The sequence below is a fragment of the Achromobacter sp. RW408 genome, from assembly GCF_003184165.1.
Lineage (GTDB): Bacteria > Pseudomonadota > Gammaproteobacteria > Burkholderiales > Burkholderiaceae_B > Achromobacter > Achromobacter xylosoxidans.
Map to the genome: position 1 here is coordinate 1,375,630 of NZ_QHHO01000049.1, position 55,538 is coordinate 1,431,167.

General features: G+C 66.8%; 50 protein-coding genes and 1 pseudogene (1 of these 51 running past the window's edge). 14 read left to right on the forward strand and 37 right to left on the reverse strand.

Features of this window, described 5'->3' with window-relative positions:
• Window positions 1-133: 133 nt before the first annotated feature.
• Complete coding sequence (locus DK459_RS25810; RefSeq protein ID WP_110135145.1) at window positions 134-661, reverse strand: SET domain-containing protein; 528 nt, start codon at window positions 659-661, stop codon at window positions 134-136.
• A 108-nt stretch (window positions 662-769) separates the two neighbouring features.
• Between DK459_RS25810 and DK459_RS25815 the strand changes: the two genes are divergently transcribed.
• Complete coding sequence (locus tag DK459_RS25815; RefSeq protein ID WP_006389475.1) at window positions 770-1,690, forward strand: bestrophin family protein; 921 nt, start codon at window positions 770-772, stop codon at window positions 1,688-1,690.
• A gap of 31 nt (window positions 1,691-1,721) precedes the next feature.
• Here DK459_RS25815 and DK459_RS25820 read toward each other — a convergent pair whose 3' ends face one another.
• Window positions 1,722-2,192 (reverse strand): Lrp/AsnC family transcriptional regulator, encoded by a 471-nt coding sequence (locus DK459_RS25820; protein WP_006389474.1) that lies wholly within the window; start codon window positions 2,190-2,192, stop codon window positions 1,722-1,724.
• Window positions 2,193-2,285: 93 nt separating this feature from the next.
• On the opposite strand from DK459_RS25820, the gene ilvB reads away from it, so the two are divergent.
• The gene (ilvB, locus tag DK459_RS25825) at window positions 2,286-4,106 is read left to right on the forward strand and encodes a biosynthetic-type acetolactate synthase large subunit (RefSeq protein ID WP_102949835.1); all 1,821 of its coding nucleotides are present in this window, start codon (window positions 2,286-2,288) and stop codon (window positions 4,104-4,106) included.
• 105 nt (window positions 4,107-4,211) lie between these two features.
• Here the strand turns inward: ilvB and DK459_RS25830 are convergent, their stop codons facing one another.
• The 5 genes from DK459_RS25830 to DK459_RS25850 form a co-directional block, all read right to left on the reverse strand.
• A complete protein-coding gene (locus DK459_RS25830; protein ID WP_082455302.1) occupies window positions 4,212-4,994 on the reverse strand; it encodes an SDR family oxidoreductase in 783 nt (260 codons plus the stop codon).
• 14 nt (window positions 4,995-5,008) lie between these two features.
• Window positions 5,009-5,863: an ABC transporter permease gene (locus DK459_RS25835; RefSeq protein ID WP_024067343.1), complete on the reverse strand. Its 855-nt coding sequence runs from the start codon at window positions 5,861-5,863 to the stop codon at window positions 5,009-5,011.
• A 7-nt stretch (window positions 5,864-5,870) separates the two neighbouring features.
• A complete protein-coding gene (locus DK459_RS25840; RefSeq protein WP_006389470.1) occupies window positions 5,871-6,641 on the reverse strand; it encodes an ABC transporter ATP-binding protein in 771 nt (256 codons plus the stop codon).
• Window positions 6,641-7,699 carry an ABC transporter substrate-binding protein gene (locus DK459_RS25845; RefSeq protein WP_076408173.1) on the reverse strand — a complete coding sequence of 353 codons (1,059 nt, stop codon included), beginning with the start codon at window positions 7,697-7,699 and terminating at the stop codon, window positions 6,641-6,643. The genes DK459_RS25840 and DK459_RS25845 overlap by 1 nt, the downstream gene beginning before the upstream one ends.
• 133 nt (window positions 7,700-7,832) lie before the next feature.
• Window positions 7,833-10,460, reverse strand: coding sequence for a DNA topoisomerase III (locus tag DK459_RS25850; protein WP_110135146.1), 2,628 nt, complete (start codon window positions 10,458-10,460; stop codon window positions 7,833-7,835).
• Window positions 10,461-10,522: 62 nt separating this feature from the next.
• Between DK459_RS25850 and DK459_RS25855 the strand changes: the two genes are divergently transcribed.
• The gene (locus DK459_RS25855) at window positions 10,523-13,180 is read left to right on the forward strand and encodes a GDYXXLXY domain-containing protein (RefSeq protein ID WP_110135147.1); all 2,658 of its coding nucleotides are present in this window, start codon (window positions 10,523-10,525) and stop codon (window positions 13,178-13,180) included.
• A gap of 21 nt (window positions 13,181-13,201) precedes the next feature.
• Here DK459_RS25855 and gluQRS read toward each other — a convergent pair whose 3' ends face one another.
• The 4 genes from gluQRS to DK459_RS25875 all read right to left on the reverse strand — a co-directional run bounded on the left by gluQRS (window position 13,202) and on the right by DK459_RS25875 (window position 17,964).
• Window positions 13,202-14,083 (reverse strand): tRNA glutamyl-Q(34) synthetase GluQRS, encoded by an 882-nt coding sequence (gluQRS, locus tag DK459_RS25860; RefSeq protein WP_110135275.1) that lies wholly within the window; start codon window positions 14,081-14,083, stop codon window positions 13,202-13,204.
• A gap of 99 nt (window positions 14,084-14,182) precedes the next feature.
• Entirely contained in the window at window positions 14,183-14,641 is a 459-nt protein-coding gene (locus DK459_RS25865) for a DUF494 family protein (RefSeq protein WP_006389464.1), read from the reverse strand.
• Between the two features lie 235 nt (window positions 14,642-14,876).
• Window positions 14,877-16,901: a TRAP transporter permease gene (locus tag DK459_RS25870; RefSeq protein WP_024067350.1), complete on the reverse strand. Its 2,025-nt coding sequence runs from the start codon at window positions 16,899-16,901 to the stop codon at window positions 14,877-14,879.
• A gap of 103 nt (window positions 16,902-17,004) precedes the next feature.
• The gene (locus tag DK459_RS25875; RefSeq protein ID WP_006389462.1) at window positions 17,005-17,964 is read right to left on the reverse strand and encodes a TAXI family TRAP transporter solute-binding subunit; all 960 of its coding nucleotides are present in this window, start codon (window positions 17,962-17,964) and stop codon (window positions 17,005-17,007) included.
• Window positions 17,965-18,162: 198 nt separating this feature from the next.
• On the opposite strand from DK459_RS25875, the gene DK459_RS25880 reads away from it, so the two are divergent.
• Both DK459_RS25880 and DK459_RS25885 read left to right on the forward strand, forming a co-directional pair.
• Entirely contained in the window at window positions 18,163-19,302 is a 1,140-nt protein-coding gene (locus DK459_RS25880) for a DSD1 family PLP-dependent enzyme (RefSeq protein WP_110135148.1), read from the forward strand.
• Window positions 19,303-19,322: 20 nt separating this feature from the next.
• Window positions 19,323-20,693: a hypothetical protein gene (locus DK459_RS25885; RefSeq protein ID WP_233256882.1), complete on the forward strand. Its 1,371-nt coding sequence runs from the start codon at window positions 19,323-19,325 to the stop codon at window positions 20,691-20,693.
• A 41-nt stretch (window positions 20,694-20,734) separates the two neighbouring features.
• Here DK459_RS25885 and DK459_RS25890 read toward each other — a convergent pair whose 3' ends face one another.
• Genes DK459_RS25890 through DK459_RS25905 form a run of 4 tightly spaced genes read right to left on the reverse strand, consistent with a single transcriptional unit; the run spans window position 20,735 to window position 23,585 of the window.
• Complete coding sequence (locus tag DK459_RS25890; protein WP_006389458.1) at window positions 20,735-21,472, reverse strand: amino acid ABC transporter ATP-binding protein; 738 nt, start codon at window positions 21,470-21,472, stop codon at window positions 20,735-20,737.
• Window positions 21,453-22,109, reverse strand: a complete 657-nt coding sequence (locus tag DK459_RS25895; protein WP_024067353.1) for an amino acid ABC transporter permease — start codon at window positions 22,107-22,109, stop codon at window positions 21,453-21,455. Before DK459_RS25895 ends, DK459_RS25890 begins: the two co-directional genes overlap by 20 nt.
• On the reverse strand, window positions 22,106-22,774 hold the full coding sequence (locus DK459_RS25900) for an amino acid ABC transporter permease (RefSeq protein WP_006389456.1): 669 nt from the start codon (window positions 22,772-22,774) through the stop codon (window positions 22,106-22,108). The genes DK459_RS25895 and DK459_RS25900 overlap by 4 nt, the downstream gene beginning before the upstream one ends.
• Before the next feature lie 28 nt (window positions 22,775-22,802).
• Window positions 22,803-23,585 carry a transporter substrate-binding domain-containing protein gene (locus tag DK459_RS25905; protein WP_054418795.1) on the reverse strand — a complete coding sequence of 261 codons (783 nt, stop codon included), beginning with the start codon at window positions 23,583-23,585 and terminating at the stop codon, window positions 22,803-22,805.
• 386 nt (window positions 23,586-23,971) lie between these two features.
• Here DK459_RS25905 and DK459_RS25910 point away from each other — a divergent pair, with 386 nt between their 5' ends.
• Window positions 23,972-24,301: a YegP family protein gene (locus DK459_RS25910; RefSeq protein ID WP_024067356.1), complete on the forward strand. Its 330-nt coding sequence runs from the start codon at window positions 23,972-23,974 to the stop codon at window positions 24,299-24,301.
• 164 nt (window positions 24,302-24,465) lie between these two features.
• Here DK459_RS25910 and DK459_RS25915 read toward each other — a convergent pair whose 3' ends face one another.
• On the reverse strand, window positions 24,466-25,431 hold the full coding sequence (locus tag DK459_RS25915; protein ID WP_110135150.1) for a tripartite tricarboxylate transporter substrate binding protein: 966 nt from the start codon (window positions 25,429-25,431) through the stop codon (window positions 24,466-24,468).
• Window positions 25,432-25,644: 213 nt separating this feature from the next.
• On the opposite strand from DK459_RS25915, the gene DK459_RS25920 reads away from it, so the two are divergent.
• Entirely contained in the window at window positions 25,645-26,838 is a 1,194-nt protein-coding gene (locus DK459_RS25920; RefSeq protein ID WP_110135151.1) for an acetylornithine transaminase, read from the forward strand.
• 488 nt (window positions 26,839-27,326) lie between these two features.
• Window positions 27,327-28,514 carry a phospholipase D-like domain-containing protein gene (locus DK459_RS25925; protein ID WP_110135152.1) on the forward strand — a complete coding sequence of 396 codons (1,188 nt, stop codon included), beginning with the start codon at window positions 27,327-27,329 and terminating at the stop codon, window positions 28,512-28,514.
• Window positions 28,515-28,698: 184 nt separating this feature from the next.
• Here the strand turns inward: DK459_RS25925 and DK459_RS25930 are convergent.
• A pseudogene (locus tag DK459_RS25930) lies at window positions 28,699-29,574 on the reverse strand (integrase core domain-containing protein).
• Between the two features lie 121 nt (window positions 29,575-29,695).
• The gene (locus tag DK459_RS25935) at window positions 29,696-31,330 is read right to left on the reverse strand and encodes a class I SAM-dependent methyltransferase (RefSeq protein ID WP_110135153.1); all 1,635 of its coding nucleotides are present in this window, start codon (window positions 31,328-31,330) and stop codon (window positions 29,696-29,698) included.
• A gap of 863 nt (window positions 31,331-32,193) precedes the next feature.
• Here DK459_RS25935 and DK459_RS25945 point away from each other — a divergent pair.
• On the forward strand, window positions 32,194-32,526 hold the full coding sequence (locus tag DK459_RS25945) for a hypothetical protein (RefSeq protein ID WP_054499271.1): 333 nt from the start codon (window positions 32,194-32,196) through the stop codon (window positions 32,524-32,526).
• Window positions 32,527-32,620: 94 nt separating this feature from the next.
• On the opposite strand, the gene DK459_RS25950 is transcribed toward DK459_RS25945, so the two are convergent.
• Window positions 32,621-33,577, reverse strand: a complete 957-nt coding sequence (locus tag DK459_RS25950) for a GlxA family transcriptional regulator (protein ID WP_110135154.1) — start codon at window positions 33,575-33,577, stop codon at window positions 32,621-32,623.
• 138 nt (window positions 33,578-33,715) lie between these two features.
• On the opposite strand from DK459_RS25950, the gene DK459_RS25955 reads away from it, so the two are divergent.
• The 3 genes from DK459_RS25955 to DK459_RS25965 all read left to right on the forward strand — a co-directional run bounded on the left by DK459_RS25955 (window position 33,716) and on the right by DK459_RS25965 (window position 35,036).
• Entirely contained in the window at window positions 33,716-34,027 is a 312-nt protein-coding gene (locus DK459_RS25955) for a DUF3817 domain-containing protein (protein WP_158288284.1), read from the forward strand.
• A gap of 3 nt (window positions 34,028-34,030) precedes the next feature.
• On the forward strand, window positions 34,031-34,459 hold the full coding sequence (locus DK459_RS25960) for a CopD family protein (RefSeq protein ID WP_047992401.1): 429 nt from the start codon (window positions 34,031-34,033) through the stop codon (window positions 34,457-34,459).
• 151 nt (window positions 34,460-34,610) lie between these two features.
• Entirely contained in the window at window positions 34,611-35,036 is a 426-nt protein-coding gene (locus tag DK459_RS25965) for a hypothetical protein (RefSeq protein WP_006389447.1), read from the forward strand.
• Between the two features lie 30 nt (window positions 35,037-35,066).
• Here DK459_RS25965 and DK459_RS25970 read toward each other — a convergent pair whose 3' ends face one another.
• The gene (locus DK459_RS25970; protein ID WP_233256864.1) at window positions 35,067-35,432 is read right to left on the reverse strand and encodes a VOC family protein; all 366 of its coding nucleotides are present in this window, start codon (window positions 35,430-35,432) and stop codon (window positions 35,067-35,069) included.
• 92 nt (window positions 35,433-35,524) lie between these two features.
• On the opposite strand from DK459_RS25970, the gene DK459_RS25975 reads away from it, so the two are divergent.
• Complete coding sequence (locus DK459_RS25975; protein WP_110135156.1) at window positions 35,525-35,911, forward strand: YkvA family protein; 387 nt, start codon at window positions 35,525-35,527, stop codon at window positions 35,909-35,911.
• A 13-nt stretch (window positions 35,912-35,924) separates the two neighbouring features.
• Here the strand turns inward: DK459_RS25975 and DK459_RS25980 are convergent, their stop codons facing one another.
• From DK459_RS25980 to DK459_RS26005, 6 genes are all read right to left on the reverse strand, one after another.
• Window positions 35,925-36,626, reverse strand: coding sequence for a hypothetical protein (locus tag DK459_RS25980; RefSeq protein ID WP_110135157.1), 702 nt, complete (start codon window positions 36,624-36,626; stop codon window positions 35,925-35,927).
• A gap of 9 nt (window positions 36,627-36,635) precedes the next feature.
• A complete protein-coding gene (locus DK459_RS25985; protein ID WP_054446080.1) occupies window positions 36,636-37,268 on the reverse strand; it encodes a LysE family translocator in 633 nt (210 codons plus the stop codon).
• A gap of 32 nt (window positions 37,269-37,300) precedes the next feature.
• Window positions 37,301-37,825, reverse strand: coding sequence for a DUF4189 domain-containing protein (locus tag DK459_RS25990; protein WP_006389442.1), 525 nt, complete (start codon window positions 37,823-37,825; stop codon window positions 37,301-37,303).
• 8 nt (window positions 37,826-37,833) lie between these two features.
• Window positions 37,834-38,424: an isochorismatase family cysteine hydrolase gene (locus DK459_RS25995; protein WP_110135158.1), complete on the reverse strand. Its 591-nt coding sequence runs from the start codon at window positions 38,422-38,424 to the stop codon at window positions 37,834-37,836.
• 118 nt (window positions 38,425-38,542) lie between these two features.
• A complete protein-coding gene (locus DK459_RS26000) occupies window positions 38,543-39,457 on the reverse strand; it encodes a hypothetical protein (protein WP_054449113.1) in 915 nt (304 codons plus the stop codon).
• A gap of 130 nt (window positions 39,458-39,587) precedes the next feature.
• On the reverse strand, window positions 39,588-40,319 hold the full coding sequence (locus DK459_RS26005; protein WP_110135159.1) for a FadR/GntR family transcriptional regulator: 732 nt from the start codon (window positions 40,317-40,319) through the stop codon (window positions 39,588-39,590).
• A 222-nt stretch (window positions 40,320-40,541) separates the two neighbouring features.
• Here DK459_RS26005 and DK459_RS26010 point away from each other — a divergent pair, with 222 nt between their 5' ends.
• Window positions 40,542-41,933: an MFS transporter gene (locus tag DK459_RS26010; protein WP_024067371.1), complete on the forward strand. Its 1,392-nt coding sequence runs from the start codon at window positions 40,542-40,544 to the stop codon at window positions 41,931-41,933.
• Between the two features lie 190 nt (window positions 41,934-42,123).
• On the opposite strand, the gene DK459_RS26015 is transcribed toward DK459_RS26010, so the two are convergent.
• The 11 genes from DK459_RS26015 to DK459_RS26065 form a co-directional block, all read right to left on the reverse strand.
• The gene (locus DK459_RS26015) at window positions 42,124-44,553 is read right to left on the reverse strand and encodes a TonB-dependent siderophore receptor (protein WP_233256865.1); all 2,430 of its coding nucleotides are present in this window, start codon (window positions 44,551-44,553) and stop codon (window positions 42,124-42,126) included.
• A gap of 97 nt (window positions 44,554-44,650) precedes the next feature.
• Window positions 44,651-45,676 carry a FecR domain-containing protein gene (locus DK459_RS26020; RefSeq protein WP_110135160.1) on the reverse strand — a complete coding sequence of 342 codons (1,026 nt, stop codon included), beginning with the start codon at window positions 45,674-45,676 and terminating at the stop codon, window positions 44,651-44,653.
• Window positions 45,673-46,218, reverse strand: coding sequence for an RNA polymerase sigma factor (locus DK459_RS26025; RefSeq protein ID WP_024067374.1), 546 nt, complete (start codon window positions 46,216-46,218; stop codon window positions 45,673-45,675). The genes DK459_RS26020 and DK459_RS26025 overlap by 4 nt, the downstream gene beginning before the upstream one ends.
• Before the next feature lie 171 nt (window positions 46,219-46,389).
• Entirely contained in the window at window positions 46,390-48,042 is a 1,653-nt protein-coding gene (locus DK459_RS26030) for an acyl-CoA synthetase (protein WP_110135161.1), read from the reverse strand.
• A gap of 9 nt (window positions 48,043-48,051) precedes the next feature.
• Window positions 48,052-49,116, reverse strand: coding sequence for a phosphotransferase family protein (locus DK459_RS26035; RefSeq protein WP_110135162.1), 1,065 nt, complete (start codon window positions 49,114-49,116; stop codon window positions 48,052-48,054).
• Window positions 49,113-50,339 carry an acyl-CoA dehydrogenase family protein gene (locus tag DK459_RS26040; RefSeq protein WP_006389424.1) on the reverse strand — a complete coding sequence of 409 codons (1,227 nt, stop codon included), beginning with the start codon at window positions 50,337-50,339 and terminating at the stop codon, window positions 49,113-49,115. The genes DK459_RS26035 and DK459_RS26040 overlap by 4 nt, the downstream gene beginning before the upstream one ends.
• A 28-nt stretch (window positions 50,340-50,367) precedes the next feature.
• Window positions 50,368-51,129 carry an SDR family NAD(P)-dependent oxidoreductase gene (locus DK459_RS26045; RefSeq protein WP_110135163.1) on the reverse strand — a complete coding sequence of 254 codons (762 nt, stop codon included), beginning with the start codon at window positions 51,127-51,129 and terminating at the stop codon, window positions 50,368-50,370.
• Between the two features lie 33 nt (window positions 51,130-51,162).
• Window positions 51,163-53,310, reverse strand: coding sequence for an acetate--CoA ligase family protein (locus DK459_RS26050; RefSeq protein ID WP_110135164.1), 2,148 nt, complete (start codon window positions 53,308-53,310; stop codon window positions 51,163-51,165).
• 36 nt (window positions 53,311-53,346) lie between these two features.
• The gene (locus tag DK459_RS26055; protein WP_006386949.1) at window positions 53,347-54,318 is read right to left on the reverse strand and encodes a tripartite tricarboxylate transporter substrate binding protein; all 972 of its coding nucleotides are present in this window, start codon (window positions 54,316-54,318) and stop codon (window positions 53,347-53,349) included.
• A gap of 61 nt (window positions 54,319-54,379) precedes the next feature.
• Window positions 54,380-54,721 (reverse strand): Zn-ribbon domain-containing OB-fold protein, encoded by a 342-nt coding sequence (locus tag DK459_RS26060; protein WP_054498202.1) that lies wholly within the window; start codon window positions 54,719-54,721, stop codon window positions 54,380-54,382.
• A protein-coding gene (locus tag DK459_RS26065) for a thiolase family protein (protein ID WP_110135165.1) crosses the window boundary here: on the reverse strand, window positions 54,718-55,538 show its 3' portion. It continues 328 nt past the right edge of the window; 821 of the gene's 1,149 nt are visible here — the last part of the coding sequence; its start codon lies beyond the right edge, outside the window; it ends in the stop codon at window positions 54,718-54,720. Before DK459_RS26065 ends, DK459_RS26060 begins: the two co-directional genes overlap by 4 nt.

Below are 55,538 nucleotides of genomic sequence, written 5' to 3' on the forward strand. Positions count from 1 at the left end.
GCGGCCGCGCGGGCGGCCTTCTTTGGCGTTTGGGTGTCTTGCGGCGGGGCGGTGCCGGGCTGGCGTGGCTGGCGGCCGGGTGTTGGGCGAGCGCGGCCGTTGTGGCTGCGCTGTTGGCGCCCTTGCCGCTTGCTTACTTTGTGGTTTCCGTTTGCGCGGGCGCTTCGGCCTTTTTCTTTTTCTTCTTCTTTTCGGGCAGCGCCAGCATGGTGCCACGGCACGGCGGGGTGCCGCAGAGGCACTTGTAGCCTTCCTTCAGGGCCTTGGTGATGCGGCCGTCCAGGACCAGGCCGTAGTCGTAGGAGAGTTCCGTGCCGCGCGGGATGTCTCGCAGCGCGACGATGTAGACGCGCTTGCCGTGCTTGCCTTCCTGGGCCTCGCAGTTGGGCTCACAGGAGTGGTTGATCCAGCGGGCGTCGTTGCCCTGGTCGCCGCCGTCGATGACGCGGCCGGAGCTGAGGGCGAAGAAGAAGGTGTGGAAGGGATCGTCGGGGTTGGTGGGGTGGCGACGGTCGGCTTCCTTGGCGCTGATGCGGGCGCCGCCGTACTCGATGATGCGGGTGCCCGCGGGGATCTTGCGGGCGGCGAAGACGCCGTTGCCGTGCAGCTTGGAGCGGCGCACGACGTACCAGGGCTTGATGGGGGTGTCTTCGGAGGTCATTGAGTGGCGGCAGTGTGGCGGTGAGACGAAACAGAATTATATCGGCGCGCTTGTGACACGATGACAGGCGTATAGTGGGCGCCGCCTCGTTTCTTGCGTACCTGCACCATGATTGTCCGTCCGCGTCCTTCCGCGCTGGGTTTGTTCTTTGTTTTGCGCGGTTCGATCATTCCCCGCATCTTCAGCCGCATCCTGGTCATTACGCTGCTGTCGTGCGTGGTGGTGTGGATGTACCACCGCCAATGGTTCTCGCCCACGCACCTGTCGGCGGTGCCGTTCTCGCTGTTCGGGCTGGCGCTGTCGGTGTTCATGGGGTTTCGCAACAACGTCTGCTACGACCGCTGGTGGGAAGCGCGCAAGCAATGGGGCGACCTGATCGTGCAGGCCCGCAGCCTGGCGCGCGAGAGCGCGGTGCTGCTGGCGGCCAGTACCGCCAATCCGGTGCAGGAAAGGCTGGTGCGGCGTTGCATCGGCTTCGGTTACGCGCTGGCGGCGCGGCTGCGCGACCAGGATGTGCTGGCGGCCGTGCGGCCCTGGGTGCAGCCGGAGGAACTGGATACGCTGGCGGGCAATCGCAACGTGCCGGATGCGCTGCTGCTGGCGGTCAACCGCGACCTGGCGGCCTGCCTGCGGCGCGGGGAGCTGACCGATATTCTCTATCAGGCGCTGACCCAGCGCGTCGCGCAGTGCGCGGCGATCCAGGCGGCCTGTGAGCGCATCAAGTACACGCCGACGCCGTTTGCCTATTCGCTGCTGCTGCATCGCACGGCCTGGCTGTTCTGCCTGCTGCTGCCGTTCGGGCTGGTGGGCACGCTGGAATACCTGATGCCGGTGGCGGTCACCATCATCGCCTATACCTTCTTCGGGCTGGACGCGCTGGGCGACGAGCTGGAAGACCCGTTCGGCCTGGAGGAAAACGACCTGCCGCTGTCGGCGCTGGCGCGGGTAATCGAAATCGACCTGCTCGACGGGCTGGGCGTGCGGCCGTTGCCCGAGGCGCCGCAGCCGGTGGACTTCGTGCTGCGCTGACATCGCCACGGCGCCGCCCGGCCGCGCCCGTTCAGGTCGTCGGCCCGTTCAGCGGCAGCATGGTCTCCTTCAGGCGGCGCAGGACGAAGCAGGATTTGCTGTGGCGGATGCCGGGGATGCGGTACAGCTGCTCGCGCAGCAGCCGCTCGTAGTCGCGGGTGTCGCGCACGGCGATGCGGATGTAGTAGTCGTAGTCGCCCGACACCAGGAAGGCTTCCAGTACTTCCGGGATCTGCGCCAGCGCCCGCCCGAATTCATACAGCGTTTCTTCGCTGTGGCTCTCCAGCGTGACGTGGACGATGACCGTGTCCATGAAGCCCAGGCTGGCCGGGTCGATGTCGACCGTGTAGCCACGGATCACGCCGGCCGCCTCCATGCGCTTGATCCGGTTCCAGCAGGGCGTGGACGACAGGCCGACCGCCGCGCCGATGTCGTTGAGGCTGGCGCGGGCGTTCTCTTGCAGCACGCGCAAAATCGCCAAGTCAAACTTGTCCAGGTTCATTTTCTTTGATTCCTCCGATCCAAAGATAAATTTACTGCGTTTGCCGGCAATGCGTGGAAAAGAAGATAAATATTCTCCCGGATTCCCAATAAGATGGATAGCATGAACGATCGCCTGCACCCCTCCGTCGCCGCCGCGCTTGCCGCCCCTGAAACTCCCCCCGCCAATGGGGCCAGGATTCTGCTGGAAACGCTGATTGCGCACGGCGTGGACACCGTGTTCGGCTATCCCGGCGGCGCCGTGCTGCCGCTGTACGACGCGCTCTATGCCGAGCCGCGCCTGCGCCACGTGCTGGTGCGCCACGAGCAGGCCGCGGTGCATGCCGCCGAGGGCTACGCCCGCACCACCGGCCGCACCGGCGTGGTGTTCGTGACCTCCGGCCCGGGCATGGCCAACACCACCTCGGGCCTGCTGGACGCCATGTGCGACTCGATCCCGGTGCTGTGCATCAGCGGCCAGGTCGCCACCAGCGCCATCGGCACCGACGCCTTCCAGGAATGCGACGCTATCGGCATTTCGCGCTCCGTGACCAAGTGGAACACCCAGGTGCGCTCGGTGGACGACGTCGCCGCCGTCACCGCCCGCGCCTTCGAACTGACGCGCCAGGGCCGGCCCGGCCCGGTGCTGCTGGACTTCCCCAAGGACGTGCAGCTGGCCGTGCCGCGCGACGCGGACGGCGACGACTACACCCCGTCGCAGCAGAAGCTGGCGGCGCTGCGCGCGCGGCGCCAGTCGGGCAAGCTGGCGCCCAAGCTGCCGCAATCGGCGGTGCGCCGCGCCGCCGCGCTGATCGCCCAGGCCAAGCGCCCCATCTTCTACGGCGGCGGCGGGCTGGTGAACGCCGGCCCCGAGGCCTGCGCCGCCTTCACCGAGCTGGTGCGCGCCAGCGGCGCGCCCTGCACCCTGACGCTGATGGGCCTGGGGGCGTTCCCCGCCTCCGACCCGCAATTCGTCGGCATGCTGGGCATGCACGGCACCGTCGAGGCCAACCTGGCCATGCACAACGCCGACCTGGTGGTCTGCATCGGCGCCCGCTTCGACGACCGCATCACCGGCAAGCTGTCCGAGTTCTGCCCGCATGCGCGCAAGATCCACATCGACATCGACCCCGCTTCCATCAACAAGGTGGTGCGGGTGGACGTGGCCCTGGTGGGCGACTGCCTGCCGCTGGTGCGCGCCCTGCAGGCCGAGCTGACCGAGCCGCTGGACCCGGCGCGGCTGGCGCCGTGGTGGGCGCGGGTGCAGGCCTGGCGCGCGCAGGACTGCCTGGGCTACACCCCGGCGGCCGACGCCATCCTGCCGCAGCACCTGATGTCGCGCCTGAACGCGGCGCTGGCCGGGCGCGACGCCATCGTCTCGACCGACGTGGGCCAGCACCAGATGTGGGCCGCGCAGTACCTGCGCTTCGACCAGCCGTACCGCTGGCTGACGTCCGGCGGCGCCGGCACCATGGGCTACGGCGTGCCGGCCGCCATCGGCGCGCAGGTCGCGCATCCGGACAAGACCGTGGTGTGCGTCAGCGGCGACGCCTCGGTGCTGATGAACATCCAGGAACTGTCCACCGCCATGCAGCACCAGGCGCCGGTCAAGGTCGTGCTGTGCAACAACGGCTACATGGGCATGGTGCGCCAGTGGCAGGAACTGATCCACGGCGGCCGCTACAGCCACAGCTACAACGCCTCGCTGCCCGATTTCGTGGCGCTGGCGCGGGCCTTTGGCTGGGGCGCGGCGCGGGTCGAGGACCCGGCGCAACTGGACGCGGCGCTGGCCGAATGCCTGGCGCACGACGGCCCCTACTTCCTCGACGTGGCGGTGACGGCGCAGGAGAACTGCTTTCCCATGATGCCGGCCGGCCATGGCCACCACAAGATGATGCTGGCCGAAGGCGTCTGGTACCAGGACGAGACGACCTGAGCCGGCGGCGATTGCCGGGCAGGCGCACATCCCTTCCGGGACCGCCGGAATGATGCAGGGGCCCTTTGCGGGCCCCTTCGTTTTTGCCGCACGGCCAGCGCGCCGTCAGAACTGGATCGACAGGCCGCCGTCCACCACCAGCACGTGTCCGTTCACGTACGACGCCGCCTTCGACGCCAGGAACACCGCCGCGCCGGCGATCTCCTCCGGTTCGCCCCAGCGCCCGGTCGGGTTGCGCGCCGCGATGCGCGGGCCGACGGCGGGGTCGGCCACCATCTGCGCATTGGTCTCGGTGGCAAAGGTGCCCGGCGCGATGGCGTTGCTGGTGATGCCGCGCCCGCCGAACTCCGCCGCCAGCGCCCGCACCATGCCGGTCAAGCCCTGCTTGGCGGCCGGATAGATGGCGTCGCCGGCGCGCGCCAGCTCGCCCACCACGGAGGTGATGGCGATCAGGCGGCCGCCGCCCTGGCGCGCCATGCGTTCGGCGGCATGCTTGGCCAGCAGGATGCCTGCCACCAGGTCGGTGTCGATCAGCTCGCGGATCTCGGCGGCGCTGGTGTCGGCCAGCGTCTTGCGGTTGCGCGCGCCGACGTTGTTCACCAGGATGTCCAGGCGGCCATGTTCGGTGTCGATGCGCGCGAACGCCCGCGACATGGCGGCATCGTCGCTGACGTCGAAGGCCAGCGCGTGCGCGTCCAGGCCGTCGCCGCGCAACGCGGCGGCGGTGCTTTCCGCGGCCTGCTCGTTGCGGCCGTTGATCAGCACGCGCGCGCCGCTGCCGGCCAGCGCGCGGGCGATACAGAAGCCCAGCCCGCGGGCCGAGCCGGTCACCAGCGCGACCTGGCCGCTCAGGTCGAAGTTGCGCAGATAGGGCAAGGAAGTCGTCATGGTTGCGGCTCGGTTCATTCGCGGAATTCGGGCGCCCAGTGCAGCAGCCGCCGTTCCAGCCAGGTCACGCAGTACACCAGCGCGATGCCGACGATGGACAGCAGCGTGACCGCCGCGAACATGTCGGTGGCGTTCAGTGTAGCCAGCGCGGTGATCATCAGGTAGCCCATGCCGGTGGTGGAGCCGACGAACTCGGCCAGCACCACGCCGATCAGCGCGAAGCTGATGGCGTTGGGCAGCGCGGCGAAGGTCCAGGCGGCGGCGGTCGGGATGCGCACGCGCCACAGGATCTGGCGCGGCGATCCGCCCAGCGTGCGGCAGAAGTCCACCAGTTCGCGCTCGACGCTGCGCCCGCCCTTGTAGGTGTTGAAGAACACCAGGAAGAACACCACGAACCATGACGTCACCACCTTGGACGCCAGCCCCAGCCCGAAGAACATGGTGATGAGCGGCACGAAGGCGATGCGCGGCATCGAGTTGAAGGCCACGATGAACGGGTTGAACACGTCCGCCAGGAAGCGGCTGCGGCTGAGCGTCATGCCCACCAGGAAGCCGCTGCCCACGCCTACCACCAGCCCGACCAACGTGGCCTGCAGCGTCAGCCACAGGTGCGGCCAGACCGAGCGCGGCCCGGGCTGCAGCCATTCCCACAGCCGCACCGCCACGCGCGACGGCTGGCTGATGAAGAACGGATCGAACAGCGTGTTCTGGGTGAACCACGGGATGCGCGTCAGCGTTTCCCAGGAGCCGAGGATGAGGGCCAGGATCAGTACCTGCCACAAGGTGATGCGCACGCGCCGCAAGGTGCTGGCGCGGCGGTCCAGCCGCAGCTGGTCCTGCAGGGTATCGGTCAATTCGGGAGCGGTCATGATGGCATCAGGCGGCGGCGCGGAACTGCTGGCCCAGCACGCTCCAGAGGCTTTGCACGTGGGTGACGAACTGCGGCGTCTCGCGCAGGGTGAAGACGTCGCGCGGATGCGGGATGGCGATGCGCTCGTCCAGCAGCACGCGGCTGGGCGGCCCGGACAGCACCACCACCCGGTCCGACAGCAGGATGGCCTCGTCCAGGTCGTGCGTGACCAGCACCACGGTCTGGCCCAGCTTGCGCCAGATCTCCATCAGCTCGCGGTGCAGGTGGGTCTTGGTGTGCGTGTCCAGCGCACCGAACGGCTCGTCCAGCAACAGGATGCGCGGCTCCACCGCCAGGCTCATCAGCAGCGCCACGCGCCGCCGCATGCCGCCCGAGAGCTGGTGCGGAAAGGCGTCGGCAAAGGCCGTCAGGTGGCCCAGCTCCAGCAGCTCGGCCACCCGGCTGGCGATGCGCGCGGCCGGCACGCCCTGGAACTTCAGGCCCAGCGCCACGTTCTTCCTGACGCTGAACCAGGGCAGCAGCGTGTCCTTCTGGAAGATGTAGCCCAGCGCCGGCGGCACCTGGCCGTCGACCCCCCGTCCGTCCACCACGATGCGGCCGGTGGTGGGCGGCAGGAAGCCGGCGATCATGTTCAGCAGCGTGCTCTTGCCGCAGCCCGAGGGGCCGACGATCGACACGAACTCGCCCGCCGCGATCTCCAGGCTGACCTCGCCCACCGCGTGGGTGGTGCCCTGGCGCGTCTGGTAGGCCTTGCCCACCCGGTCCAGCGTGATCATCACAGGCCTCGCGCTTTGCGCACGAAGCTCATGTCGACGCACTTGGCGTAGGGCACCGTCTTGATCTCGTCGTTCGAGAACTGGCGGCCGTCGCCCATGATGGCGGTCATGCGATCGTAGGCGTCCTGGGTGATGAGGTTGTCCTTCAGGAACACGGTTTCCTTGTACACGCCCAGCGTCTTCTCGATGGCGGCGCGCGGGAAGGCGTTCAGGTAATCGTCGTAGATCACGTCGGCGATCTCGGCGGCGCTGTGGGCGGTGATGAAGTCCTGTGCCTTCACCAGGCCGGTGACGAAGGCCTGCACGGTCTCCGGCCGCTTCTGGATGGTGTCCTGCAGCGTCAACGCGGCGATGCCCGGCACGTCGCCGCCCATGAATTCGTTCCACGAGGCCTCGGTGGTGGCGTCGAAGATCGGTACGCCCCAGCCTTCCTGCCGGGCCTGCTCCATCATCGACATGGTGGCCATGCTGGCGGCCACCGAGCCGGTCTTGAGCGCGCCCAGCATGGTGGCCAGGTCGCCCAGGGGGCGGATGTCGACCTTGTCGGCCACGCCGGCCTTCTGCATCAGGTACAGCGCCATCAGCCAGGTGCTGGACTGCGGCTGGGTCGCGCCCACGCGCTTACCGGCCAGGTCCTTGAGCGACTTGATCTTGCCGCTGTCGAAATCCTCGCGCCGCACGATGACGTTGGCGTAGGTCAGCTTGCGGTCGAAGCCGAACACCAGCGTGGCCGGCTTGCCGGCCAGCGTCAGGGCCGGCGCGGCGGTGGCCGCGGTGGCGCCGAAGGCGATCTGGCCGGCCGCCAGCAACTGGTTGGTGCGCGGGCCGCTCTGCGAATTCAGGTACTCGACCTCCAGCCCCGCTTCGCCGAAATAGCCCTTCTTGAGCGCCACGTAGCCGGCCGCGAAGAACGGGTCGATGCTGCCCTGCCCGTAGACCACGCGGCCCAGCTTGGGCTGCGCGAAGGCGACACGGCCGCCGATCAGGGTGACGCCGGCCAGCGCCCCGGTAGCGGCCAGCACGCGGCGGCGGGTGGTGAAGTGGGGGCTCGTGCTCATGTCTTCCTCGGTCTCGATCGGGTGTGGTTGTTTGGCGTCAACAATACCGCAGCGGCGCCTGCCGTCCAACAATGGAAAACGCCCGGTTGCCCGGGCGTTCTCGTCGTGCCACGCAAGTGTAGACCGTGGCGGCTTATGCCGCGGTCTTCTTGGGCGCGGCCTTCTTCACGGCTTTCTTGGCGGCGGTCTTGGTCGCCGTCTTGGTGGCGGTCTTCTTCACCGCGGCCTTCTTGGCCGGCGCCTTCTTCGCCGCCGTCTTGGTGGCGGCGCCGGCGCTCTTGGCCGGGGCGCGGCCGCGGCCGGGTTTCTCCGGACGCGGTTCGAACTCGAAGCCGATCTTGCCGTCGGGCTGGCGCACCAGGAAAGCCTTGAACTTGCGGTTGGTGCGGCTGGACACGAAGCCGTCGAGCAGGTCGGTGCGGCCGTCGGTCAGCAGCTTTTCCATCTGCTCGCGCGAGATTTCCTGCTGCAGGATGACCTTGCCCGAGCGGAAGTCGCAGCTCTTTTCAGGGCCCACCGACTTTTCGCAGACGTAGCTCATGCCGTGCTCGAACACGCGCGACTGGCACTTGGGGCAGGTCCCCACCGGCGTGTGGCCGGAGAAGTCCACCGCCTCGTTGTCGTCCTCGTCGTTCTGGCCGAAGTCGAATTCCAGCTTGTACTCGTCGCTGATGCGCAGGATGGCGGCGAACGGCCGGCCCATCTTGCTGATGAAGCCCTGCAGCGGACCGATCTCGCGCTTGGCCAGCAGTTCCTCGACTTCCGGCAGCTCGAAGGTGCGGCCGCCCGGATGCTTGCCGATCGAGAAGTCGCAGTTGGTGCAGGCGTAGCGGCGGTAGTTTTCCTTGACCACCCCGCCGCACTTGGGGCACGGCGTCTGCAGCGTGGCGTAGTCGCCGGGCACCGTGTCGCGCTCGTATTCCTTGGCGCGCTTGACGATCACCTGCGTCATCTGGGCGATCTCGCGCATGAAGGCCTGGCGGTCCAGCGCGCCCTGCTCGATCTGCTTGAGCTTGTGTTCCCATTCGCCGGTCAGCTCGGGCGAGGTCAGTTCCGACACGTCCAGGCCCGACAGCAGCGTCATCAGCTGGCGCGCCTTGGCGGTCGGCACCAGGTCGCGGCCCTCGCGGCGCAGGTAGACCTCGTTGAGCAGGCCTTCGATGATGGCCGCGCGCGTGGCCGGCGTGCCCAGGCCACGCTCGGACATGGCCTCGCGCAGTTCCTCGTCGTCCACCAGCTTGCCGGCGCCTTCCATGGCCGACAGCAGCGTGCCTTCGTTAAAGCGCGCCGGCGGCTTGGTGGTCAGGCCCACGGCTTCGACGTCCTCGGTGCGGACGGTCTCGCCGTCGCCCACCGGCACCAGGTTGGCGTCCTCGCCCTGGGCCTCCTTGCCGTACACGGCCAGCCAGCCCGGATTGACCAGCACCTTGCCGTCGGTGCGGAAGCGATGCCCCTGCACCTCGGTCATGCGGGTGGTGACGCGGTATTCGGCGGCCGGGAAGAACACGGCCAGGAAGCGCTTGAGCACCAGGTCGTAGAGCTTGGCCTCGGCCTCGCTCAGGTCATGCGGGATCTGCAGCGTCGGGATGATGGCAAAGTGGTCCGATACCTTCTTGTTGTCGAAGATGCGGCGGTTCGGCTTGACCCAGTGCTGGCTGACCACGGTCTCGGCATGGCGCGACAGCCCGCCGACGGCGTTCGAGCTGCCCTTGGCCAGCGCGCGCATGGTTTCCTGCACCGTGCCGATGTAGTCCTCGGGTAGGTAGCGCGAATCGGTACGCGGATAGGTCAGCGCCTTGTGGCGTTCGTACAGGGTCTGGGCCAGGGCCAGGGTGGTCTTGGCCGAGAAGCCGAAGCGGCCGTTGGCCTCGCGCTGCAGCGAGGTCAGGTCGTACAGGGCCGGCGACATCTGGGTCGACGGCTTGGATTCCTCGGTCACGCTGCCCGGCTGGTCGCGGCAGGCGGCCACCACGCTCTGGGCGGCGGCCTGCGACCACAGGCGCGATTCGCGCTTCTCGGGGTCGCGCTCGTCCTTCTTGAAGTCCGGGTCGATCCAGCGGCCTTCGTACAGGCCGGCGGCGGCCACGAACGTGGCGCGCACTTCCCAGTAGTCGCGCGGCACGAAGCGGCGGATGCGTTCCTCGCGCTCGGCCACGATGGCCAGCGTGGGGGTCTGCACCCGGCCCACCGGCGTCTTGAAGAAGCCGCCGTCCTTGCTGTTGAAGGCGGTCATGGCGCGGGTGCCGTTGATGCCCACCAGCCAGTCGGCCTCGGCGCGCGAGCGGGCGGCGGCCTCCAGCGGCTTGAGCTGGCTGTCGTCGCGCAGGTTGGCGAAGGCCTCGCGGATGGCGGCCTGGGTCATGGATTGCAGCCACAGGCGCTGGATCGGCTTTTTCACGCCCGCATACTGAATGATGTAGCGGAAGATCAGTTCGCCCTCGCGCCCCGCGTCACAGGCGTTGATGATGGCATCGACGTCCTTGCGCTTGGCCAGGCGCACCAGCAGCTTGAGGCGCTCGGCGGATTTCTTGTCGGTCGGCCCCAGCTCGAATTCAGGCGGAATTACGGGCAGGTGCGTGAAGCTCCATTTCCCCTTGACCGGATCGTTGGGCGCGACCAAGCTAAGCAAATGCCCGATGCTGGACGCCAGTACGTAACGTTCGCTTTCAAAATAGTCGCCCTCGCGCGCAAAGCCTCCCAAGGCGCGTGATATATCAAGGGCCACCGAGGGCTTCTCGGCAATAATCAGCGTTTTATTCATGTGTATCCAGTGGCGGCAGTCCCGCCGTAGTAGCGCGGATAATAAGATCGGAGTTTCGCGAGATGCAAGTCGGCATTGAACGGCAAGTGGGATCGGAACTTCACGCATGGCGTCAATTCCTGGCGCGCAGCACCCTCTGGCTGGGGGTCCTGCTGCTCGGCAGCGCCGCCATCTGCTGGGTCGCGGCGAACTGGCAGGACATGACAAAAATCCAGCGTTTCGCCGGCACGCAGGGCCTGCTGGCCCTGACCGCGCTGGCGGCCGCCTGGACCGGTTTGCGCCTGCGCGCCACCCCTGGCGTGCGCCGCAGCATTCCCGGCGCGCTGCTGGCCCTGGCCGGCATCCTGCTCGGCGCCCTGCTCGCGTTATTAGGCCAAACTTACCAGACTGGCGCCGATACCTGGGAATTGTTCGCCTGGTGGGCGGTCCTGCTGCTGCCGTGGGCATTGGTGGCGGCCAGCCAGGCCGTCTGGCTGCTGTGGGCGCTGGTGACCAACGTCGCCCTGGTCCTGTGGCTGGGCGAGCGCGCCTTCACCTGGTGGCTGATCTTCGGCGGCCCCCAGGTCGCCAGCCTGATCGTGGCCGCCTGGAACCTGCTGTTGCTGCTGGGCTGGGAACTGGCGGCGCGCCGCTGGCGCGCCAGCACCTTGGTCGGACCGCGGGTCCTGGCGGCGCTGGTGATCAGCCCGCTGGTGACGGCGCTGGTGTTCGGCCCGATGGTGACGGTGCTGGTGATCGGCGACGCCATGTCGCGCGGCCTGGGCTCCATCAACAGCCTGGCCTGGATCGCGGTGACGCTGGGCCTGGGTTTCTATTACCAGCGCGGCCGCCGCGACCTGGTCATCCTGGCGATGCTGGTGGCCGGCGTCATCTGCGTGTCGCTGCGGATAGTAGGCGAATGGCTGCTGCGGCTGGAACCCGGCATCTGGGCGGCCCTGCCGCTGGCGGCGCTGCTGATGGCCGAGGCCGTCTGGGCCGCGCGCTGGCTGCGCGGACTGGCCGCGGGGCCGAAGGCGGCCGTCGCGGCCCCGGCCGATGCCGAGCCGGCCGCCGCCTCGGCCGGCAACGCGGTCGATCCCGGCGAGGCCGGCGAACCCGTGGCGCAACTGGCGCCGCCCGCCGTGCCGCACACCGAGCCGCCCTGGTACGTGCAGTGCATCCTCGCGCTGAGCGCCTGGCTGTCGACGCTGTTGCTGCTGGCGTTCGTGGCCTTCTCCGGCATCATCAATTCAGAGGAAGGCGCGCTGGTGGCCGGCCTGGTGCTGTGCGCCGCCGGCGTGGCGGTGCTGCGCAGCGACGCCGGCCCGTTCTGGCGCCAGTGCGGCACGGCCATGGCCTTTGCCGGCCAGATCCTCATCATCTACGGCATGTCCAGTTCGACCTCGTTCGCCAGCGCCTGCCTGTTCGTGCTGCTGATGGCCACGGCGGTCTACGTGCTGGGGCCGGACGTGATCCTGCGCTTCCTGAGCGGCGGCCTGATCGCCCTGGCCGGCGCCGGCCTGATCTGGCGCGTCCTGGCACCCGAGCTGCTGCGCGACGATCTGCTGGACGCCCTGCTGGACTTCGACATGGCCCGCGCCGCCTTCGTCTGGCTGCCGATCGCGGTGACCGGCGCGTGGGCCACGGCGGTGATCCTGACCCTGGCGCACCGGTGGGGCGGCAAGCGCGGCCATGCGCTGCAACCGCTGGCCTGGGCCTTCCTGCTGTCGGTGCAGGGCATGGTGTGGCTGGCCAGCGGACTGTCGGTGCTGCAACTGCCGGCCATGTGGCAACTGCACGCGCAGACCGCCGTGCTGGTATGCGCGGGCGCGTTGCTGCCAGCGGCGGCGGCGATGGCGGTGCTGTGGCCGCGCCGCCATGTGCTGACGGGCGGCGTCACCTGGGGCGTGCCCATCGCCCTGCTGTTGCTGGCGCTGTTCTGGCTGCCCAGCCCCGGGGTCGGTTTCGCGCTGGCCTGGCTGCTGCTGGGCTTCGGCCTGAACCAGTTGGGCGTGACCTTGTTCGGCGTACTGAGCCTGCTGGCCTATCTGGGCGTCTATTACTACCAGCTCGACGTGCCGCTGTTGCAGAAGGCGCTGTGGCTGGGCGGCGGCGCCGTGCTGCTGTTCGTGCTGCGGGTGCTGGTGTGGCTGGTGCCGCGCTTGATGCGCACCCAGGACCCGTCGCGCCGCGCGCCGCTGCCGCCGGTCTCGCCGGCCCTGCGCTGGCGCACCCTGGCGATCCTGGGCGGCCTGGCGCTGGTGCTGGTGGTGGCCAACGGCAGTATCTGGCAGCGCGAAAAGCTGCTGGCCAGCGGCAAGCCGGTGATCCTGGAACTGGCGCCGGTCGACCCGCGTTCCCTGATGCAGGGCGACTACATGGCGCTCAACTTCGCCGCCGGGCGCGAGGTCACGCGGCTGCGGCTGGGCGGCGAGCGCCCGGACACGGAGGATTCCGTCATGGGCGAAGCATCCGATGGCTACGTGATGCTGACGGTCGATTCGCGCGGCGTGTACCAGCCCGTGCGCATCCAGACCGACGCCACGCCGCATGCCGACGACGAAGTGCCGCTGCGCTACCGAGTGCGCGACAACCAGGTGCGCATCGTCACCAACGCCTATTTCTTCCCCGAGGGCCAGGCCAAGCGCTATGAAGTCGCCAAGTTCGGTGAACTGCGCGTGGCCGAGAATGGCGAGGCCCTGTTGGTGCGCATGCTGGGCGAGGATTTGCAGCCGTTATAGGAATGGGAATGGCAGGCCGGCTCAGGGCAGCGGAAAGCGCGCGGCCCAGCGCGCGGTCGCCTCGCGCAGGAAGGCCGCCGTGTCCGGCGCGTCCAGCGGCGCGAAGCCCAATGCCCGCCAGGCGCCTTGCAGCGACGCCAGCGGCGCGCCCGTGTCGATGGCGGGGGCGCCATTCTGCTTGGACAGTTTCAGGCCACTGGCGGGGTCCAGGATCAGCGGCACGTGCAGGTAGCGCACCGGCGGCAGACCCAGCAGCCGGCCCAGCACGCGCTGGCGCGCGGTCGAACTGAGCAGGTCGGCGCCGCGCACCACGTCGGTCACGCCCTGCGCGCCATCGTCCACCACCACCGCCAGTTGATAGGCCCACAGGCCATCCGCGCGCTTCACGGCGATGTCGCCCACCGCCCGCGCCACGTCCTGCTCCTGCGGCCCGAGCCAGCGGTCCTCGAAGCGTTCCACCCCTTCCGGCATGACCACGCGCCAGGCGCGCGCCTCGCGCCCCGGCGCCAGGCCGTGGCGGCAGGTGCCGGGGTATGGGCGTTCGCCGTCCGCGCCCGGCGCCGCCTGGCCGCGCAGCGCCGAATCGGCGATCTCGCGGCGGGTGCAGCCGCAGCCATAGACCAGCCCGCGCGCGGCCAGCGCGTCGAAGGCCGCCTGATAGGCCTCGCCGCGTTGCGATTGCCAGATGATGTCGCCGTCCCAGCGCAGGCCCAGGGCCTCCAGTTGGCCCATGATGGTCTCGGCCGCGCCGGACACGGTGCGCGGCGTGTCCACGTCCTCGATGCGCAGCAGCCAGCGGCCGCGGTTGGCGCGCGCGTCCAGCCAGCTGGCCAGCGCGGCCACCAGCGAACCCGCGTGCAACGGGCCGCTGGGGCTGGGGGCGAAGCGGCCGGTGTAGGTCACGGGATGAAGCAGCAAAGCAGCGGGGTTACGGCGAAACGGCGCCGCGCGCTCAATGCGCGCGGGTCGCGGGGAAACGGGCGTCGGCCGGAGCCGGCGCCGTCAGTGCAGCAAGCGCGTGCCGTCTTCGTCCAGCAGCTCTTCCAGGACCAGGTTGTCGATCTCGGCTTCCTGGCTCCAGAGAACCATGAGGGCGATGATCTTGATCTTGGACAGCGGCACGGGCGATTCCGGCGCCGCCAGGCCCCGGTCGATAACGATCTCGCGCAAGGGCGCGGGCAGCACGCCGGCCGATTCCAGGAAGGCGATGAAGCCGATGGATTCGGAGCCGAGTTGCTGGTATTCGTTATCGGTGTAGATCCGGGTACCGGTGGTGGGCGCCTGGGCGAGATCGACACAGCGTTCGGTGGTTTCGGCCAGGCCGTAGAGCCAGCCGAGCGCGTCGTCGATGTCCTCGTGCTCGAACCCGGCGGCGGCCAGCCGTTTGGCCAGCACGTCAGCGGCGGGACAGGCTTGCGGCGTGTAGTAATTCTCGTACAGATAAACCAGGATATCGAACATATGGCGCAGTTTTGTGCCTGTTTGCACAGTCGGCCCGCATATCGGCAGACCAGCAAACATGAATTTTACTTTACGCTGATTTATTTGCCCGGGCAACCGACCGCAAGGCGGAGTGTGGCGGGGCGTCGTCGCCTTGCGACAGTCACGAAATCGACGCCCATATACTGCCAGAATAAGGGGCTTTCCAGGCGGGGCGGCCCTTTTGGGGTCCGCCCCTCTTTAATACCCCCACGGTTCATGCGGTCTTCGGCGCCGACTCCAGCTTGAGCTGCGCCAGCTGGCGGATGAACACCGGAATGCAGATGGCCAGTCCGATCAGCCCGCTGGTCAGCCCCGGCAGGATGGTCAGCAGCGCGCCCAGCGTGCACAGCCAGCGTTCCCAGCTCTTCATGCCCACCAGCATGTAGCGCGAGAACGCCGCCGACAGCAGCACCAGCCCCACCATGCAGCCGAACAGCGTCACGAAGAAGTCGTACCACGTGAAGCCCTGCACCGAGATCAGCAGCGACGGCGAGAACACGAACACGAACGGCACGATCAGCTTGGTGATGCCCAGCCGGAACGCGGTATTGCCGGTCTTGAATGGGTCGCTGCCCGCCATGCCCGCCGCCGCGTAGGCCGCCAGCGCCACCGGCGGCGTAATGTCGGCCAGGATGCCGAAATAGAACACGAAGAAGTGCGCCGCGATCGGCTGCACCCCCAGCTGCACCAGCGTCGGCGCGGCCACCGCCACCATGATCAGGTAGTTGGCGGTGGTGGGAATGCCGCAACCCATCAGGATGCAGACGACGCCCGTCATGATCAGCGCCGCGACCAGCGTCAGCGACTGGGCATTGGCGATGGTCTCGGGAATGATCGCGCCCGCCACGCCGGCGATCGATTGCGCCGCCGAGATCACGATGTACGAGATCTTGAAGCCCACGCCCGTCAGCGTCACCACGCCGATCACGATGCCCACCGTGCCGGCCGCCGCGCCCACCGCCAGCGCGTACTTGGCGCCGGTCTCGAAGGCTTCGTACAGATCGCGCCAGTGCAGCCGCTGGAACGGATTGAGCAGGCCCACGATGATGCAGCCGGTGATGCCGGCAAACGCCGCCAGGTACGGCGTGCGGCCGCTGGCCAGCACGCCGATCAGCAGGATGAGCGGAATCAGCGTCGGCCAGCGCATCTTGAACGACTGCTTCAGCTTGGGCATTTCCTCGGCCGTCAGCCCGCGCAGGCCCTCGCGCTTGGCCTCGAAGTGCACCTGCATGAACATGCCGAAGAAATACAGAAAGGCCGGGAAGATGCCGGCGATCGCGATCTGCTGGTATGGAATGCCCAGGAACTCGATCATCAGGAACGCCGCCGCGCCCATGATCGGCGGCGTGATCTGGCCGCCGGTGCTGCTGGCCGCCTCCACCCCCGCCGCGAAATGCCGCGGATAGCCGATGCGGATCATCGCCGGAATGGTCAGCGAGCCCACCGTCACGGCGTTGGCCACCGACGACCCCGACAGCATGCCGAACATGGCCGAGCCGAACACCGACACCTTGGCCGGCCCGCCGGCGTAGCGGCCGGCGACGGTGGAGGCCACGTCCAGGAACAGCTGCCCCAGCCCGATGCGCGTGGCCAGCACGCCGAACAGCACGAAGTGGAACACATAGGTGGCCACCACGCCCACCGCCACGCCGTACACGCCCTGGCTGGTCAGGTACATGTGGTTGACGATCTGCGACCACGTATTGCCCGCGTGCTGCAGCAGCCCGGGGAAATACGGCCCGAAGGCGGCATAGGCCATGAACACCAGCGCGATGATCGGCAGCGGCCAGCCCATGGCGCGGCGCGTGGCCTCCAGCAACCCGATCAGCAGGATCGAGCCCATCAGCACGTCGATCGGCAGCGGGTTGCCGACGCGGAACGCCAGGTCCTCGAAGATGTAGGGGATGTACAGCACCGACAGCGCCAGCGCGATGGCGATGATCCAGTCATACAGCGGCACGCCGCCCGGCGCGTACCAGGTGGACTTCGGCTCGCGCTGGTAATGCGACTTGGAAAAGCCGAACACCAGGAAGATCAGGCTCAGCACGAAGGCCAGGTGCACGCCGCGATGCGTGGCTTCGCGCAAGAGGCCGAAGCCGGCCGTGTAGTAGTGGAACAGCGACAGCGCCACCAGCAGGCCCGAGACGATCCAGGTGGCGCTCTTGTGCAGCGGCCGGAAGCGGATCTCGGAATCGTACTTTTCCGCCAGCTGCTGTGTTTTCTCGTGGTCTATTTCCATAGCCAGGTTTCTCAGGTGATTGCGCGAACAGGGCCGCCCGAGGCGGCCCTGCGCTGGCGCGGCGATGGGCGCCGCGCTTCCCCGGAAGGGACGGGGTCGGTGCTTACTTCAGCAGGCCGATTTCCTTGTAGAACTTCTCGGCGCCCGGATGGAACGGGATGCCCGCGCCCTTGACCGCGTTGTCGCGGGTGATGAGCTTGCCCTTGGCGTGGCCGTTGTCCAGCGTCTTGCGAGTGGCGTCGCTGTACAGCGCCTTGGTGACGTCGTACACCACCTGTTCGGACAGCTTGGCCGACGTCACCATCTGCGCGTTGACCGAGATGGTCTTGACCTCGGGCAGGTTCTGGTAGGTGTTGGCCGCGATGGTGTCGGGCGTGAAGAATTCCTGCTTGGCGCGCAATGCGTCGATTTCCGGGCCGACCAGCGACACCAGTTCGATGTTGCCGGAGGACGCCAGTTCGGCGATGGCGCCAGCCGGCGCGCCGCCCACGAAGAAGAACGCGTCCAGGCCGCCGTCCTTGAGCTTGTCGCCGGCCTGGTTGGGCTTGAGGTATTCGGCCTTGACGTCCTTGTCGGTCATGCCATAGGCGCCCAGGATCAGGCGCACGTCCACCAGCGTGCCGGAACCCGGCTCGTCCATCGACACGCGCTTGCCCTTCAGGTCGGCCACGCTCTTGATGCCCGCGCCCTTGCGCGTCACCAGGTGGATGCTCTCCGGATACAGCGTGGCGATCAGGCGCAGGTCCTGCGCCTTGGGCTTGCCTTCGAAGGTGCCGGTGCCGCTGTAGGCCCAGAACGCCACGTCCGACTGCGTGAAACCGGCCTCGAACGAACCGCCCATGATGCCGTTGATGTTGGCCACCGAACCGTTGGAGGCGACCGCGGTGGCGATCAGCTTGCCGGGTTGGGACACGGCGTTGGCGATGATGCCGCCGATGGGGTAGTAGGTGCCGGCGGTGCCGCCGGTGCCGATACGGAAGAACTGCTGGGCTTGCGCGGCCCCGGTCGCGCCGACAGCGGCGGCGGCCATGGCCAGGGTGGCGATCCAATTCCTGAGTTTCATGCGAGCTTCTCCGTTATGAGTGGAAGTAACCTATTGTTGTGTTGAAATTCTGGCACGCCACCCGCCCTGCGCCAATGGCCTGGAAGCTATCGTTTACCAGGGGTTGCCGCAGTGCGGAAACGTCAACGGTCCGGCGTGGGCCATCGCGCGCGGCGGCGGTTCACGGTTACGCCGCAGGTTTGATCACGGAGCTATTCGATGTCCCAAGAAGTCATACGCGGCATTGTGCTGCCCCCGCCCGCCCAGGCCGGCGATCCCCTGGCCAGCGTCGACACGCCCAGCCTGGTGCTGGACCTGGCCGCGTTCGAGGCCAACCTGCGCGCCATGCAGGCCTGGGCCGACCGCCACGAGGTCGCGCTGCGGCCCCACGCCAAGGCCCACAAGTGCCCCGAGATCGCGCGCCGCCAGCTGGCGCTGGGCGCGCGCGGCATCTGTTGCCAGAAGGTCAGCGAGGCCGTGCCGTTCGTGGCCGCCGGCATCACCGACATCCACATCAGCAACGAAGTGGTCGGCCCGGCCAAGCTGCGCCTCTTGGCCCAGCTGGCGCGCGCCGCCAAGCTCAGCGTCTGTGTCGACAACGCCGCCAACCTGGCGCGGATCTCGCAGGCCATGGCCGCGGCCGGCGCCGAGATCGACGTGCTGGTGGAAGTGGACGTGGGCCAGGGCCGCTGCGGCGTGTCCGACGACGCCACCGTGCTGGCGCTGGCGCAGCAGGCGCGCGACCTGCCGGGCGTGACCTTCGTCGGCCTGCAGGCCTACCACGGCTCGGTGCAGCACTTGCGCACCCGGGACGAACGCGCCGCCGTCTGCCGCCAGGCCGCGCGCATCGCCGCGTCGTATCAACTGCTGCTGCGCGAGAGCGGCATCGCCTGCGACATCATCACCGGCGGCGGCACCGGCAGCGTCGAGTTCGATGCCGCCAGCGGCGTCTACACCGAACTGCAGGCCGGTTCCTACGCCTTCATGGACGGCGACTACGGCGCCAACGAATGGGACGGCGCGCTGGCCTTCCAGAACAGCCTGTTCGTGCTGTCCGCCGTGATGAGCACGCCGGCGCCCGATCGCGTCATCCTCGACGCCGGCCTGAAGTCCACCACCGCCGAATGCGGCCCGCCCGCGATCCACGGCGCCCAGGGCCTGCAATACGCCGCCATCAACGACGAACACGGCGTGGTGCGCGTCGCATCCGGCGCGCAGCCGCCGGCACTGGGCGACACGCTGCTGCTGGTGCCCTCGCACGTCGATCCCACCTTCAACCTGCACGACGGGCTGGTGGTGTATCGCGACGGCATCGTGCAGGACATCTGGGAGATCTCGGCGCGCGGGTTCTCGCGCTGATGGCGGCCGCGCCGATCGCGATGGAGCCGTTGTCCTTCGATTGGAAGACGCCGCTGCCGGAACTGCTGGACGGGTTGCGGCAGGCGTATGCGGCGCGCTACCCGGCCCTGGCCGCCGCGCGGCTCGATGCGCTGCGCGCGGCGTTGCGCGATGACCGCGCCGACGACTTCCTGCCGCCGCTGGGCCAGGAACTGGAAGCGCTGGGGCTGGCGCTGATCGAGCAGGACGAAGACGACGACGCCATCCACCTGCTGATCGTGCCTCTGGCCGATGCTGGCGACGCGCTGGCACAGATCGGGGCTCGGGGCCAACAAGGTACGCGGCATCGGCAGGACGGCGCCCCGCAAGGCGCGCCGGCGACCTTGCCGCGCCCCGCTTCCGGTCCGCTGGCGCAGCCTGGCGATTACCTGGACATGGTGCAGTGCGTCCCGCTGGCGCCGGGCTGGGCATGCATGGCCAACCGAGACACGGCGGCGCCGCAACTGGTGGACCTGCATGATTGGCCGGCCCTGCGCGAGGTTGGCGGCAAGTTCCAGCCGCATCGCGGCCTGCTGGCGTCGGCCGTTGCCGCCAACGGCGTCCATGCCTGGATCGAGCAAGGCCCAGACGGCATCGCCAGCACGCCCTATGCCCATCTACTGCGCGCGCCCCGGGTCGAGGCCGCGCCGCTCAACCGTCCCGGCCTTGCGCTGCCGCCGCGCGCGGCGCAGGCGCAGCGCCGCACGCCCGAATTCAGCCTGGGCTTCGCGGGCGACGACCTGCTGCTGGTGGATCGCGGCATGGTGTTCGTGTACCGGGGCTTTGCCGCGCAGGGCGAAGCGGTCGCCATCGAGCCGGCACTGCTTTACACCGCGCCGCCGCAACGCCGCCCCGTCAGCGACCGCTCGGCGGTGATCCAGACGCCCGATGGCCACGCCTGCGTGCTGTGCCGTGGCCAGCTGCTGCGGTGGCGCGACGGCCAGTTGCATCCCCTGGCATTGCGCTATCCCGACGCGGCATCGGGGGATCTCTCGCATCCCGTCGCCCGCGGCAACGGCGCCATCGCCTGGCTCGAAGACGATGCGCTTTGCCACGCGGACCTGGACGCCCTTGCCGTCAGCCGCCATGCGCCGCAACAGATGCCCGCCGGCGGCATGATCCTGCAGTCCCTGCCGCAAGGCTGGCTGCTACTGGGCCACTGGCATGCGCCGCACCGCAGCCTGGACCTGGGCCAGTTGTGGCATCCCGATTCCGGCCAGGTCCTGCGCATCCGCCACGGCGCGCTCGATCTGGACAGCGGCATCCAGCGCGCGTGGATTTTGCCGGATGGCGAGGTGGTCGTTGGCGGACAACTGCGTCATGTGCGGCTGGGTCGCTTCGACGCTTTGTTGGGCCGGCTGTCAGCCGCTTGACCCTCGGCGGCCGGGCCATGGCCGCCGCCAGGATCCACGCCCTATCCGGCCAGGTCCGTCATCCCCAGGAACTGCCGCAGCTCCGGCGTGGCCGGCGCGGTGAACAATTCCTCCGGCGGCCCGATCTCGTGCACGCGCCCCTGGTGCATGAACACCACGCGGTCGCACACCTCGCGCGCAAAGCGCATCTCGTGCGTCACCATCAGCAGCGTCATGCCGTCGGCGGCCAGCTCGCGCACCACCGCCAGCACCTCGTTGACCAGCTCCGGGTCCAACGCCGACGTGATCTCGTCGCACAGCAGCGCCAGCGGCTGCATCGCCAGGGCGCGCGCGATCGCCACGCGCTGCTGCTGCCCGCCCGACAATTCCTCGGGCCACGCGTCGAACTTATGTGCCAGCCCCACCCGCGTCAGCATCGCCCGCGCCAGGTCGGCGGCCTGGTCCTGCGGCATGCGCTTGGCCACCATCGGCGACAGCATCACGTTGCGCCCCACCGTCAGGTGCGGGAACAGGTTGAACTGCTGGAAGATCATGCCCACCTTCAGCCGCAGCGCGCGCAGCCGCAACTCGTCGTCGCCCAGTTGCGCGTCCGCCACCATGATGGCGCCGCTGTCGATCTGTTCCAGCCCGTTCACGCAGCGCAGCAGCGTGCTCTTGCCGGAACCGCTTTTGCCGATGATGGCGATGACCTCGCCGGGCTCGACGCGCAACGTCACCCCTTTCAGGACTTCGTTGTCGCCGAACTTCTTGCGGACGTCTTCAAGGGCGATGAGGGGCATGCAACTTCCTTTCCAGCAGCAGGCTGAGGCGCGACAGGGGCCAGCACAGCGCGAAATAGATCAGCGCGGCGCAGGCATAGACGGTGAAGGGGCTGAAGGTGGCGTTGGTGATCACCGTGCTGGCCTTGGACAGCTCGGTGAAACCAATGATGGAGGTCAGCGCCGTGCTCTTGACGATCTGCACCGCGAAGCCGACGGTCGGCGCCACCGCGATGCGCAGCGCCTGCGGCAGCACCACGTAGCGCATCTGCTGCACGTAGCCCAACGCCAGGCTGGCCGAGGCTTCCCACTGGCCTTTCGGAATCGCTTCCACGCAGCCGCGCCAGATCTCGGCCAGGAACGCGCCCGACCACAGCGTCAGCGCCGCGCCCGCGGCCAGCCACGGCGGCACCTCGACCCCGGCCAGCGACAAGCCGAAGAACGCCAGGAACAACTGCATCAGCAGCGGCGTGCCCTGGAACAGTTCGATATACGCCCAGCTCACGCGCCGCAGCAGCGCCACGCGCGAGGTCCGCATCATCAGCGCCAGCATGCCCATCAGCGCGCCGCCGGCAAACGCCACCAGCGACAGCACGACGGTCCAGCGCGCCGCCAGCAGCAGGTTGCGGACAATGTCCCAGGTGGTGAACTCGATCATCGCGCCGCCTTGCGGAACAACCGCCTGCCCGTCATGCGCAGCAACTGGCGCAACAATACCGCCAGCACCAGATAGATGCCGGTGGTCACGAAATACACCTCGAACGCGCGGAAGTTGCGCGACTGGATGAAATTGGCCGCGAACGTCAGGTCCTCGGCCGCGATCTGTGAACACACCGCCGACCCCAGCATCACGATCACGATCTGCGACGACAGCGCCGGCCAGATGCGCGCCAACGCGGGTTTCAGCACGACATGGCGGAACACCTGCAAGCGCGTCATCGCCAGGCTGGCGCCGGCCTCGTACTGGCCCTTGGGCGTGGCGTCGATGCCGGCGCGGATGATCTCCGCGCTGTAGGCGCCCAGGTTCAGCGCCATCGCCAGGCAGGCCGCCTGCATCTCGCTGAACTGCACGCCCAGCGACGGCAGCCCGAAAAACACGAAAAACAACTGGATCAGGAACGGCGTGTTGCGCACCACCTCCACATAGGCGGTGACCGGCGCGCGCAGCCAGCGCGGCCCCTGCGTGCGGGCCCAGGCGCAGGCGATGCCCAGCGCCACGCCCGCCACCGCGCCAAACGCGATCAGCTCGACCGTCACGCCAATGCCCTTGATGAGCACCGGCGTGTAGTCGAACACGGAAGCGAAGTCGAATTGATAAGCCATGAACAGCGCTCCGGCGCGCGCGCCTGCCTTACAGATCCTTGGGCAGATCGGCGCCCAGCCACTTCTTGGAGATCGCCGTCAGCGAGCCGTCGCGCTTGGCGTTGGCCAGGATCTCGTTGACCTTGGCGCGCAGCTTCGGCTCGTCCTTGTTCAGGCCGATGTAGCAGGGCGAATCCTTGATCAGGAACTTGGTCTCGGGCTTCTTCGGCGGGTTGCGCGCCAGGATCGCGGCCGCCACCACGTTGCCCGTGGCGATCAGCGGCACCTGGCCCGACAGGAAGGCGGTGATGGTGCCGTTGTTGTCTTCATAGCGCTTGAGCGTGGCCGTGGGCGGGGCGATCTTGGTCAGCTCGATGTCCTCGACCGCGCCGCGCGTCACGCCGATGGTCTTGCCCGCCAGGTCGGCGGCCGACGCCACCTTCACATCGGCCGGGCCGAACACGCCGTTGAAGAACGGCGCATACGCGTCGGAGAAATCGATCGCCTTCTCGCGCTCGGGATTCTTGCCCAGGCTGGAAATCACCAGATCCACCTTGCGGGTCTGCAGGTACGGCACGCGGTTGGCGCTGGTCACCGGCACCAGCTCCAGCTTTACGCCCAGTTGCTTGGCGATCAGCGCGGCCGTGTCGATGTCATAGCCCAGCGGCTTCATGTCGGCGCCGACCGAGCCGAACGGCGGGAAGTCCTGCGGCACCGCGACCTTGAGGGTGCCGCGCTTGACGATGTCGTCCAGGGTGTCGGCATGCGTGAGCGGCGCGGCCAGCAGCGTGGCGGCGGTGCAGAGGGACAGCAACAGGGTTCTACGGTTCATGAGGAACTCTCCAGGGCGCGCCGCCCCGGGGAGCGGGGTCGAGCGTTGCACACCAATTCGGTATACAAAACTGGAAAAGCAAGTTCCGTGCCATTGGGTAGCACTGCGGCGGTACCGCGGACGGCCCGGGCGAGCGGCCCGCGGCCGCACCGCGGTGGTGCGCGGCGCGCCATGGCGGCGCATTGCCGGCACCGGAATGGGCCGCGCCCCTCTCTCGCGGGGATACCGATCGCGGCGGGCCGTGGCACGGGGCCACGCATCCGGCGCATGGCATTGGCCCTACGGCATCCACTGCCTGTAAACATCCGTTACTATCGACCGGCGTTCACGTGCACGCATCGCAGTATCAGCCAATCCTTGAAGCCATCCCGACAACGGAGATTTCCATGAGTGGTTACTACGAGTTGAAGCGCAGCGGCGATCAGTACATGTTCAACCTGAAAGCCGCGAACCATGAAGTCATCCTCACCAGCGAACGCTACACCAGCAAGGCCAGCGCCTTGGAAGGCATCGCCTCGGTCCGCCAGAATTCGCCGGTGGATGCGCGCTACCAGCGCAAGACGGCCACCAACGGCTCGCCCTTTTTCAACCTGACCGCCACCAACGGGCAAATCATCGGCCATAGCGAGATGTATTCCAGCGCCGCGGCCCGCGACAACGGCATCGAATCGGTCAAGAGCAACGGCCCCACCCCCACGGTCAAAGACAACACCTGAACGTGAACAGGGGCGGCGGCATCACTGCCACCGCCCCTGTTTCGCAGAGGGGGCACGGGGCGCGGCGATTCGTCGCCATGCCCCGCCCCGCGACGCACTCGGCAGGCCTGGCGCAAGAGGCCATCCGGCCCCTGCGATCCCCTCGCGCGTTTTCAAACGAGCAATCAGTCCACCTGCGCGCCCGACTGCTTGACCGCCTTGCCCCACTTGTCGACCTCGCTGGCGATGAACGCGCCAGTGGCCTCGGGCTTCATCGGCATCGGCTCCGCGCCGCGATCACGGAAGAACTTCTGCATCTCGGGCGTGCCCAGTACGTGGCCGATCTGCTGGCTCAGGTAATTGGTCACAGCCGGCGGCGTGTCACGCGGCGCCAGCACCGCCGCCCAGCCGATCGCCTCGAAACCGGGATAACCGCTCTCGGCCACCGTCGGCACGTCCGGCAGCTGCGGCAGGCGCTTGGCCGTCGTCACCGCCAGCGCCACCGCCTTCTTGCTCTGCACGTGCGGCAGCCCCGCCGTCACCGAATCCACCATCAGCGGCACCTGGTGCCCCAGGAAATCCGCCTGCGCCGGGCCGCTGCCCTTGTACGGAATATGGCGGATGTCGATATTGGCCGCCGCCTTGAACATCTCGGCCGACAGATGCTGCGTGCCGCCGATGCCGGCGCTGGCATACGCCAGCTCGCCCGGATTGGCGCGCGCCTGCTTGACCAGCTGCTGCAGCGACGTGATGCCCGAAGCCGGCGTCGCCAGGAACATCAGCGGCACCGAGAACACCCCCGACACCGGCGCGAAATCCTTGGTCAGGCTGTAGTTGATGGTCTTGTACAGCGTCTGGTTCACCGCCGCGGCAGAGCCCGCGATCACCAGCGTGTAACCGTCCGGCGTCGCGCGCGCGGCCTGCTCCATGCCGATATTGCTGCCGGCGCCGGCGCGGTTCTCCACCACGATCGGTTGTTTGACGGCCGTGCCCAGCTTCTCGGCCAGCGCGCGGGCGAAGATATCGGTGGCCTGCCCCGGCGGGAACGGCACGATCAGGCGGATGGGACGGTCGGGATACTCGGCATGCGCGGCCGTCGCGGCCGCCGCCAGCACCAGGCCGGCGGCAAGACTGGAAAGAATTCGTGTCATGATCGGTCAGTAAAAAGCGACAAAGCGCGGCGTCCGGCGCCGGCCCTGTTGCATAAAATAGAGAGCCCCGCGCAAGCGGCCCTTTTGGGGCGGCCGTGGGGCGGATCGGCTGGGGGTGCGTCACGATAGCATTCCCCCGCCGGTGCTAAATTCGGCATTTAGCGTTTCCCCTTCTTTTTCAACCCCTGTTCTCTCCTTTCAGCAGGAACCGCCATGGAATTCAGCCAGTACAACGTCAACGCCCTCATGGAGATCACCTCCCGTCCGGACCTCGTGTTCGTGCGCGGCCAGGGGTCCTGGCTGGAGGATCACGCGGGCAAGCGATACCTGGACTTCGTCCAGGGCTGGGCCGTCAACACCCTGGGCCACAGCGCCCCGGAAATGCAGAAGGCCCTGCTGGACCAGTCCAAGCTGCTGATGAACCCGTCGCCGGCGTTCTACAACCTGCCCTCCATCGAACTGGCCACCCGCCTGACCGGCGCCTCGGTCTTCGACCGCGTCTTCTTCGCCAACAGCGGCGGCGAAGCCAACGAAGGCGCCATCAAGCTGGCGCGCAAATGGGGCCAGGTCAACAAGAAGGGCGCCTACAAGATCATCACCATGAACCACGGCTTCCACGGCCGCACCCTGGCCACGATGTCCGCGTCCGGCAAGCCGGGCTGGGACAAGATGTTCGCGCCGCAGGTGGAAGGTTTCCCGAAGGCCGAGATCAATGATCTGGAATCGGTGCGCAAGCTGATCGACGACCAGACCGTGGCGATCATGCTCGAACCGGTCCAGGGCGAAGCTGGTGTCATCCCCGCCACCAAGGAATTCATGCAGGGGCTGCGCAAGCTGGCGGATGAGCACAAGCTGCTGTTCATTGTGGATGAAGTGCAGACGGGGATGGGGCGTACGGGGACGTTGTTCGCTTACCAACAATCCGACGTGGTGCCGGACATCATGACGCTGGCAAAGGGGATTGGTGGTGGGGTGCCGTTGGCTGCGCTGTTGGCGCGCCAGGAAGTTTGCGTGTTCTCGCATGGGGACCAGGGCGGCACGTATAACGGGAATCCGTTGATGGCGGCAGTCGGCGTCGCGGTGTTTGATGCGCTGGCTGCTCCGGGCTTTATGGAGTCGGTCAATGCGCGTGCCAAGCAATTGTCGGAAGGCTTGCTGGCTCTGTCGGCCAAGTATGGGATGAAGGGCGAGCGTGGGATGGGCCTGCTGCGTGCGCTGGTGATGGATCGCGATGATGGTCCGGCGATTGTCGAGGCTGCGCGGAATCTGGCGCCGAATGGTCTGCTGCTGAATGCGCCGCGGGGGAATTTGCTGCGGTTTATGCCGGCGTTGAATGTGACGGCGGAGGAAATCGATACGATGCTGGGGCAGTTGGATGGGTTGATCGGGCAGGCGCGAAAGGCTTGACCTTCTTCTCACCAGCAATAACCTGCGAGGGCCGCTTTATCAGCGGTCCTTTTCTTTGCGCGATTGCCTCGGCGCAATGGGTGCAAGAGCCTACAGTAGAGCTTGAAAAGCTACCTTCAATACACTCCTCAGGTTGGAGGGAATGCACAAGCTCGCCTCCTTCGTGCATGTCGACCGCCCAGATTCGAGAACAGTAGAATTGATTGGATGCGTTGGGTTTTTCATTTTTTGTCACCTCGCTATCGGCGATGCGTTTTTGGCACCGAACTCGGTCCGCCGGGTTATAGCGCCTGACATTAGCGTGGCCCACATTGGACATCGTCAAGTCCGCCGCCACTTCCCGATTCACCTCTATCACCGGGCTGTCAGTAAATCTCAAATTCCAGATACTGCGAACTCTCCACAATGAACGCTTCTGCTTACTATATGCGCCCACTGCTGTTGGTTGTAGTCTTTGATATCATTGCGAAACACTTTGGAGGATTCGCATGGCAAAGGCTCGATTCTTACTTCAGGCAGTCACTGAAAACGATCACGCATCTGTTATCAAGAAAGTCCTAGACAAAGACCTAGATCAACTGATAATAAGCGTTGCATTTGCAAAAAGCCAAGGCGCCGCTGTTATCAAATCCGCACTCGCTAGGAACAAGGAAAAAAGTTCGGTTTTCGTTGGTATTCGAAATGACATAACGTCATATCAGGCGTTAGAAGTCCTTTTGGAAACTGGTGCAAATCTTTATGTGGTAGATACTGGATCTCGCACCACTATTTTTCACCCGAAGATATATCTAGCAAAAAAGGGACGATCGGCAAAGGCTATCGTCGGCAGCGCTAACCTGACTTTTGGTGGTCTACATAACAACATTGAAGCCAGCTCCATTCTCGACTTTGATCTGGACGTTGTTGATGATGCGGAATTTATTAATCAAGTTGAGAGTGTGTTCCGCCATCTCGTTGCCAATTATCCTCAGCATGTATTGAAAATTAGAAATACCGACGATATAAAAAATATATTTGAAAGTGGCAACGTTGTTGATGAAACGGTCACTGTAAAGCAAAAGAAACCGAAAGCGCCGAATGGAAGCGGGGACTCCATCTCTTTGATGAAGCTATTTGGTAGGTTCCCGCTTCCGGTGACTAAAAGAAAGGTCTCTAAGGGATACGTTGATGAGACGGTTGTCGAAGAGGGCGGTAAGGAAAAAGTAGTCTATCGTCCTAGTATTGGAAAGCCAAACATTCAGGATTACTATTTAGTATGGAAAAGTAAAGAATTAAAAGAGCGAGATTTGAATATTCCGGCTGGAGAAAATACTAACCCAACTGGCTCCATGCTCTTGAAAAAAGGGGCAATGGAAGGCATAGATCAACGACATTATTTCTATTATGAGGTCTTTGCTGGCGTGGGTTGGGTTGCCGATGCTTCACAAGCTCATTACGAAAGAGCTCAAATCAAGGTGCATCTTTTCACTAAAGGAGTGTATAGAGGGACGTTTGATTTGAAAATCTCACACAATACTTCGACAACGTCAAAATCCTATCAGCAAAAAAATGCGATGACGAACATTAGTTGGGGGCCAGCAAAGAACTATATTGCCCAACGCGACCTGTTAGGCCGTGTTATGACCTTGTACAGAAGGGATTCTATTCCACCAGAGTTCATGATTGACATTGATTGACTCCATTGGAACAGTGTCTATGTGTTAAATGCCCCGATAGGGTGTGGTTTTGCGAATCCGAATTGACTTACGCAACGCATAACCCTATCTTTTGCATCGTGGCAGGGCTGCGCGTCGCGATGTTGTGACGTGGGATGTACTGAGCTGGTATTCACCTGACACCGGCCCCAAGCCGGTTTTTTTCTTAAGCAGCTTCGGCGAGCACGTCCTGTGGATCGGGCCGCTGTGTCTTTCCGGCATCGAACATCTGCGCCGGAGTTCTGCCTCCATCATCCGGCCTTGATGCGGCGGTTCGTGGTTGTAGTGGTGCAGATAGGTATCGAAGTCTCCCTGCATCTGCTCAATCGATTCATACCAGGTCGTGCGACCCGCAATGCGGATGTGCTCGTCCAGCAGGGTGCGGTGCAGCCGTGCGACGAAGCCGTTGCTTTGCGGTCCCCTGACACGGGTCGTGCAATGTTCGATGCCTTCCAGTTGCAGAAACAATTCGAGCAGTCCAAGACGGTTTGCAGATAAACCTTGCCTACGGCCTTGAGCGTGCAGACGAAAGATGTGTCGATGGCTACCAATTCGCCGGTGTGGTGCACCTCAATTTGACGCTCGGGAAACTCCAGGATGAAGCGTTCGAGCAGGTGAATTTGTTCGTCGTTAAGTTCCGGCGTGTGATTGCGGTGCTCACGTTCCAGCAGCAGCAGTCAGTCGTGCTTGGATAGCAAGTCGTGACGGCTCCCTACGCCACGCACGCCGCCTGAGCTGACAGTCACGCTCCGCACGCCAATTCATGGGACACGCGAACGGGGCCATGCGTTAGCCGCTGCAGGCTGTAATCCAGGATCGATTGCTCGATCTCCGGCGCCACGCGGCTCGGGTGTGGGCCCCGGGCTCTAGGCAGTTTATCGAGCAGCCCTGCCGAGCCATACGTTTGATAGTTGTGGCGAATCTCATAGAACTGCTGGCGGCCGTAACCCATGACCTTGCATGCCTCGCTGACATCGCGTAGCTCCTGGGCCAGATCCAACAGACTGAGTTTGCGACGTGCTACTTTTTCTTCCGTGGTCATACGTACTCTCCGGATCATGCAACAGGTAGGGGCATCCGTTTCATAACCCGGCGTGGGATCGTATGACCCCGTCCTAACGTGGTCACCTGTCAGGTGAATACTGTCTCAGTACACTATAGGATTATTCACCAATCCTTTGTCGGCGGTTCTTCAAGCGTTTCCAAGCGCTTAGCAGGATAGCCTGCTCGTCTATGGTCACTCCCAATGCTCCCAAAACGACCCTAGATTGCTTCTCAAGAACTTCGATGGCGCTTCTTTCTTTGTAGACTAGATTTAAAGCTTCCAAATCAAATTCCATCAGTTCCTTCGGATATGCAATCGCGAGCTCCTCAATTTCTGAGGGGACGAGCTCAAGGACGCCTCCACCGTAGTGGCGACCCTCTAGCTCTGCGCTCAAGGCCGTAAGTGCCGTAACGAAACAAAAGACCAGTTTGTCTGCGGCGATGTCCTTTTTTACCGTAATGCGATATGCCGTGTCGGTCGTGTAGGCTTGCATCTTGTTTAAAACAAGTTTCGGAATGTCATGGCTGCGTTTCAGCATGCCAATTTCCGTCGCATATACGGAAGGCACCGAGTACCAGGGCTTTCGGATTCGGCATTTGTAGCGCGTATGCAAACTTTCACGCTCACCTGAAGCAATATACTCCCTCACCCTTTCAGGGAGGCTGGGGAATTCATTTTGGATAAAAATGAAATTGGTGGGATGTTTTTTTTCAGAATTTTCGCGATGCTGTTTATCATCATAAATTAGGCCTGGGCAATGTTCGCTTCGCCCGAACATCGGGTGTGCGTATTTTTCCAAACCAAATTCTTGAACAACCGTATCCGGAACTAAGAAAAACTTGTTTGCGCCCGTAACGATCCCGACATCCACTTTTGCAATGTCGCGAAATTTATGGACATCATCGAGTTTTAGTAGGGCTTTGTAGAGGGTTCTCTCCTCATCTGTCAATAGGGCCTGAGTCCACTTGCCTTCCACGGTCTCGCCATTAATGCGAGGCGTGTTTAAAAAAACTCCTTCCGGATCTTCTTTAAGAAAATTCCTGCCAGTGACTTTGTAAATGCCCAATCCGTAGGAGTGATCTTCGATACTTTTCTTCTTTTCCGCGAAGAGAATGACAGCACCCTGGAGTGTGTTTTCAAACCATATTTCTTCTGGATCAATTATGAGGAGCTTGCTGCATTGCTCCCCAAGAAAAGTTCTAAGAGACTGGGCATGCATAACATGGATAATTTCAGCGGGTAAAACCATACCTAGTCTACCGCCGGGCTTCAAGACTTTTATGGAGGCGATGACAAAAGGCACCCAGGCATTGGTGTGTTTGGTAAATTTTAAGTTTTCGCTCTTAAATATAACCTCGGATTTCTCTTGAGATTCCGTAGATAGATACTGATAGCGAATAAAAGGAGGATTTCCTACTACCGCATCGTATTTATATTTTCCGGCTGTTATTGATTCTATGGCGTGATCCAAGAAATCCGCACACTTGATGGAGCAATTGACGTTTAGTTGTGCGCCGATTTTTTTTGCTTTCTGGGCTTCGCAGGCGAACAGTTCGAAGCCGTGAAAGTGCAAATCTTCGGTGTAGTTGGCGTTATGGAATGCTTTAATGAAGACGCCGTCCCCACAACTTGGTTCTAGAACCTTTATAGGAGAATTTCTGGCAACCCATTTTGCGATAAAAGTAGCCAGGTCCTCTGGAGTGTAGTAGCCGCCGCGAAGTTTTTGCTCAGATTCATTTTCAATGAAGTTCATTTCTTATCATTCTTCATGGTGAAGATGGCGGGGTGATGATTTTTCATGTGTTCTTCTACGGTTTTTATAAACCAATCTTTCAATGTAATTTGCTCAAGGGCTAAGCAGGCATAGAATCTTTTCTTTAAGTTGGGTTCTATTTCAAGAACTATTCGCCCCGACTCTCCAATCGCCATGATGTGCCTTGTGTGATGTAACATTAGTGATGTTATATTAGTCCGCCAAAAATCATTCGTCAACAGGGAAGTAAATTAAGGTTGGCCTGACTAGGTCCGCATTCTTCAAGGCGCCTTATTTGAGGTGTAAATGTTCGATTGTGAGCGCATACAATTAAAAGATAAATGCCTTCAAGAAGTGGTGTTGCGTCACATGGTCTGTTCATTTGAACCAATGACGGATTTAAACCGTGCTTGTCCTTCAAAAATTGAGGTGGATAGATCTCTAAGGCACGAATAAATTCAAACGCATGGGCGTCCAAATATTTAGGATGGTGTCTGACCACGAATATTTCGATTATTAGATGTCCGGCCTGAATATTCAAAATGACGCGAAGAGCAGGTTTTACCGTCAGTGTGCTACCAAATTCACCCTAGCATTTGAACTTGGAACACCTGCCGTATACTTTGAGCAGCTACCGCACCATCGGTAGCCCGGTTTGGAAGCCGGCAATGTCTTTGGCGGACCGCCGCCGCTTGGCGGCTTTTTCACGTCCGTACGCCTCTGCACGTCCCTATGGGCGGGCCCTGGCGAGGGTGCGTTCGCGCACGCCGGTTTCCAAAGACGCCGGTCTTCCAACCTTGCCTTGCGCCCGCCCACCCCATTTGGAAGTGGGGAGCGGGCTTCATCAGTCTTTGGAGCCTGTCATGCAATCCCACCCCCTCACCCAAAACCCCTGGCTGGTCGACACCGACCCCGAGCACGGCCCGGTCCCCCTCTCCCACCTCTACAACATCGAACGCGCCCGCTACGCCATCCAGACCATCGCCCGCCTGGTCGGCAACAGCGCCTCGGAACCCGCCGCCACCGGCAGCCAGCCGCTGGACGCATGGACGGTGGCCGCGTTGATGGGTGGCGTGGAGGGCCTGTGCGATCACCTCGGCACCCTGACCGACGCCATGCTGGAATCGGCCCGCGCCTACGCCAATGACGCCGCGTTCGACGCCGCCACGCACAACGCGCCGCGCTCGATCCAGTAACCCGAAAAAGAACAACGGCCTGCCGCGCAACGCGTCAGGCCTGTTCCAGGCCACCAAGCGTCAGGCCGCCCCATCCCCAGGCATCAGGCCACCCTCACGCCGCCCGCCGAAACGCCCGTCGATACCCCATCGGGCTCGTCCCCACGATCCCCGTGAAATGCTCCCGCAGCGACACCGCTGACCCGAACCCCACCTCCATCGCCACACGCTCCACCGGCAGGTCCGTCGTCTCCAACATCCCGCGAGCACGATTCACCCTCGCCTGGATCACCCACTGCAGCGGACTCACCCCCAGCAGTTCCTGAAACCGCCGGTTCAAGGTGCGCACGCTGACCGCGGCCTGAGCGGCCAGGGCGGCGACGGTCAGGCTTTCGGCCAGCCGGTGTTCGATCCAGTGCAGCAGCGGCGTCAGGTCGGTGTGCGAGGCCGGCGTGGGCCGCACGATGAATTGCGCCTGGCCGCCGGCGCGTTCCAGCGGCACGACGGCCAGGCGGGCGCTGTTGGCGGCGACGGCGGCGCCGTGGTCGCGCTTGATCATGTGCAGGCACAGGTCCATGCCGGCGGCGGCGCCGGCGGAGGTCAGGACCTGGCCGTTGTCGACGAACAGGACGTTGGGGTTGACGTCGATGGCGGGGTAGCGGTGCGCGAGCAGGCCGGCGGCTTTCCAGTGGGTAGTGGCCTTGAGGCCGTCGAGGATGCCGCTGGCGGCCAGGACGAAGGCGCCGGTGCAGATGGAGGCGATGCGGGCGCCCTGGGCGTGGGCGTGGCGGACTACGTCGAGGATGTCGTCCGGGACGCTGTCGGCCGGGTCGGCCAGGCCGGGGATGACGAGGGTGTCGGCGCCGCGCGCGGCGTCCAGGCGGTGGCGGATGTGCAGGTCGTAGGCGTGGGTGCGGACGCGGGGTTTGCTGGCGTGGACTTGCACGGCGTAGGGGCGGCGGCCGTCGAGGGTTTCGGCGAGCTGGAAGATCTCGCAGGGGATGGACAGGTCGCCCGCGACGAGGCCGTCGAAGGCGAGCACGGCGACGCGGTGCGGGGTTGGCGGGAGCATGGGGCTGGGGCCTCGGGACAGGTCGGGCGGACGGCGGCGCACGGTTGGCGGATTTCTTTCGAAGATTGGCATTTTGGCCAATGGCTGGCGATTGCGCCAGCCCGGACAATGCCGCTGATCCTGTTGCGAGACGCTGCCATGCCCCTGAAAGACGCCGATGCTTCGACCCCTGCTCTCTTCAAGTGGGCGGCCATGCTGGAAGGCGTGACGCTGCTGGCGCTGCTGGGCATCGCGGTGCCGTTGAAGCATCTGGCCGGGATGCCGCAAGGGGTCTCGTGGGTGGGGCCGGTGCATGGGGTGGCGTTCATGGTCTATATCGCGCTGGCGTGCAATGTGGCGTCGGCGCAGGGTTGGCCGCGCCAGCGGCTGGTGTGGACGTTGGTGGCGACGCTGGTGCCGTTTGGCGGTTTCGTGATCGCGCGTTCGCTGCGCCGCGCGCGGGGGGCGTGAGCGATGGCGTATCTGCTGATCAAGTCGCTGCACCTAGCGCTGGTGCTGTTCTGGGTGGCGGGGATGGTGGTGCAGGCGTTCGTGCTGGCGGCGGCCGACAAGCTGCCGGGGCCCGCCTTGCCGCAGGAGCTGGCGCGCCTGCGGCTGCTGCGCAAGTGGGAACGGCTGCTGACCACGCCGGCGATGGTGGGCGCGTTGGCCAGCGGCGTGTATCTGGCGACGAGCGCGGGCTGGTTTGGCAGCGGGTGGCTGTCGGTGAAGCTGGCGTTGGTGCTGTTGCTGGCGGCGGTGCATGGGATGCAGGCGGGACGGCTGCGGCGGCTGGCGGAGGCGGCGGGTGATGCCTCCGAGGCGGGCCGTGCGCGGCTGATGCCGGTGGTGCTGGCCGCGCCGGTGCTGATCATTCTGCTGGTGGTGGTGAAGCCGTTCTGAGGGCGGTCGTGTAAGTGCACGGCACGCCGCGCAGGCACAAAGCCGCGTCATTCGCTTCGTCCGAAACCCACGCTCGGCACACGCATGGACGACATGAAGCCCGTCAAAATGGGCTTCAGTCGATCCCCAGACGCGATACGCGTGCGTTGCCATGAATGCCCTGTTTGTCGAGTTGCCCGAATTCTCTCGCCATCGCGAGGAATTCCTGGCCGACGACGAATTCCGCGCGCTGCAATGCCTGATGTTGAAACTGCCCGAGGCCGGCGTCGTCATCGAAGGCACCGGCGGACTGCGCAAGCTGCGTTACGTCGACCCGCAGCGCAGCCGGGGCAAGCGTAGCGGCTTGCGAGTCATCTATTACTGGTGCGACGCCGAGCGGCAATTCTGGCTGTTCCGGTTGTATGGCAAACAGGATGTGAACGACAGCAATTCCGCCATCCGCAAGATGTTCGCCAAGTTGCTGGCGCAGGCGCTGGCGGCGCCGGGAGGCGCGCCAGCGGCCATCACGCGCAGGGTGCCGAAGGTGCCGACGCATTACCGGGCGCCGAAGCATTCGGTGAAGGCCAGGGCTGAATAAGCCGTCGGTCTGATTTGCTACGGGTCTGCGTCAAACGCCCTGCACAAACGCCAGCGTATATCCGTTGCCATCCACCAGCCCGAACTCATGGGAGCCATAGGCCATGCGTTGCAACGGCCAGGCGATGGGTGTCTTGTCCTTGACCTGCCGGTAGAACGCTTCGACATCGGGAAGCGAGAAATACAGGGTGCCGCTGAATCCCGGCGCCCGCCTCCACAGATCGAGCGTGGTGAAGATCAGCCGCCCCCCGTGTTGCTCCACCGTGAGCGTGCCTTCGGCGGAGTCGGTGACGGTGAAGCCAAGCACAGACCCGTAAAAGTCGCGGGTTGCGGCGAGATCGGTGGTGTGCAGCAAGGCGGAAAGCGGCATGTCGATGTCCTGCGCGATGGGGGCCACACGATTCTTTCATGGATCGCCCGATCACGTTTTATCCTTCGGGTTAGCAATCTGGAATTCATCGCCGTTTCCCGAGCCGCAGAGCCGATCCCATGCCAACCCGCGACCGACTAAAAACCTGGGCCCGGCGCCTCAAGCGTGACGGCCTGACGCTCTGGTTCGCCGGCAAGCACCCCCGCACGCCCTGGCACGCCAAGGCGCTGGGCGTGTTCGTGGTGGCCTACGCCCTCAGTCCCATCGACCTGATTCCCGACTTCATCCCGGTGCTGGGTTATCTGGATGACGTGCTGTTGCTGCCGGGCCTGATCTGGCTGGCCATCAAGTTGTTGCCGCCAGATGTGCTGCAGGAATGCCGCGGCCAGGCGGACGCGTGGATCCAGGCCAAGCGCGAAAAGCCGCGCAGCCGGGTGGGTGCGGTGGTGATCGTGGCGTTGTGGGTGGCGGTGGTGCTGGCGGTCGGCTACTGGCTATGGCGCTGACGCGGCGCGCGGTTCAATCTTCCAGGAACCCCAGCGTGCGCAATTCCGCGATCGCGCCCAGTTCCTCGTCGCGCCGTTTCTTGGGCGCGCCCAGCGATGCGGCCAGCAGCATGGCGGGCTTGTCGGATTCATCGAAGCCGCGCAGCACGCTGTCGGCAACGGGAAAGGCCTTGGCGAAGCTCGCATCCAGCGCCTGTTGGCTACGGTAGCGGCCGCGCTTGTCCAGGATCACCTGCGTTTGCGGATCGCGCCTGATCAGGTGCAGCGGCACGCCTTCGCAACGCAGCCCCAGCAGCCTGGCTTCGCTGATGTCCAGCGCCCAATCGGTCTCGGCATAGAACGCGGCGCGGGCGGTCTCGAACTGCTGGAGCCGGTCCGCATCCGTGCTGAACGCTTCGGGCGTTAGGTTCAAGTTGATCTTGCCGATCTTGCCCTTGAGAGTGACGCGGCGAAAGAGCGAGGCCCACACCAGCAGGATGGGATTCGTGGACAGGTCTTCGACCACCACGTCCTCGAACACGCACGGCTTGATCTCTGAATTCACGACACGACATTGCGACAGCGTCACGTTCCGCACGCGCGACATGCGTTGCGGATACTTGACCATCGACAGGCCGCAATTGTCGAAGGCGCAGTCGTGCAGGTGCAGGTCGTGGAAATGCGCGTTGCCCTTGTCCAGGGCCATGCGGAATTGCTGGCCTTCAATCTTCTGCATGGGCGCGCCTCAGTTGCGGCTGGCGGTGGCCAGGCGCAGCGCCAGCGCCAGGAACACCGAGCCCAGCACGTACTGCGGCCAGCGCGACACGCGCTGCCGTCCCGCCCAGCGCCGGCTGAGCTGGTGCGCGGCCAGGATGACGGCGCCGTTGATGAACAGGCCGATGACGTTGAGGATGGTGGCCAGCACCAGGATCTGCAGGGCCACCGAGCCGTCCTGCGGCCGCACGAACTGCGGGAACAGGGCCAGCACGAACAAGGCCATCTTGGGGTTGAGCAGGTTGGTCAGCAGGCCTTGCAGGAAGACTTCGCGCACGGGCGAGCGGGCCCGGCCCGCATCGGGCATGTGCGACACGGGGCGCGAGCGGAAGGTGCGCACGGCCAGGTACAGCAGGTAGAGCGCGCCGGCGAAGCGCACCGCGTCGTAGGCCATGGGCACCGCCACGAACAGCTGCGACAGGCCGAAGGCCGCCAGCAGCGCGTGGCAGTAGGTGCCGGCCTGGATGCCGGCCAGCGAGGCGAAGCCGGCGGCCCTGCCCTGGGCGGCGCTGCGCGAGGCGATCAGCAGCATGTCGGGGCCGGGCGTCATGGCCAGGGCGACGCAGGCGCCGCCAAAGAGCACGAGGGTGGCGGGGTCGAGCATGGCGAGTCCTTGGGGCGGCCGGTGGCGGTCGATTATTGGGCCGGCACGGGCAGGCTGCAACCGGTGTAGAACGCCTGGCAACTGGCGCCGGTGTCCTTCTCGCAGGTTTCCAACGCGCGCATGCGGGCCAGTTCTTCGCCGGCGGCGGTGACGGAATTGACCAGCACGCCGCTGCCCTTGGGCGACGGGCCGTAGGCGACCGCCACGCACTGGTCGTGGTAGGTGGTGTTGATGACGCAGCGGGCGCCGCCCTTGGTGGCGCATTGGGCCAGCGCGTCTTTTTCCGCGCGGGCCTTGCTGGCGCGGTCGGCCGAGATGCCGATCGAACCCGACAGCGCGTCATAGGCCACGGCGCCCCAACGCTGGGCGTCGCGCGACGAGGCGGTGGACGCGCCGCCCGCGGCAGGCGCGATCTCCACGGGGATCGGCACGCATTGCTGGCCGGGCGTGCCGACGCTGGGCGCGTAGCCGTCGGGGCAGCCTTGTTCGGCTTGCGCCACGGCGGCGTGGGAAAAGTTCAGGGCGATGGCAAGGGAGGCAATGATCAGGGTACGCATGGGTCAACTCATTCGTTCGATAGACCGCCCAGCAGGGACAGGGCCTCGTCCAGGGACAGCACTGTGGTGCGCGACTCGAAGGCGGTCGCGAACAGGTGGTCGTGCACGACCGGGTCGGGGTCGTAGCAACAGTCCTTGACGGTCAAAAGGCGGTAGTCGGCGTCGCTGGCGTGGGCGATGGAAGACAGCATGACGCCGGTGGAGGCAACGCCGACCATGATCAGGGTGTCGATGCCCTGGGCCGACAGCCGCGGTTGCAGGTCGGTGCCGAAGAACACGCTGGCGCGATGGGCGAGGATGATGGGTTCGTCATCGCGCCGGCCGAGTTCGGGCGAGACGCGGTCATGCACGAAGCGGCCCAGCTGGCGGATGCCCTGCCCGTTCTTGTTCAGCGGGCTGACTTCCGGGTAGCCAGGGCTGAAATGGATCTTGGCGAAGTAGACGCTCACACCGGCGCGGCGCGCGGTATCGCACAGTTGCCGCGTGTTGGCCAGCAGCGTGGGGGCGACCGACGGGAACAGGTCCATGATGTCGGTCTGGTAGTGCATGACCAGCAAGGCGGTGCGCGCGGGGGTGATGGCCGGGGGCGGGGTGGTCATGGTCGCTCCGTGAAGACGTTCTTCATGACCAGTCAGTTTAGCGGCAGTCGCGGGACGGGGCACGGGCCGGGTTGCCGGACGTCGCGCCCCGGTTTTTTCGGGTTAGCTGCGTTGTCGTCTACTTTTCGGCGTACTTCTTGCCGGCTTCGTCGTAGACGTAGCTGACGGCGTCGGCCGGGCCCAGTTTGCGGGTCTTGCCCGGGCCGGAGATTTCGGTGCCGCTGGGGGTGACGGTCAGGCGCGGCATGTCGCTGCCGTTCTGCGCGGTGAAGGTCAGCTTGCCGGTCTTGGCGACGCAGGGCATGACATCGCCGTCGGCGCAGGCGGCGCTGTTGTCGTCGCCGGTGAGGATGCTGCCGACGTAGGTCCAGACCTTGTCCTTGAGCTCGTCGCGCGGTCCGGGGTTGAAGACGAACAGGGCGTAGCCTTCGAAGCTGGTGCCGTTGTCAAAGCCCTGGGTGGGCACGGCCAGCAGCAGCTTGCCCTCCGGGGTGCGGTAGTCGAGCGGCTTGCGGCCGGTGTCGACGGCTTCGGCCCGTTCGTAGGCGCCGAACATGCCTATGGTGTGCTCCATGCCGCGGAACTTCCAGGGGCGCTCGGCGGTGGAGCCGGTCAGCGTGAAGGTGGCTTCGGCCAGGTTGACCTGGGTTTCGGGGCCGGCTTCGTCTTCGCCGGGCTTGCCGTATTTTTCGCGGGTGTCCCAGGTGAAGCCGGTGAAGTATTGCGTGCCGCCCAGTTCGAAGGCGTGGCCGAACCAGTAGGTGGCGACGCTGCCGTTGGCGACTTCGTACGAATCGGCGCCCTTGCCGTCGATCTGGTAGATGGCGTACATCACCGTGGGGGCGTCGGGCGGAGCGACCTTGGCGGCGGCCGGTTGCGTGTCCTGGACGGCGTCCAGGCGCGGCTTGGACGCGGGTTCGGCCGCGCTGGCGGGGTTGAACAGGGTGGCCAGGGCGACGGCGCACAGGCCGGCGACGGTGGCGCGCAGCGGCGGACGGCGCGGGAACGGGCGGATTTGCAGACGCGTATTCATGTCGGATTTGTTCTCGTCGGTCTTCGATAAGCGCACCGAGGCGCATTGTGCGGCGCCATCTTAGAGGGTAGATGAGGCGGGCGTCGGACAGCGATTTGCCAATTGTGTCCGACTGCAAGTGGTGGCGTGCTCAGGGGCGGTCGGGATGCGCCATGCGTTCGAGCTTCTGCACGTCCAGCCCCATGCGTCGGCCCGAGGCCAGCAGGTGCGCGGCGGCGGCCTGGCGGGCGGCGTCGGGGTCCTTGGCCTGGATGGCGTCGAACAGGCGCAGGTGTTCCTGCTGCGCTGGGCGCGGCCCGCCGGCCAGCCGGGCCGAATTCTGCCAGCCCATTTCGCGCGCCTTGAGAAGCTGGCCTTCGATGAAGCCGCTGAAGGCCACCAGGTAGGCGTTCTGGGTCGAGCCGGCGATGGCGGCGTGGAAGTCGACGTCGGCCTTGGACGCGGCGGGATAGTCGCCTGCGTGCCGCTCCATGCGCTTGAGCGCATCGCGCATGCGAGCCAGGTCGGCGGACTTGCGGCGCAGAGCGGCGGCTTCGGCGGCGGCGGTTTCCATCCAGAAGCGCAGTTCGAACAACTGCGCCAGGTCCTTGGCCGAGGTGTCGCCGCGCGGCAGGCGGAACACGCTGCCGGCGGGGTTGGCGGCGACGTAGGCGCCCACGCCCTTGGTGGTGACAAGGACGCCGTCGGCCTTCAGTTGCGAGACGGCTTCGCGGATGACCGGGCGGCTGCAGCCCAGCGTGCGCGCCAGTTCCTGTTCGGCCGGCAGGCGCGAGGCGGGCGCGAAGCGGCCTTCGGCGATCTCCTTGCGCAGGGCCGCGATGACCTGGTCCACCAGCGTCAGCGGACGCTCGATAACTTGCATGTCTGCTTCCTATCCAATGGCGAAGACAAAGGCTGCGCGATGCCGGCCGGCGCCGCCCCTGGCGCCATGATATCGCTTCGCCCAAAGCCCGGCGCAGGCCCGTTGCATGGTGGATTATGCCTTGCTATGCTGTCTTACAGCCTGACAGCTATCCGCCTTTCCCGCGCCCCGCCATGGCCGTATCCGCCGTGCGCCACGGACGCCGCCCAGGAGCCGTCCCGCATGCCGTCCTCCTCAGAAAGCACCCTGGCTTTGCCGCAGATCGGCGACGGCCTGCCGGGCCGGCAAAGGCTCTGGGCGGTCTCCACGCTCATCCTGGGCAGCGCGATCGCCACGCTCGATACCTCCATCGCCAACACCGCCCTGCCGACCATCGCGGCGGATCTGCGCACCACGCCGGACGCTTCGATCTGGATCATCAATGCCTACCAGATCGCCATGGTGGCCACGCTGCTGCCGTTCGCCGCGCTGGGCGACATCGTCGGCCATCGCCGCGTCTATCTGTATGGCCTGCTGGTGTTCACGCTCGCGTCGCTGGCCTGTGGCGTGGCCGACTCGCTGGCGCTACTGACCGCGGCGCGCGTGCTGCAGGGCGTGGGCGCGTCGGGCATCCTGGGGGTCGGCACCGCGTTGATCCGGCTGACGTTTCCCAGCAGCCAGATCGGCCGCGCGCAGGGCATCAATGCCTTCACCGTGGCGGTGTTCTACGTGGTGGGGCCGTCGGTGGCGTCGGCGGTGCTGGCGGTCAGCACCTGGCACTGGCTGTTCCTGATCAACATTCCGCTGGGGGCCGTGGCAATGGCGATGGCGTGGCGCACGCTGCCGCGCAATCCGCCGCGCAAGGCGCCGCCGCGTTTCGACGGCGTGGCGGCGTTGCTGCTGGGCGCGACCTTCGCGCTGGCGGTGCTGGCGCTGGGCGATGCGGCCCATCATGCCGGCTGGACGCGCATCCTGCCCGAGGCCGCCGCCGCGGCGCTGTGCTGCGCCCTGCTGCTGCGCCGCCAGCGCGCGCATCCCGCGCCGATGCTGCCGGTCGACCTGTTCCGGCGGCCGCTGTTCGCGATGTCGGTGGCCACGTCGGTGCTGTCTTACGCGGCGCAGGGGCTGGCGCTGGTGGCGTTGCCGTTCCTGTTCCAGATGAGCCTGGGGCGTTCCGATGTGCAGACGGGCCTGCTGCTGACCGCCTGGCCGGTGGTGGTGGCGGTGGCCGCGCCGCTGGCGGGGTTTCTGTCGGAACGCCATTCGGTCGCGCTGCTGGGCGGCGGCGGGCTGCTGGTGCTGTGCGCCGGCATGGTGCTGGTGGCGCTGCTGCCGGCGCAGGCGTCGGATGCCGACATCATCTGGCGGCTGGCGGTGTGCGGGGCCGGCTTCGGTTTTTTCCAGTCGCCCAATCTCAAGGCCTTGACGACCAGCGCGCCGGCCGAACGCAGCGGCGCGGCCAGCGGCATCATTCCCACCGCCCGGCTGATCGGCCAGGCTTCGGGGGCGGCGCTGGTGGCGGCGTGTTTCACGCTGGTGGGTGCCGGGGGCGCGCAAGTGGCGCTGTGGATCGGCGCGCTGCTGGCCGGTGTCGCGTGTGTCGTGAGTTTTCTACGGATTCTTGCGCAGGAATGACGGCGCGCGGACGGCGCGGCAACGCGACTTGCGCATGCCTACGCAGCCAGGCGCCAGCTACGTGCTGATGCGCGAGCAGGATATCGCGGCGCGCCGCTTCGATCTGGCGCGCGTCACCTATCAATGCGACTGGCGTCTTGCCATTGAATTGTCGGCCGGGCGCGCTTGCTGCGGCGCGTCCGGCCCAGGCTCAATACGTCGCCTTCAGGTTCAGCATCACGCTGCGCGGCTCGCCGTAGTAGTTCGAGCCATACGCCGCCCACACGCGCTGGTAGTAGACCTTGTCGAACAGGTTGTTCACCGTCAGGGTCGCTTCCAGGTGCTTGTTGAAGCGGTAGCCGGCCTGCGCCGATACCGTGGTGTACGGGCGTTGTTCGAACTTCACCGGGCCGTTCAGGCGATACATGCTGCTGACGCTGCGCAATCCGGCGCCCAGCGACAACCCTTCCAGCGTGCCGGTGGCGAAGCTGTACTTGGTCCACAGGTTGAAGGTGTGGCGCGGCGTGATGAAGACGTATTGCTGCGACTTCTGGTCTTCCGTGCCTTTCAGCGTCTTGGTGGTGGTGTAGGCATAGCCGGCGGTGATGTCCCAGCCGGGCGCCGGACTGCCGCTGATCTCGGCCTCGAAGCCCTGGTTGCGCATCTTGCCCGCCGCCATCGAGAACAGCGGATTGTCCGGGTCCGTCATGGCGCGGTTCTCGTCTTCCATGCGGAACAGCGCCACGTGGCCGTTCAGGCGCTTGTCCAGGAATTCGCCCTTCAGGCCGATCTCGACCTGTTTGCCGGTGCGCGGATCCAGCAGCTGGCCGTTGGCGTCGGTGGTGGTCTGCGGCGTGAAGATGCTGGTGTAGCTGGCGTAGGCCGACAACTGCTCGTTCAGGTCCACCACCAGACCCAGGTACGGCGTGAACTTGCCGTTGATGTTGCTCTTGGTGTTGGTGAACTGGTTGAAGTAGGCGTTGCGGTTCTGCGTGCGGTTTTCCCACCAGGTCAGGCGGCTGCCGGCGATGACGGTGGCGGCGTCGGTGACGCGCAGGTTGGCGCGCGCGTACAGGCCGTATTGGTCGGTCTTGCTGTCGTTGCCGTTGGTGTATTCGTAGTCCGGCCTGGGGACGTTGTTGTCGGGGTGGAACAGGTTGATGTCGGCGTTGTCGCCGCCGCCGTAGCGGAAATTCTTGTGCACGTTGCGGTAGTCGGCGCCCACGGTCAGCTCGTGCTCGCGGCCGAAGGCCCGGAATGGCGTGGCGACGAAGGCGTCCAGGCCGTAGGTCTTCCAGTGGCTGCGGTATTTCCAGGTGACCAGGCAGGTGTCGCCAGTGACCGGATCGACCGCGCAGTCCGACCAGCCGAACTGGCGGCTGGGCTCGTCCTGTTCGCGGTAGACGCCGCTGACCTTGATGCGGCCGCCATTGGACAGGCGGTGGTCAACGTCGGCGAAGTACTCGGTGATTTCTTCGGTGATGTGGTTCCAGCTGGGGTCCAGGTTGGTGGAGCGGCGCACGTCGAGCAGGCGCCCGTCGGTGTAGCCGGGCAGGCCAAAGAAGGGGCGGCCCTTGTATTGCTGGTAGGTGGCGCCCGCGGTCAGCGTGGTATCGGGGGTGAGGTCGAAGCTGAGGGTGCCGTAGAACAGGGGCTTCCTGGTGTAGACGCCGTCGACGAACGAGCCGCGGTCGTCATAGGACGCCACGACGCGGCCGCGCAGGCGGCCGTCGCTGTCGAGCGGGCCGGTCAGGTCGGCCTCGGTGTAGTAGCGGTCCCACGAGCCGGTCATGACCTGGCCGCTGAAACCGAATTCCTTTTGCGCGCGCTTGCGCACCAGGTTGACGGTGCCGCCGGGATCGCCCGCGCCCTGATACAGGCCCGATGGGCCGCGCAGCACCTCGATGCGGTCGTAGATGGCCAGGCCGAAGCCGGCGCTCAGGTCGTTGCCGGTGCTGGCCGGCGTGTTCACGCCATCGACCTGGATGGTGTCGAGCGCGTAGCCGCGCGAATAGAAATTGCCGTGGTTGCCGCCGATGCTGCCGGCTTCCACCGTGATGCCGGTGACGGTGCGCATGGCGTCGTCCAGGTTCACCAGGTTCTGGTCGTCGAGCAACTGGCGCGTCACCACCGAGACCGATTGCGGGATCTGGCGCAGGTTTTGCGCGTTCTTGCCCAGGGTGACGGCAGCGGGGGTGTAGGAACCGGTGCCCTCGGTGGTGGCGAGGTCGCGGCCGGTAACCGTGACGGGCGCGAGCGTGGTGGCGTCGCTGGCGGACGCGCCGGCGGGCGAGCGCACCATGAAGCCATTGCCGCTGGGCACGGCCACCAGGCCGCTGCGGGCCAGCAGACGGTCGAGCGCGGCTTGCGGGGTCATGCTGCCGGACACGGCGGGCGCGCGCAGGCCGGCGACGCTGTCCGGGCTGAACAGGATTTGCACCTGCGCCTGGCGGCCCAGCGCCACCAGCGCGTCGGCCAGGTTGCCGGCCGGCAGGTCGAAGGCCTGCGCGGCGGCGCGGCCCTGCGCGTGGGCCGCGGACGGCGCCAGGGTCTGTGCCGCCAGCGCGGCGCCCATCGACAGCGCGCACAGCAGCGCGTAACGGCCGGCGCTTTGCCGGCGGCGGAAGTGGCGTTGCGCCATGGTCGTTCCTCGGTGTGGAAGTGGATCTACACGGGGGAAGACGCGCGACTTGCCATAACCCGTACCTGCTGAATGAAAATAATTTCGCCTGGCCGCTTCAGCGGCTGGCGATCACCGCGGTGCCGTCGGGCCGGCGGGTCAGCGTGACCGGCAGCAGGCCGGGCAGCGTGTCGAGGAAAGCCTCGGGGTGGCGCAGGTCCAGCGTGCCGGACAGCCGCAGGCGGCGGGCGCGGTCGTCGGCGAAACGCAGCGGCGCGTCGCGGTACAGGGCCAGGTAGCCGGCCAGCTGTTGCAGGGTGGCGTCGTGCACCACCGCCACGCCGTCCTGCCAGGCGCCGACTTCGCCGGGCGGCACCTGCGCGCGCGCCAGCAGCCGGGCGTCGGCGCGCGCGAGCAGCACCGTGTCGCCGGCGTGGAGCATCTGCGGGCCGGGGCTGGCGGCGCCGTCGGCATCCAGCCGCACCTGGCCGCTGCGCACGCCGACCTGCAGCAGGTCGGGCAGCAGCAGCACATTGAATTCGGTGCCGATGTCGCGCAGTCGCGCGCCGCCGGCGGATACCAGCAGCGGCCGGCGGTCGGGCGCGGCGTCGATGTAGACCTCGCCGCCTTCGATGTCGATGCGGCGTTCGGCCAGGGTGTAGCGCACGTGGACGCGGGTGCCGACGTTGGCGTGGATACGGGTGCCGTCGGCCAGGTCCAGGCTGCGTGTCTGGGTGGAGGCGTTGGCCACCGATTCGTAATTGACCGGCAGGTATTGGTAGGCGGCGCCCGCCAGCAGGACCAGCGCGGCCAGCGCGCCGCCCCAGCGCAGGAAGGCGGGCCGCGGCTGCCGCGCGGCTGCCGGCCGTCGGGTGGCGACGCCGATGGGCTGGGCAGCGTCGGCGGGAGCAATGTGGGCGGCGCCGGTCGATGCGCGATCCGGCGCGCTGGCCGGACGCGGCAGCGCGGCCAGGTCATCCCACACCTGCGCGAGCTTGTCGTATTCCTGCCGGTGCAGCGGCGATTGCGCCAGCCAGGCCTGGAACGCCTGTTCGGCGCTGGCATCGGACGCGCGTTCCCGGCGGCGCATGAACCATGCGCTCGCGGCCTCTTCGACTGCGGATAGGGAACGGGACGGGGTCATGACGATTCGCCGTGGACGCGGCGCTTGCAGTGCGCCAGGGCCAGTTGCAGGTGCTTTTCGACGGCGCGCACGGAGATGCCCATGCGCGCGGCGATGTCCTCGCAACGCAGCTCATCATACCGATAAAGCAGGAAGGCCTCGCGCTGGCGCGGCGGCATGTCGTCAATGGCGGCCTGCAGCAGGCGCAGGCGCTGGTTGGCGTCGGCGCGCGCGTCGGGCTGCCAGCCGGCCGCGGTTGCCAGGCTGCCGGGCGGCGGCGCGTAGGCCTGGTCGTCCAGGCTGGCCACCATGTGCTCGTCGCGCACGGCTTCGCGGCGCCAGTGGTCGCGCAGCAGGTTGCGGGCGATTTCATAGAGATAGGCGCGCGGCTTTTCGGGCGGCTCGGCGCCGCGGCTGGCGGCCAGCCAGCGCGCGAAGGTTTCCTGCGCCAGGTCCTGGGCGGCGTCGGGCGAGCGCTTGAGCTGGCGGTTCAGGAAACCGACCAGCTCCGCGTTCCATGCCTTGTATGCCTCGGCGATCGCGCCGAAGAACCGCTCCCCCATGGTGCCCCTAAGTCCGATGTCCGTCGCGCGGCCAGCGAACCCGGCGCGTTGTCTTGGCGTCGATAGAATGATAATGATTCGTATTGTATCAACATTGCCAGGCGGCGCGAGACGTCATGGTCGGAGCCTGGGGAAGGCGGCCCGGTGTCGGGCTGTCGGCCGGCTGGCGCTTCAATTGTCGGCAGCCTTGTCCGCCAACGTCGCCGCCTGCTCGCGCAGCACGAACTTCTGGATCTTTCCGGTCGAGGTCTTGGGCAGGGCGCCGAACACCACGGTGCGCGGCGTCTTGAAGCGCGCCAGGTGTTCGCGGCAGTAGGCGATCAGGTCATCGGCGCCGCACGCCGCGCCCTCTTTCAGCGTGACGAAGGCGCACGGCGTTTCGCCCCACACCGCGTCGGGCCGCGCCACCACGGCGGCTTCCAGGACGTCGGGGTGGCGGTACAGCACGCTTTCGATTTCCACGGTCGAGATATTTTCGCCGCCCGAGATGATGATGTCCTTGGCGCGGTCCTTGATCTCGATGTAGCCGTCGGGATGCACCACGGCCAGGTCGCCGGAATGGAACCAGCCGCCGGCGAAGGCGTCGGCGGTGGCGTCGGGGTTGTGCAGATAGCCCTTCATTAACGTATTGCCGCGCAGCATGATCTCGCCCAGCGTGGCGCCGTCGGCGGGCACCGGCCGCATGGCGGCGTCCATCACCTGCACCGCTTCGACGTTGAGTTTGCGCACGCCGATGCGGGCCTTGAGCGCGGCGCGCTCGGCCAGGGGGCGGTCGTCCCATTCGTCGTGCCAGGCGCAGCTGATCGACGGGCCGTAGGTTTCGGTCAGGCCGTACAGGTGGGTGACGCCCACGCCCAGTTGCTCCATCGCTTCGATGATGGCGGCGGGCGGCACGGCGCCGCCGGTCATGGCCTGCACGCGGTGCGTGGCGCGGTGGCGCGCGTCCGCGGGGGCGTTGACCAGCATGTTCAGCACCACCGGGGCGGCGCAGAAGAAGCCGACCCGGTGGCGGCGGATGGCCTCGAAGATGGCGGCCGGCTCCACGCGCCGCAGGCAGACGTTGGTGCCCGCCAGCGCCGCCATGGTCCACGGGAAGCACCAGCCGTTGCAGTGGAACATGGGCAGCGTCCACAGATAGACCGCGTGCGGCGGCATGCCGCAGGCCAGCACGTTGCCGGTGGCGTTCAGGTACGCGCCGCGATGGTGATAGAGCACGCCCTTGGGGTTGCCGGTGGTGCCCGAGGTGTAGTTCAGGCAGAGGTTGTCCCATTCGTCCCGCGGCCCTTCCCAGGGCGCGTCGGCCGGTTGCGCGGCGAGCCAGGCTTCGTACTCCGCATCGCCCAGGTCGCCGTGCGAGCCGGTGTATTCGCTGTCTTCGATGCGCACGGTGCGCGGTGGCGCGCGCAGGTGGCCCAGCACTTCGCGCACCAGCTGCGCGTACTCGCTGTCGTACAGCAGCACGGTGGCGCCGCCGTGCTCCAGGATGAACGCCAGCGTGCGCGCTTCGAGCCGGGTGTTGAGCGCGTTCAGCACCGCGCCGGCCATCGGCACGCCGAAGTGCGCTTCGTACAGGGCCGGCGTGTTGGGCGCGAGCACCGCCACCACGTCGCCACGGCGCACGCCCCAGGCGGCCAGCGCCGCGGCCATCTGGCGGCAACGGTCGTAGGTGGCGCGCCAGCTCTGGCTACGGTCGCCGTGCAGCAGCGCGGCGCGTTCCGGGTAGACGGCCGCCGCCCACGCCAGGAAACCCAGCGGCGTCAGGGGCTGGTGGTTGGCGGCGTTGCGGGGCAGTGTGTCGTCGGACGCGGATGGCGATGCGGTCATGATGCGCTCCTAGTGGCCTGCGGTGGCCAGGCGTGCGGATTCGCGTTGCGCGGCCTGCCAGCCGAGCGCGGCCAGCGGTTCGACGCGCGCGCCCATCTCCAGCGCATCGGTGGCGGCGGCGTTGCCGGCGCGGGCGCGCGCGTACACGCCCTGCAGGATGGCGGCGATGCGAAAGAAGCTGTAGGCCAGGTAGAAATCCCAGTTGGGCGGCGGCGCGATGCCGCGCGCCTCGCAATAGGCGCGCACGAACTGCGCTTCGTCGGGAATGCCCAGCGCCGCCAGGTCCAGGCCGGCGATGCCGCGCCACAGGGCCGGCGGGATGCGCCAGCACATGCAGTGATAGGCCAGGTCCGCCAGCGGATGGCCCAGGGTCGACAGCTCCCAGTCCAGCAGCGCGATGGCGCGCGGCGCGTCGGGCGCGAACACCAGGTTGTCGATGCGGTAGTCGCCGTGCACCAGGCGGGTCTGGTCGTCATGCGGCAGATGTTGCGGCAGCCAGTCAATCAGCGCGTCCATGGCGGCGATGGATGTGGTCTCGGTGTCGCGATATTGGCGGGTCCAGCGCGCCACCTGGCGCGCGAAGTAGTCGCCGGCCTTGCCGTAGTCCGCGAGCCCGACGGCGGCCGGTTCCACCGCGTGCAGCGCGGCCAGCACGCGGCCGGTCTCGGCATACAGCGCGGCGCGCTCGGCGGGCGCCAGGCCCGGCAGCGCCGGGTCCATGAAGACGCGGCCGCGCGCATAGCTCATCAGGTAGAACGGCGTGCCGACGATGGAAGGGTCGGCGCAGTAGTGCAGCATGGCCGGCACGGGCACGGCGGTGCCGGCCAGCGCGGCCATGACGCGGTACTCGCGGTCGATCGCGTGGGCCGAGGGCAGCAGCGTGCCGGGCGGCTGCTTGCGCAGCACGCGCGCGCCGCTGTCATCTTCCAGCAGGTAGGTCGGATTGGACTGGCCGCCCGTCAATGCCCGCGCGCGCAGGCCGCTGGCGTTGCCCAGGCCCTGCGCCGACAGGTAGGCGGCCAGCGCGGGCAGCCAATCGGGGGCGGCGTTGGTGGCGTGATCGGGCGCGCTCATACCAGCGCCTTGCGCGGCGCGTCCGCGTCGTCCCACTGCCAGAACGCATCGCCCTGGTCCATCAGGTAACGCGCCAGCACCATCTTGTGCACTTCGGAGGCGCCGTCCACCAGCCGCGCCTGGCGCGCGTAGCGGTAGATCCATTCCAGCGGCGTGTCCTTGGAATAGCCGCGCGCGCCGTTCAGCTGCAGCGCGGTGTCGACCACCTTGTGCAGGGTTTCCGACACCACGATCTTGGCCATGGAGATTTCCTTGCGCGCGAAGTCGCCCTGGTCCAGCCGCGCGGCGGCGCGCATGGTGAGCAGTCGGCCGATCTCGATCTGCATGGCGGCGTCGCCCAGCAGCCATTGCACGCCCTCGCGGTCGGCCAGCTTCTGGCCGAAGCTGCTGCGTTCGCCGACGTAGTCCACCGCCACCGCCATGGCGCGCCGCGCCAGGCCCAGCCAGCGCATGCAGTGCGTCAGGCGCGCCGGACCCAGGCGGATCTGCGTCAGCTTGAGGCCGTCGCCCACTTCCATCAGGCGGTTCTCGTCGGGAATCTCGAGGCCGTCGAATTCCAGCTCGCAATGGCCGCCGTGTTCTTCCGGACCCATGATGGGGATGCGGCGCACGATGCGCCAGCCGGGCTGGTCGGCGTCGAACAGGAAGGCCGATAGGCCCTTGCGCGCGTCGTCAGAAGTGCGCGCGATGAGGATGAAATGCTGCGCGGCGCCGGCGCCGGTGATGAACCACTTGCGGCCGTGGATCAGCCACTTGTCGCCCTGGCGGGTGGCGGTGGTGCGCATCATCGACGGGTCCGAGCCGCTGCCGGGGCTGGGTTCGGTCATCACGAAGGACGAGCGCACCTTGCCGTCGATGATGGGCTGCAGCCAGCGGTCCTGCTGGTCGGGCCGCGCCACCTGCGCCAGCACCCGCATGTTGCCGTCGTCGGGGGCGGCGGCGTTGAAGGCGGCCGGGCCGAAGATGGATCGGTTCATTTCTTCATAGCAGGCGGCCAGGCCCACCATCGGCAGGCCCTGGCCGCCGCGCTTGCGCGGCATCTGCAGGGCCCACAGGCCGGCCTCGCGGGCCTTGGCGCGCACGCGGTCCAGCAGGGCTGCGTCGATGTTCTCGTGGTCGTCGTAGTTGGCGCGGTCGGCTTCCAGCGGAATCAGCTCGCGGTCGACGAAGGCGCGGACGCGCTGGCGGTAGTCTTCCAGTTCGGGGGGCAGCGAAAAATCCATGGCGGGGTCTCCGGATGGGGATGCGGGTTCAGAGCGAGCTGGCCAGGTGGCCGCCGTCCACGTCGATGACGGCGCCCGTCATGTAGGCCGAGGCATCGGAGGCCAGCAGCAGCAAGGGGCCGTCCAGGTCCTGCGGGCGGCCCAGGCGGCGCTGCGGGATGCGCTTGACCAGGGCCTCGCCGGCGGGCGTGGCGAAGAATTCTCGGTTCAGGTCGGTGCCGATGTAGCCGGGCGCCAGCGCGTTCACGCGGATGCCGTGGCGCGCCCATTCCAGCGCCAGGGCGCGGGTCAGGTGCAGCAGGCCGGCCTTGGCGGCGATGTAGGCGGCCACGTGCGAGGCCACGCGCTGGCCCAGGATCGAGGCGATGTTGACGATGGCGCCGGGCCGGCCGTGGCGCTGGAAGTGGCGCGCGGCGCATTGCGCCACCCGCCACGCGCCGTTCAGGTTGACGTCGATCAGGCCGGTCCACTCGTCTTCGCTGATCTCCAGCGCGGGGCGCGTCATGGCGATGCCGGCGTTGTTGACGACGATGTCGACCGGGCCGAGCGCCTGCTCGACCTGGGTGAAGGCCGCCTGCACGCTGTCGGGTTGGGTGACGTCCATGCCCGCGACGCAGGCCTGGCCGCCCTGGGCGCGGATTTCCGTTGCCAGGGCTTCGCCCAGTTCGGTCCGGCGCCCGCACAACGCCACGCGCGCGCCGGCTTCGGCCAGGCGCAGCGCGAAGTGGCGGCCCAGTCCGCTGTAGGCGCCGGTGACCAGCGCGGTCTTGGATTTCAGGTCTTCAAACATCGGTGTGTCTCCTTTGTTTGTGTGCCGGCGGCCTCAGGCCGTCATCCTTGCGGCGGGCTGGCTGGCGGCATGAAGTTCCACCAGCGCGTCCACCGCCACCGCGCCCTGCCCCACGGCGCCGACCATCACCGGGTTGATGTCGACCGACGCCAGCCGCGGGCCGGCCGCCAGCGCGTAGTTGCCGAGCGCCACCACCTGTTGCGCCAGGGCGGCGACGTCGGCGGGCGGATCGCCCCGCACGCCTTGCAGCAGCGCGCCGATGCGCAGGTCGCGCAGCTTCTCGACCACCTGCGCGGCATCGAACGGCGGCATCAGCACCGCCACGTCGCGCAATGCCTCGACGTACTTGCCGCCGCTGCCGATCATCACGACCGGCCCCAGCACCGGATCGACGCGCGCGCCCAGCGCGCATTCGTGCAGGCCGCGCTGCATCCGCGCCACCAGCCAGGCGTCGTCGCGAACGTTCAGCTTACCCAAGGTTTGGGCTTGATGGGAAAACGCGGCGCGCAGCGCGGTTTCATCGTCCAGGCCCAGCGCGACCAGTCCGTGTTCGGACTTGTGCGGCAACTGCGCCGAGCAAGCCTTCAACGCCACCGGCGCGCCGATGCGGCGCCACGCGGCAATGGCCTCGTCGGCCGTGCGGCAGACGGCGTGTTCGATCACCGCCAGTCCGTTGCCGGCCAGCAGCGCCAGGCTGTCCGCTTCGGACAGGAAGCCAGCGGCGTCGTTCGGCGCCGGCTCCGCCGTCACAATGCCTTGCGATGCTGGCGGCGACGCCATGCGGCCGCGTTCGCGCAACCGCCGCAGGCGCAACAGCGCCGACAAGGCATCCATCGCCTGGATCTCGTCGGCGTAAACGGGCAGGCCGCGCGCGCGGAACGTGGCGGCGACGTTGTCCTGCCACGCCACCACCACCACCGGCTTGGATGCCGCCCGTGCGAAGCCGGCTGCGTCCGTTGCGAACGAATCCACGTCGTAGCCGCGCCCCGCCACTGGAATATCGAGCAGGAACATGTCGGCCGCCGGGTCGGCGCCGATTACGGGCAGCACTTGCCCGAACAGGCCGTTGTTCGACAGCAGCGCGGCGGTGATGTCCACGGGGTTGACGGTGGTGGCATAGCCGGGCAGACGCTCGGCCAGCGCCTGCTGGGTGGCGTCGGCCAGCGGCGCGATCTCCAGGCCGCGCTCGGCGGCCGCGTCCGAGGCCAGCACGCAGCTGGCGCCGGAGTTGCTGACCACCACCACGCGCGGCCCTTGCGGCAAGGGGCTGCGCAGGGTCAGCTCGGCGTAGCGCACCAGTTCCTGCGGGTCGCGCGCGCGCAGGATGCCGTGGTGTTCGAAGAAGGCATCCACCGCGCGGTCCTCGTTGGCCAGCGCGCCGGTGTGCGAGGCCGCGGCGCGCGCGCCGGCCTCGGAGCGGCCCGACTTGACCACGATCAGCGGCACGCCGCGCGCCCGCGCCAGCGCCGCCGCCTCGGCCAGGGGCCCGGCCTCGCGCAGCGATTCCAGGTACAGCAGCACGCAGCCGACTTCCGGATCGCGCAGCGTCGCGCAGGCCAGTTCGGCGACCGACACGTCGGCCTCGTTGCCGGTGGCATGGACGTGACGCACGCCGATGCCGCGCTGGCGCAGCAGGCCGTAGACCATGGCGCACATGCCGCCGCTCTGGCTGATGACCGCCACCGGCCCGTCGCCCGGCGCCACCTCCAGGAACATGGTGGAGAAACTGGCGATGGCGCCGTTGCCGAAGTTGGCCAGGCCCTGCGAGTTGGGGCCGACGATGCGCATGCCGGCGGCGCGGGCGCGCGCCGTCATCGCCTCCTGCAGGGCGCGGCCGGCTTCGCCGGTTTCCGAGAAGCCGGCCGAGATGACGATGGCCGCCGCCACGCCCAGCGCCGCGCAGTCATCCACCGCCCGCACCGCCTGCTCGCCGGCCACCGCCACGATCGCCAGGTCCGGCGCCGCGGGCAACGCGGCCAGGCTGGGCCAGGCGCGTTCGCCCTGGACCTCGGCGCGTTGCGGGTTGATCGGGTACAGCGTGCCCGCATAGCCGTGGCGCCGCATGTAGTGGATGGGTCGGCCCCCGATCTTGTCGGGATTGTCGGAGGCGCCGACGATCGCGATCGAGGCCGGATCGAGCAGGCGCGCGAGGCTGGCGTCGCCGGTGGGTACAGAAGCCATGAAACTCCCCAAGGTAGGATGAAGGCGGGCGCGGGGTCAGTTGACCGTGGCGCCGGAAGTCTTGACCACGCCGGCCCATTTCTCGACCTCGGTGTCGAGGAAGCGCGCCGTGTCGGCAGGCGTCTTCCATTCCGAGGCGAAGCCCTGGGCCGCGAATTTCTGCTGGATGTCGGCGCGGCCCAGCACCTTCTGCAAGGCGGTGCTCAGGCGCTGCAGCACGGGCTCGGGCGTGCCGGCCGGGGCCAGCAGGCCGTTCCAGGCGGTGGCCTCGTAGCCGGGCAGCCCGGCCTCGGCCACGGTGGGCACGTTGGGCGCGGCGGGCGAGCGCGCCGCGCCCGTCACGGCCAGCGCCTTGAGCTTGCCGCCGTTCACATACGGCATCGACGACAGCATGGTGTCGAACATCAGGTCGGCCTGGCCGCCCATGACATCGGTGAGCGCCGGCGCGCTGCCGCGATAAGGCACGTGCACCATGCGCACGCCGGCCATGGCGTCGAACAGCTCCGCCGCCAGGTGGGTGGACTGGCCGTTGCCCGACGAGGCGAAGGTCAGCTTGCCCGGCGTGGACTTGGCCAGCGCGATCAGCTCACGCACGTTGCTGGCGGGCAGGTCGGGGCGTGTCACGATCACCAGCGGGCCGGCGGTCAGCAGCGACACCGGCGCGAAGCTCTTGCGGGTGTCGTAGTTCAGGTTCTTGAACAGCGACATGTTGATGGCGTGGGCCGTGGTCGCCAGCAGCAGCGTGTAGCCGTCGGGCGTGCTCTTGGCCACCATGTCGGCGCCGATGTTGCCGCCGGCGCCGGAGCGGTTGTCGACGATGATGGTCTGCTTGAGTTCGTCGCCCAGGCCCTGCGCGACCACACGGGCCACGATGTCGGTGGGGCCGCCCGGCGGGTAGGGCACCACCAGGGTGATGGGTTTGGTCGGCCAGTCCTGGGCGGCCGAGGCGGCGGCTGCCACCAGGGAAAGCGCGGCCAGGGCCGTGCGGCATGCTGCGATTGCGCGCATGATTGTCTCCTCCGTCGTGCGGATATGTTGTTTTGCTTGGGATGGTGTTGCCGGCGGCGCTTCAAGGCGGCCGGCGCGCCTCGAAACCGAGCAATGCGCGGCCGTCGATCGTGATCGCGCGGCCCATGACCTGCTGGCCGATGGCGATGCCGGCATCGGCATGCCCCATCAGCACGGCGCCCTCTTCCAGGCGCACCAGCACCAGCACGTAGGGCACGTGCGCGCGCCAGAAGGCGTCGGGCGCGCGGTGGATCTCAGTGCGCGCCAGCACTTCGCCCGCGCCGCTGCTGCGCCGCCATGGCAGGTTGCTGCCGCCGCAATGGGCGCAGGCGTAGGGGCGCAGCGCCCACCACGCGCCGCAGTCCTCGCAGCGTTGCAGTTCCAGCGGATCGCGCATGGTCATCGGGCCTCCTGCGCCTGCAGTACCAGGCTGACGTGGGCGGACAGCACGCCGCCGTCCGCATGCACCAGCGCGCAGCGCGGCGCGCCCGCCTGCCGCGATCCGGCCCGGCCCGCCAGCTGGGTCCAGGCCTCGGCCACGTGCGCCATGCCGCCCGCCACGCCGGAATGCCCGAACGACAGCAGGCCCCCGTGGGTGTTGAGCGGCAGCGGTCCGGCGGCGTCGAAGTCGCCGCGCCGCGCGCGATCCGCCGCGCCGCCGCGCGGCGCGAAGCCCAGTTCTTCCAGCAGCATGGCCAGCGTGATGGTGAAGGAGTCGTAGATGCCCAGGTAGTCGACCTGGTCCGGGCCGATGCCGGCGTCGGCATAGGCCTGCCCGAGCGCGCGCGCCGCGCCGGTGTCGAGGATATCGCGCAGCGCCGACAGGTGCTGGTGGCGATGCGCCTGCCCGGCGCCGCTGATGCGCACGGGCCCGTCGTCCGCGCCGACCACCAGCGCCACCGCGCCGTCGGAGATCGGGCAGCAGTCCAGCAAGTGCAGCGGCGTGGCGATGGGCCGGGACGCCAGCACCTGGTCCACGCCGATGGCTTCGCTCAGGTGCGCATGCGGGTGGCTGGCGGCGTGGCGCCGCATCAACGCGGCGAGCTCGGCCAGGTCTTCGCGGCGGGTGCCGGTCTGGTGCATGTAGGCTGAAGCCAGCAGCGCGTAATAGGCCGGCACCGACGCGCCGTTGGGCACCTCGGTGTCGGCTTCGCCGACTTGCGCCAGCGTCTGGATGGAGGCATCGACGGCCTGGCCGGTCAGGCGGTTTTCGCCCGCCA

What these genes read in the sequence shown, in the direction of transcription:
- DK459_RS25815 (WP_006389475.1), top strand. Translation starts at nt 770, where the DNA reads ATGATTGTCCGTCCGCGTCCTTCCGCGCTGGGTTTGTTCTTTGTTTTG.
- DK459_RS25820 (WP_006389474.1), bottom strand. Translation starts at nt 2,192, where the DNA reads ATGAACCTGGACAAGTTTGACTTGGCGATTTTGCGCGTGCTGCAAGAG.
- DK459_RS25935 (WP_110135153.1), bottom strand. Translation starts at nt 31,330, where the DNA reads ATGAACTTCATTGAAAATGAATCTGAGCAAAAACTTCGCGGCGGCTAC.
- DK459_RS25990 (WP_006389442.1), bottom strand. Translation starts at nt 37,825, where the DNA reads ATGCGTACCCTGATCATTGCCTCCCTTGCCATCGCCCTGAACTTTTCC.
- DK459_RS25915 (WP_110135150.1), bottom strand. Translation starts at nt 25,431, where the DNA reads ATGACACGAATTCTTTCCAGTCTTGCCGCCGGCCTGGTGCTGGCGGCG.
- DK459_RS25850 (WP_110135146.1), bottom strand. Translation starts at nt 10,460, where the DNA reads ATGAATAAAACGCTGATTATTGCCGAGAAGCCCTCGGTGGCCCTTGAT.
- DK459_RS26020 (WP_110135160.1), bottom strand. Translation starts at nt 45,676, where the DNA reads ATGACCCCGTCCCGTTCCCTATCCGCAGTCGAAGAGGCCGCGAGCGCA.
- DK459_RS26040 (WP_006389424.1), bottom strand. Translation starts at nt 50,339, where the DNA reads ATGGATTTTTCGCTGCCCCCCGAACTGGAAGACTACCGCCAGCGCGTC.
- DK459_RS25840 (WP_006389470.1), bottom strand. Translation starts at nt 6,641, where the DNA reads ATGATCACGCTGGACCGGGTGGGCAAGGCCTACCAGACGCGCCAGGGC.
- DK459_RS26000 (WP_054449113.1), bottom strand. Translation starts at nt 39,457, where the DNA reads ATGAATACGCGTCTGCAAATCCGCCCGTTCCCGCGCCGTCCGCCGCTG.
- DK459_RS26035 (WP_110135162.1), bottom strand. Translation starts at nt 49,116, where the DNA reads ATGAGCGCGCCCGATCACGCCACCAACGCCGCCCCCGATTGGCTGCCC.
- DK459_RS25995 (WP_110135158.1), bottom strand. Translation starts at nt 38,424, where the DNA reads ATGACCACCCCGCCCCCGGCCATCACCCCCGCGCGCACCGCCTTGCTG.
- DK459_RS26015 (WP_233256865.1), bottom strand. Translation starts at nt 44,553, where the DNA reads ATGGCGCAACGCCACTTCCGCCGCCGGCAAAGCGCCGGCCGTTACGCG.
- DK459_RS25885 (WP_233256882.1), top strand. Translation starts at nt 19,323, where the DNA reads ATGGAGCCGTTGTCCTTCGATTGGAAGACGCCGCTGCCGGAACTGCTG.
- DK459_RS26010 (WP_024067371.1), top strand. Translation starts at nt 40,542, where the DNA reads ATGCCGTCCTCCTCAGAAAGCACCCTGGCTTTGCCGCAGATCGGCGAC.
- DK459_RS25980 (WP_110135157.1), bottom strand. Translation starts at nt 36,626, where the DNA reads ATGCAGAAGATTGAAGGCCAGCAATTCCGCATGGCCCTGGACAAGGGC.
- DK459_RS25985 (WP_054446080.1), bottom strand. Translation starts at nt 37,268, where the DNA reads ATGCTCGACCCCGCCACCCTCGTGCTCTTTGGCGGCGCCTGCGTCGCC.
- DK459_RS25955 (WP_158288284.1), top strand. Translation starts at nt 33,716, where the DNA reads ATGCCCCTGAAAGACGCCGATGCTTCGACCCCTGCTCTCTTCAAGTGG.
- DK459_RS25830 (WP_082455302.1), bottom strand. Translation starts at nt 4,994, where the DNA reads ATGACGACTTCCTTGCCCTATCTGCGCAACTTCGACCTGAGCGGCCAG.
- DK459_RS25870 (WP_024067350.1), bottom strand. Translation starts at nt 16,901, where the DNA reads ATGGAAATAGACCACGAGAAAACACAGCAGCTGGCGGAAAAGTACGAT.
- DK459_RS26045 (WP_110135163.1), bottom strand. Translation starts at nt 51,129, where the DNA reads ATGTTTGAAGACCTGAAATCCAAGACCGCGCTGGTCACCGGCGCCTAC.
- DK459_RS25965 (WP_006389447.1), top strand. Translation starts at nt 34,611, where the DNA reads ATGAATGCCCTGTTTGTCGAGTTGCCCGAATTCTCTCGCCATCGCGAG.
- DK459_RS25900 (WP_006389456.1), bottom strand. Translation starts at nt 22,774, where the DNA reads ATGGCTTATCAATTCGACTTCGCTTCCGTGTTCGACTACACGCCGGTG.
- DK459_RS25855 (WP_110135147.1), top strand. Translation starts at nt 10,523, where the DNA reads ATGCAAGTCGGCATTGAACGGCAAGTGGGATCGGAACTTCACGCATGG.
- DK459_RS25910 (WP_024067356.1), top strand. Translation starts at nt 23,972, where the DNA reads ATGAGTGGTTACTACGAGTTGAAGCGCAGCGGCGATCAGTACATGTTC.
- DK459_RS25865 (WP_006389464.1), bottom strand. Translation starts at nt 14,641, where the DNA reads ATGTTCGATATCCTGGTTTATCTGTACGAGAATTACTACACGCCGCAA.
- DK459_RS25950 (WP_110135154.1), bottom strand. Translation starts at nt 33,577, where the DNA reads ATGCTCCCGCCAACCCCGCACCGCGTCGCCGTGCTCGCCTTCGACGGC.
- DK459_RS26055 (WP_006386949.1), bottom strand. Translation starts at nt 54,318, where the DNA reads ATGCGCGCAATCGCAGCATGCCGCACGGCCCTGGCCGCGCTTTCCCTG.
- DK459_RS26005 (WP_110135159.1), bottom strand. Translation starts at nt 40,319, where the DNA reads ATGCAAGTTATCGAGCGTCCGCTGACGCTGGTGGACCAGGTCATCGCG.
- DK459_RS25890 (WP_006389458.1), bottom strand. Translation starts at nt 21,472, where the DNA reads ATGCCCCTCATCGCCCTTGAAGACGTCCGCAAGAAGTTCGGCGACAAC.
- DK459_RS25880 (WP_110135148.1), top strand. Translation starts at nt 18,163, where the DNA reads ATGTCCCAAGAAGTCATACGCGGCATTGTGCTGCCCCCGCCCGCCCAG.
- DK459_RS25945 (WP_054499271.1), top strand. Translation starts at nt 32,194, where the DNA reads ATGCAATCCCACCCCCTCACCCAAAACCCCTGGCTGGTCGACACCGAC.
- DK459_RS25960 (WP_047992401.1), top strand. Translation starts at nt 34,031, where the DNA reads ATGGCGTATCTGCTGATCAAGTCGCTGCACCTAGCGCTGGTGCTGTTC.
- DK459_RS25975 (WP_110135156.1), top strand. Translation starts at nt 35,525, where the DNA reads ATGCCAACCCGCGACCGACTAAAAACCTGGGCCCGGCGCCTCAAGCGT.
- DK459_RS25835 (WP_024067343.1), bottom strand. Translation starts at nt 5,863, where the DNA reads ATGACCGCTCCCGAATTGACCGATACCCTGCAGGACCAGCTGCGGCTG.
- DK459_RS25895 (WP_024067353.1), bottom strand. Translation starts at nt 22,109, where the DNA reads ATGATCGAGTTCACCACCTGGGACATTGTCCGCAACCTGCTGCTGGCG.
- DK459_RS26025 (WP_024067374.1), bottom strand. Translation starts at nt 46,218, where the DNA reads ATGGGGGAGCGGTTCTTCGGCGCGATCGCCGAGGCATACAAGGCATGG.
- DK459_RS26060 (WP_054498202.1), bottom strand. Translation starts at nt 54,721, where the DNA reads ATGACCATGCGCGATCCGCTGGAACTGCAACGCTGCGAGGACTGCGGC.
- ilvB (WP_102949835.1), top strand. Translation starts at nt 2,286, where the DNA reads ATGGATAGCATGAACGATCGCCTGCACCCCTCCGTCGCCGCCGCGCTT.
- DK459_RS25925 (WP_110135152.1), top strand. Translation starts at nt 27,327, where the DNA reads ATGGCAAAGGCTCGATTCTTACTTCAGGCAGTCACTGAAAACGATCAC.
- DK459_RS25845 (WP_076408173.1), bottom strand. Translation starts at nt 7,699, where the DNA reads ATGAGCACGAGCCCCCACTTCACCACCCGCCGCCGCGTGCTGGCCGCT.
- DK459_RS25875 (WP_006389462.1), bottom strand. Translation starts at nt 17,964, where the DNA reads ATGAAACTCAGGAATTGGATCGCCACCCTGGCCATGGCCGCCGCCGCT.
- DK459_RS25920 (WP_110135151.1), top strand. Translation starts at nt 25,645, where the DNA reads ATGGAATTCAGCCAGTACAACGTCAACGCCCTCATGGAGATCACCTCC.
- DK459_RS25810 (WP_110135145.1), bottom strand. Translation starts at nt 661, where the DNA reads ATGACCTCCGAAGACACCCCCATCAAGCCCTGGTACGTCGTGCGCCGC.
- DK459_RS25905 (WP_054418795.1), bottom strand. Translation starts at nt 23,585, where the DNA reads ATGAACCGTAGAACCCTGTTGCTGTCCCTCTGCACCGCCGCCACGCTG.
- DK459_RS26030 (WP_110135161.1), bottom strand. Translation starts at nt 48,042, where the DNA reads ATGACCGCATCGCCATCCGCGTCCGACGACACACTGCCCCGCAACGCC.
- DK459_RS26050 (WP_110135164.1), bottom strand. Translation starts at nt 53,310, where the DNA reads ATGGCTTCTGTACCCACCGGCGACGCCAGCCTCGCGCGCCTGCTCGAT.